The following is a 46648-nucleotide window of genomic DNA, read 5'->3' as shown; positions in this document are numbered from 1 at the left end:
TCAAACCCCCATCCGGGTGGGGTGGGTAACTGTCAGAATTGACAGTGGCGACGAAAGGTCACCGAGGGCGCGTCAACAATGGCAGTCTAACTAACGCCCGGTCCGCCAAGGTGCAGACACTGTTGATCAGGCATCACAGGCCAAATAGAAGGGGGCTATTTGGGATACAACGGCGGCAAACTGGTGGTGTCCGTCGTTGGGTCCGCTTCACGTTCAGCCATGGGGATGGCCTTGATCGCGCGCCACAAGTCTTCGCCCAGCCAGTACTGGCCGCTTTCGCTGTAGAGCGCACCGTTCAAGCCATCCAACGCATCCGACAGCGGTACGAAGCGCGCGGCCATGTCGGCCAGGGTTTCCGGTTGTTGCCGCGCCCAGGCATCCAGCGCCTGGCGGGTCGCCTGCGGGTCGTTGGCCTGGGTGGCGCGCTTGAGGTCATCGAGCAACGTGCGCGGGCTGGGACCGGTTTGCGCCGCGCGTTGCACCGCTGGTTGTCGGCGGGCGCGCCACCACAGGCCGAAGCCCAGCAAGGTGGTGCAGGCCAGCAGCAAAGTGCTCAGTTGCCACAGCCACAGGCGGCTATCGTCCGGAGCAGTGATGATGGTGGGGGTGGCGGGGGTGTCCACCATCAGGCTCGGGTTATTGGCCACCTGCAGGGTGCGCGCCGGCAGGCTGGTGCGCTCCAGGTGGTCCTCATGGGTGTTCCACCACACCACATCGACGGCGGGCAGCTCCAGTGCGCCGGCGCGGCTGGGCACCAGGGCTTCGCGGTCTTCGCGACTGCCGATCAGGCCGCGGTCGCTGGTCTGGTTGCCGAGCACCGGTTGATCCGGATAGCGACGCAGGCCGCTGATTTCTGTGCTGGGCAGGGCCGGCAGTTGTGCGCTGGAGAGGCCCTCGGCCTTGACCGTGAGGCTGCGGGTCAGGGAGTCGCCGACCTGCACCTGTTGCGGCTCGGGGTTCCAACTTTCGCTCAGGGTCAGGCTACGGGCCGGCAGCCACGGGGCATCGGCCGGGTAGAGCGCCGGTTTGGGCTTGACGGTCAATTGCAGAGGCGCGGAGCTGACGTGGATCAGCTTGCCCGGCTTGGTGCCTTGCAGCGTATTTTCCTGGGGCGGGCGTGATTCAACCAGAGTGGCGCTGAAAGTCTGCGCCCCGACCTCCAGGCTGCCGCTGTGCTGCGGGTAGATCGCATAGCGGGTTTCGATCACGCCATGACGAATGCTGTTGATGACTTTTTCATAGGTACGCGATTCTCCCAGTTGCTCCACGCGGGCATCGGCGATCTGCAACGGTGTAAGGCTGCTGTCGTCATACAGCGAAACCGAGTGGTACACGCGCACGGTCAACAGCGCCTGGGCCTGAACGTACACACTGGACTGGTCGAGGTTGGCTTCGACGAATACCGGCGCCAGTTCCGCGCTGGTGTTCTGGCTGGCGGTTTCGATCACTTGCAGGGTAATCGGCTGGGTCTGTAGCGCGCCCACTTGAAGCGGTGGGATCACCACGGTGCCGTTTTCCTTGGGCAGCAAAGTGATGATCCAGCGCGTGGTGGCGTGGTTGTCACCGCCCAGGGTGGTGAGCTGGTTGATCTGCCGCGTGCCGCTGACTTCAAACTGCGCATCCAGGGGTGACAGGTCGGGCTTGCCGAACTGTGTGACATCGCTGGATTCCACCGTCAGTTCCACCGTTTCCCCGGAATTGAGGCGGCTGCGGTCAACGCTGGCGACCAGGTTCGCCGCCTGGGCGGTGCTGGCCGACAACGCGAGCAGAAGCAGAAGGGTGGGGCGGCTCATCGAGTCTTGTCCTGATGTTGTTGCTGTTCATACCAGAATTTACGCCGCAGCAGTTCGCCGGGGTTATCCGGGATCTGCCGCAGCCATTGTTCCAGGGCCTGGCGCTGTTCATCCAAACTGGCATCGGTGCGGCGCAGCGGTGGCGTCGTGGTTTGTTCGTCGCCCAACTCGCTGCCCGGGACTTCATTGTCGCCGCTAGGCGGTTTGGCGCCGGCCTGGGGATCGCCGTTGCCGGCCTCGCCCTGGCCCTGGGGGGATGCTTCGCCGCCGGTGCCGGTCTGCCCGTCGGCGCCCGGTTGCGCAGTCTGGCCCGGTTGATGGGGTTCGTCATCCGGATTTTCCGCCGGTGACTCGGGCTTTTGCTCGGCCTGCGCCTGGGCCTGTTCCTGTATCAAGGCCTCCACCAGGGCTTTGTTTTTCAACGCTGGATGCAGATCGGGTTGGGCTTCCAGCGCCTGATCATAGGCGTCCACCGCCGCCTCCAGCTCGCCGGCCTTGGCCAGGGCATTGCCACGATTGTAGTGAGCGTAGGCGTCATTGCTTCGGGCAAAGCGCTTGGCCGCCTCGGCGTAGTTGCCGGCTTGGTAAAGCGCCACGCCCTGCCACTGCGGGTCTTCGAAACGCTCGGCGGCTTGGGCCGGGCGTTGTTTCTTGAGCAGGTATTGGCCTTGCTGGTCCGGGCGCAGCCACAGATCCGTCAACTCAAACGCGTAACTGGGTTGCGGTGCGCTCAGCAGTAATAAAGGCAGGCAGAACAGCCAGCCGCGGCGACCGGCGCAGGCCGCCAGCAGCAGCAATGGCAGCAGCAGCCAGTAACCCTGGTCGGCCCAGGTATCCAGGCGCAGGCGTTGCCCGTCGTCGCGCAAGGTCTGCGGCGCATCCAGCATGCCGAGTTGGCGCAGGTCTTTATCATCCAGCCGCGCGGCGCGGTAACGGCCGCCCATTTCACTGGCAAACGCCTTGAGGGTCGGGCTGTCCAGGCGCGGCACCAGGATCGCGCCTTGTTCGTCCTTGAGGAACTCGCCATTCTCCTGGGTCACCGGGGTGCCCTCGCGGCTGCCGATGCCGAGGATCGACAGGCTCGGCGCCTGGGCACTTTGCAGCAGCAGACGGATGCCTTGGCGTTCCGGCTTGGACAGCGACGAGCCGATCAGCAACAGCCGTCCTTGGCCCAGGCCGGCCTGGTTCAGCAAGCCCAGGGCTTTTTCCACGGCCAGGTCCGCACGATGGCCGGGCTCGGGCATGATCGAGGGGCGCAAGGCTTCCAGCAGGTTGCCGCTGGTAGCCAGGTCGTCCGACAGCGGCACCAGGGTGTGGGCACTGCCGGCGTAAACCACGATGGCGGTCTGCGCGTCGCTGCGGGCCTGCAACAAGTCATACAACTTGCGGCGCGCCTGTTCCAGGCGGTTCGGCGGGCTGTCGGTGGCGAGCATTTCCGGGGTCAATTCCAGCAGCACCACCAAGGGGTCGGACGGTTTCTGGCTGGACTGCTCCACCCGTTGCCAACTGGGACCGAGCAAGGCCATCAGCGCCAGCAGCCAGGCGATACCGAGCACCATCCACGGCGATTTGCTTTCGCGCCCGTTGCCGCCGCTGAGCAGCACCCCGTGGAAGGCCGGCGGCAGGATCATCTGCCAGCGCCCGGCGCGTTTTTGCCGATGCCACAGTTGCCACAGCAACCAGCCGAGCAGCGGCAGCAGCAATAGCCACCAGGGGCGGAACCAGTGCGGCCATAGGTCGATCATCGACGCCTCCGCAAACGCAGGCGTTTAAGGCGTTGGCGCCACTGCGGCTTGGGTTGCAGGAACATGCCCTTGCTCGCCAACTTGTCGAACCCGCGTTGCAACGCGTTATCCGGCCAGCGCTCCTGGATCACCAGCAACAGGCTCAAAATCAGCGCCAGTGCCAACGGCGCGCTGTACAGCGCCAGTGCCGGGCGGGCCTGGGTCGGTTGCTGCTCGACCGGTTCGAGGGTGTCCAGGGTCTTTTTGATGGCTAGCAACTCTGCGCCATCGCGGGCCCGGAAGTACTGACCGCCAGTGGCCTCGGCAATCGCTTTGAGCGCCGGTTCGTCGAGGTCCAGGCTCGGGTTGACCCCAAGGATGCCCAGTGACCCGGTTTGTTCGGGGTCGGCGCCGATGCCGATGGGGTAGATCTTCACGCCTTCTTCGGCAGCCAGCCGCGCCGCCGTCAGCGGGTCGATCTGCCCGGCGTTGTTGGCGCCGTCGGTGACCAGGATCAACACGCGACTCTGGGCCGGGCGCTGGCGCAGACGTTTCAAGGCCAGGCCGATGGCATCGCCGATGGCGGTGTTCTTGCCGGCAATACCGATGCGCGCTTCATCCAGCCAGGTGCGCACGGTGCGGCGGTCGAAGGTCAGCGGCGCCTGTAAATACGCCTGGCTGCCGAACAGGATCAGGCCCACGCGGTCGCCTTCGCGGCTCTCCAGAAAGTCGCCGAGCAGGTGCTGGACGAGGTTCAGGCGGCTGATGTCTTCGTCCTGCCAGTGCATATCGGGGAAATCCATGGAGCCCGACACATCCACCGCCACCAACAGGTCGCGCCCACTGGCGGCGATCGGCAGCGGTTCGCCGAGCCATTCGGGGCGCGCGGCGGCGGTCAACAGCAACAGCCACAACACTACGAACGGTGCCTGTTGACGCCAGCCCGGCAGGTTGGAGCGCGCGCGCCGCCGGGCCAGGCTTTCGAGGTCGCTGAGGTAGCTGACTTTCAGCGCCGGTTCGCCGCTGTCGGCGGCGGGCAAGACTTGGCGCATCAGCCACGGCAGCGGCAGCAGGAGGAAGATCCACGGCCAGGCGAACTCAAACATGTTTGCGAATCCAGGTGTCGACGGCTTGGGTCAGACCGGCGATGGCCTTGTCGTCGAGTTTGCATTCGGGTTTGTAGGCGCCTTCCACCAAGACCATCCAGCGCGTCAGGCCGGCGGCGGGGCAGCGGTTGTCGAGAAACGCCAGCCATTTGCGGCCGTTGAGGGTGTGGCTCTGGCTGTAGGGGTAGTCGTTGCGGCACAGGCGCTTGAGCAGCCCATTAAGTTGTTGCAGCCAAGCCCCGGCGGGCGCGCCGTCGTAGGGTTTGGGCATCAGCGCTAATTCGGCGAGGGCGGCGATGCGTAAAGGGTCCAGCGGTTGTTCGGCACGCACCACCGGGCGGCGCGTTGGCAGAAAGCGGCGCAGCGACCACGCGCCCCAGCCAAGCAGCGGGATCAGCAACAACAGCAGCCACCAACCCGGTGCGGGCGGCCAAAAACCTATGGCCGGCGGGGCGATCAGCGGTTGCAGTTGCTCAAGGCTGCTCATTGCTTTTTAACCGGGCGTTGTGGGTTGAGGTATTCGCGCAACTGCTCGACCATTTCGCTCTGGGTGCTCAACGGCATCAGCAGTACCCGCAGTTTCTGCGCGAGCAATTCCCAGCGCGCACTGCGGGCTTCGGCCTGGGCCTTGTAGGCTTGGCGCAGGTCGTAATTGAGGGTGTCCAGTTCCAGTTGCGCGCCCCGCTCGGCGAAGCGCAGCAGCCCGGCGGCAGGCAGCGCATGGTCGAGGGGATCGGAGATCGGCAAAAGCAGCAGGTCGCAATGGCGCGACAGCAGGCTCAATTGCTGCTCGGCGCCTTCGCTCAGCGCGCGTTCGTCACAGATCACGATCACCAGGCTGCCCGGGCGCAGGACTTCGCGGCCACGGCGCAGGGCCATGCCCAGGGCGTCGGCCTCGGGCCGGGTGTCGGTGTTCAAGCTCTGGTTGACCCGCACCAGGCGGTTGAGCAATTGCAGCAGGCTTTGCTTGCTGCGGCGCGGCTTGATTTCGTAGTGCTCGTTGTCGCCGAACACCAGCCCGCCGACCCGGTCGTTATGCCCCAGCGCCGCCCAACCGATCAGGCTGGCGGCCTGGGCGGCGAGGACCGACTTGAACATCTGGCCGGAGCCGAAAAACAGCCGGCAGCTTTGCTCCACCATGATGAAAATCGGGCGTTCGCGCTCTTCGTGGAACAGCTTGGTGTGGGGTTCCTGGGTGCGCGCCGTGACGCGCCAGTCGATGGTACGCACGTCGTCGCCGGCCTGGTACACGCGCACCTGGTCGAAGTCCACGCCGCGTCCGCGCAGCTTGGAATGGTGCAGGCCGATCAGCGGGCTGCGTTGGCTGGGCGTGGAAAACAGCTGCACCTCGCGCACGCGGTGGCGCATCTCAATCAGCTCGCTGAGCGTGACGCGGATTCCATCGCTGGCATTCATCGATTTCAAGCGACGGCAACGACGTCGAGAATGCGTTGCACCACGCGGTCCTGATCGATCCCGGCGGCTTCGGCCTCGAACGACAGGATGATGCGGTGGCGCAGCACGTCGAACAGCACCGCCTGGATGTCTTCGGGGCTGACAAAGTCGCGCCCGGCCAGCCAGGCATGGGCGCGTGCGCAGCGATCCAGGGCGATAGAGCCGCGCGGGCTGGCGCCATAGGCGATCCACTCGGCCATTTCCGGGTCGAACTTGGCCGGGGTGCGCGTGGCCATGACCAACTGCACCAGGTATTCCTCCACCGCGTCGGCCATGTACAGGCCGAGGATTTCCTTGCGCGCGGCAAAGATCGCCTGCTGGCTGACGCGCCGCTCGGGCTTGGTTTCGCCGTTGAGCGCTTCGCCACGGGCCTGTTGGAGGATGCGCCGTTCCACGGCGGCGTCGGGAAAGCCGATTTTGACGTGCATCAGGAAGCGGTCGAGTTGGGCTTCGGGCAGTGGATAGGTGCCTTCCTGCTCGATGGGGTTCTGCGTGGCCATCACCAGGAACAACGGCGACAGGTCGTAGGTGCTTCGGCCTACGCTGACCTGGCGCTCGGCCATGGCTTCAAGCAGCGCGGATTGCACCTTGGCCGGCGCGCGGTTGATCTCGTCCGCCAGCACCAAGTTGTGGAAGATCGGCCCTTGCTGGAACACGAAGCTGCCGGTTTCCGGGCGATAGATTTCGGTGCCGGTGATGTCGGCGGGCAACAGGTCGGGGGTGAACTGGATACGATGGAACTGCGCTTCGATGCCCTCGGCCAACTCTTTGATGGCCTTGGTCTTGGCCAGGCCCGGCGCGCCTTCTACCAGCATATGACCGTCGGCGAGCAGGGCGATGAGCAGGCGCTCGATGAGCTTTTCCTGGCCGAGAATCTGCGTAGAAAGAAAGGTTCGCAGCGCGAGCAGCGCTTCACGATGTTCCATCGATGACGGTTCCTGGAAAGATGAGCCCGCGTGCTAAGAAACAAACACCGGGCTGGGGGGCACTACTTTAATGCATCGAGGGGCGTGGCGACTAACGGCGTAACGGGTATTTTTGGCAAAACTTGTAGGAATTTTGTGCGAAGGTGCGCTTGCTGTTGTGAACACTCTTAATGGGGGAGGGGCGGTGCGACGATTCGACTGGCCCCCCGATAGCAGGGGGTCAGTTAGCCCGCTGTCACTGACGCATCGCTCTCGGGGGCAAGCCCCCTCCCACCCTTAAGCCCGGGTGTAGGTGCCGGTGCCTTTGAGGATGTTCTGCAAAGTTTGCTCCACCTCGGCCAGGTCGGAGGCGGCAGTGGCGTGGGTGATCTCCAAATGATCCTTGCCCCCCAGTGCATCGGCATCGCCGGCAGCCAGCTCGATGCGCAACGTCGTATCACTCAGGGTGACCTTCAGTCCATCCAGGGTCGACGGCTCGTAATCCCAGGTGAGCTCCACCTCGTCTTCGTCCGGATAACGGCTGAGCATGAACATCTCGCCGTTTTTGCCGTGGCAGCACAGCATGGCCATGTTGTCTTCTTCTTCGTCGCATGGGGTGGCCATAAGGGCGTCGGTTTTCAGTTGCAGCATGGGAAATCCTGTTTGGGGAGGGCACGGCGTTGGCAATTGTGCCATTGCACGAACGTTTGTGCTGCATGCTGCGTCGGCCTGGGCGGATGACCGTGCGGCGTCTATCAGTCATTTCTGATGCTTTTATTGTTTAAATGCACTGAATTTTTACCGTTCAACCTCGGTTGCACTCGTCGCAACCCTGGCCCTGCTTACCGATGACCGAATATGTCGCAGCGCTGCAAGAGCAGTCCTTCTACACTCGTTAAGCTGCGCAACGGATGCGCACGTTCCAGGCGCCTGACCTGCCCGTCGTACCGTCACCCGGCAGGTGCGCATCTTATGGAAGTTGTATGTGACCTGACTGTCTTGTCCAGCTTCACCCACCTGTCGCCCTGTTTCGTTTATGGTTACCCACGAACAGAGCCGACGGTCTCCCCACCAGGGGATAACACGCGACGCTTCCATCAATAACAAGCCCAAGCGGAGTACCACAGATGGCGTTCTTCACCGCAGCCAGCAAGGCCGACTTCCAGCACCAACTGCAAGCGGCACTGGCGCAGCACATCAGTGAACAGGCACTGCCACAAGTGGCGCTGTTCGCTGAACAATTCTTCGGCATCATTTCCCTGGACGAACTGACCCAGCGTCGCCTTTCCGACCTGGCCGGTTGCACCCTGTCTGCCTGGCGCCTGCTTGAGCGCTTTGACCACACCCAACCGCAAGTGCGGGTCTACAACCCCGATTACGAACGTCACGGCTGGCAGTCGACCCACACTGCGGTCGAAGTGCTGCACCACGATCTGCCGTTCCTGGTGGACTCGGTGCGCACCGAGCTGAACCGTCGTGGCTACAGCATCCACACCCTGCAAACCACTGTGCTCAGCGTGCGTCGCGGCAGCAAGGGCGAGCTGCAGGAAATCCTGGCCAAAGGCACTCAGGGCGAAGGTATCCAGCAAGAATCGCTGATGTACCTGGAGATCGACCGCTGCGCCAATGCCGCCGAACTGAGCGTGCTGAGCAAAGAGCTGGAGCAGGTGCTGGGCGAAGTGCGCGTGGCCGTGGCCGATTTCGAGCCGATGAAAGCCAAGGTCCAGGACCTGTTGGCCGGTATCGACGCCAGTCAGTTCAGCATCGATGGCGAAGAAAAAGCCGAGATCAAGAACTTCCTGGAGTGGCTGGTAGGTAACCACTTCACCTTCCTGGGCTACGAAGAATTTGTGGTACGTGACGAGGCGGACGGCGGTCATATCGAATATGACGCCAGCTCGTTCCTCGGTCTGACCAAGCTGCTGCGCGCCGGCCTTACCGCCGAAGACTTGCGCATCGAAGACTACGCTGTGTCGTACCTGCGCGAGCCGACCGTATTGTCGTTCGCCAAGGCCGCACACCCAAGCCGCGTGCATCGTCCGGCCTACCCGGACTACGTGTCGATCCGCGAGATCGACGCCGACGGCAAGGTCATCAAGGAATGCCGCTTCATGGGCCTGTACACCTCGTCGGTGTATGGCGAAAGCGTACGTGTGATTCCTTATATCCGCCGCAAGGTCGCGGAGATCGAGCGTCGCTCGGGCTTCCAGGCCAAGGCGCACCTGGGCAAGGAGCTGGCGCAAGTCGTTGAAGTGCTGCCCCGTGACGACCTGTTCCAGACCCCGGTGGACGAGCTGTACAGCACCGTGATGTCCATCGTGCAGATCCAGGAACGCAACAAGATCCGCGTGTTCCTGCGCAAAGACCCGTACGGTCGTTTCTGCTACTGCCTGGCCTACGTGCCGCGCGACATCTATTCCACTGAAGTGCGCCAGAAGATCCAGCAAGTGCTGATGGATCGCCTCAAGGCCAGCGACTGCGAATTCTGGACCTTCTTCTCCGAGTCCGTACTGGCGCGCGTGCAGCTGATTCTGCGGGTCGACCCGAAGAACCGCCTGGACATCGACCCGCTGCAACTGGAAAAAGAAGTGATCCAGGCCTGCCGCAGCTGGCAGGACGACTACGCCAGCCTGGTGGTGGAAAGCTTCGGCGAAGCCCACGGCACCAACGTGCTGGCGGACTTCCCGAAAGGCTTCCCGGCCGGCTTCCGCGAGCGCTTCGCCGCGCATTCGGCGGTGGTCGACATGCAGCACCTGCTCAGCCTCACCGAAGCCAACCCGCTGGTGATGAGCTTCTACCAGCCGCTGGGCCAGGTGTCTGGCCAGCGTGAGCTGCATTGCAAGCTGTATCACGCCGATACGCCGCTGGCGCTGTCCGACGTGCTGCCGATCCTGGAAAACCTCGGCCTGCGCGTACTCGGTGAGTTCCCGTACCGCCTGCGCCACGCCAATGGCCGCGAGTTCTGGATCCACGACTTCGCGTTTATCGCCGCCGAAGGCGTGAACCTGGATATCCAGCAGCTCAACGACACCCTGCAGGACGCCTTCGTACACATCGTGCATGGCGATGCCGAGAACGATGCGTTCAACCGCCTGGTGCTCACCGCCGGCCTGCCATGGCGCGATGTGGCGCTGCTGCGTGCCTACGCCCGTTACCTCAAGCAGATCCGCCTGGGCTTCGACCTGGGTTACATCGCCAGCACTTTGAACAACCACACCGACATCGCCCGCGAGTTGACTCGGTTGTTCAAGACCCGCTTCTACCTGGCGCGCAAACTCACCGCCGACGACCTGGAAGACAAGCAGCAGCGTCTGGAACAAGCGATCCTCAGCGCCCTGGACGACGTTCAGGTGCTCAACGAAGACCGCATCCTGCGTCGCTACCTGGACCTGATCAAGGCCACCTTGCGCACCAACTTCTATCAGACCGACGCCAACGGCCAGAACAAGTCGTACTTCAGCTTCAAGTTCGACCCGCGCGCCATTCCCGAGCTGCCCAAGCCGGTGCCGAAGTTCGAGATCTTCGTGTACTCGCCACGGGTCGAAGGCGTGCATCTGCGCTTCGGCAACGTTGCGCGGGGCGGTCTGCGCTGGTCCGACCGTGAAGAAGACTTCCGTACCGAAGTGCTGGGCCTGGTAAAAGCCCAGCAGGTGAAGAACTCGGTGATCGTGCCGGTGGGTGCCAAGGGCGGCTTCCTGCCGCGTCGCTTGCCACTGGGCGGCAGCCGCGACGAAATCGCGGCCGAGGGCATTGCTTGCTACCGCATCTTCATCTCCGGCCTGTTGGACATCACCGACAACCTGAAAGACGGCGCCCTGGTGCCGCCGGCCAATGTCGTGCGTCATGACGACGATGACCCCTACCTCGTCGTAGCGGCGGACAAAGGCACCGCGACCTTCTCCGATATCGCCAACGGCATCGCCATCGACTACGGCTTCTGGCTGGGTGATGCGTTCGCCTCCGGTGGTTCGGCCGGTTATGACCACAAGAAAATGGGCATCACCGCCAAGGGCGCGTGGGTCGGCGTGCAGCGTCACTTCCGTGAACGCGGCATCAACGTGCAGGAAGACAGCATCACTGTCGTCGGCGTCGGCGATATGGCCGGCGACGTATTCGGTAACGGCCTGTTGATGTCCGACAAGCTGCAACTGGTCGCAGCTTTCAACCACCTGCACATCTTTATCGATCCGAACCCGAACCCGGCCACCAGCTTCGTCGAGCGTAAGCGCATGTTCGAGCTGCCGCGTTCGGCCTGGACCGACTACGACACCAGCATCATGTCCGAAGGTGGCGGTATCTTCTCGCGCAGCGCGAAGAGCATCGCGATCTCGCCACAGATGAAAGAACGCTTCGATATCCAGGCCGACAAGCTGACCCCGACCGAACTGTTGAACGCCTTGCTCAAGGCGCCGGTGGACTTGTTGTGGAACGGCGGTATCGGCACCTATGTCAAGGCCAGCACCGAAAGCCACGCCGACGTGGGCGACAAGGCCAACGACGCGCTGCGGGTCAACGGCAACGAACTGCGCTGCAAGGTAGTGGGCGAGGGCGGTAACCTCGGCATGACCCAGCTGGGTCGTGTGGAATTCGGCCTCAATGGCGGCGGTTCCAACACTGACTTTATCGACAACGCCGGTGGCGTGGACTGCTCCGACCACGAAGTGAACATCAAGATCCTGCTCAACGAAGTGGTGCAGGCCGGCGACATGACCGACAAGCAGCGCAACCAGTTGCTGGCGAGCATGACCGACGAAGTCGGCAGCCTGGTGTTGGGCAACAACTACAAGCAGACCCAGGCCCTGTCCCTGGCTGCGCGCAAAGCCTACGAGCGTGCCGCCGAGTACAAGCGCCTGATGAGCGACCTGGAAGGCCGTGGCAAACTGGACCGCGCCATTGAGTACCTGCCGACCGAGGAGCAGCTCACCGAGCGTGCCTCCACTGGCAAGGGCCTGACCCGTCCGGAACTGTCGGTGCTGATCTCCTATAGCAAGATCGACCTCAAGGAAGCTTTGCTCAAGTCGCTGGTGCCGGATGACGACTACCTGACCCGCGACATGGAGACCGCGTTCCCACCGAGCCTGGTGGCCAAGTTCGGCGAGGCCATGCGTCGTCACCGTCTCAAGCGCGAGATCGTCAGCACCCAGATCGCCAACGATCTGGTCAACCACATGGGCATCACCTTTGTGCAGCGGCTCAAAGAGTCGACCGGCATGAGCCCGGCGAACGTGGCCGGTGCGTATGTGATCGTGCGTGACATCTTCCATCTCCCGCACTGGTTCCGTCAGATCGAAGCCCTGGATCATCAGGTCTCCGCCGACGTGCAACTGGAACTGATGGACGAGCTGATGCGCCTGGGCCGCCGCGCCACGCGTTGGTTCCTGCGCAGCCGCCGTAATGAGCAGGATGCTGGTCGCGACACCGCACACTTCGGTCCGCACTTGGCTGCGTTGGGTCTTAAACTCGACGAACTGCTGGAAGGCCCGACTCGCGAAGGCTGGCAGAACCGCTACCAGGCGTACACCGAAGCCGGCGTGCCGGAGTTGTTGGCGCGTATGGTGGCAGGCACCACGCACCTGTACACCTTGTTGCCGATCATCGAAGCCGCCGACGTCACCGGGCACGATGCTGCCGAAGTGGCCAAGGCCTACTTCGCTGTAGGCAGCGCGTTGGACCTGCCGTGGTACCTGCAGCAGATCAGCGATCTGCCCGTGGCCAACAACTGGCAGGCTCAGGCCCGCGAAGCGTTCCGCGACGATGTGGACTGGCAGCAGCGCGCGATCACCATTTCGGTACTGCAAATGGCCGATGCGCCACAAGACATGGAAGCCCGCGTGGCCCTGTGGCTTGAGCAGCACCAGGACATGGCCGATCGCTGGCGCGCGATGATGGTGGAAATTCGTGCCGCGGTCGGCACGGACTACGCCATGTACGCCGTGGCCAACCGTGAACTGCTGGACCTGGCAATGAGCGGTCAGTCGGTGCTGCAATCGGCTTGATGTCCCGGTGAAACACCTGGGGGAGGGGGCTTGCTACCGATAGTGGTTTATCAGTCATCTATAGGTTGACTGACACACTGCCATCGGGGGCAAGCCCCCTCCCACATTTGGTTCTCAGTTGGCTTCAGGTTTGTATGCGGGCTTGGCCAACAAGAGGCATGGAAAGCACCCTGGCACCCAGCCTGGCGCGTACAAAATTGTGGGAGGGGGCTTGCCCCCGATAGTGGTGCATCAGTCATGTACAGGTTGGCTGACACACTGCCATCGGGGGCAAGCCCCCTCCCACATTTGGTTCTCAGTTGGCTTCAGGTTTGTATGCGGGCTTGGCCAGCAAGAGGCATGGAAAGCACCCTGGCACCCAGCCTGGCGCGTACAAAATTGTGGGAGGGGGCTTGCCCCCGATAGTGGTGCATCAGTCATGTATAGGTTGGCTGACACACTGCCATCGGGGGCGAGCCCTCTCCCATATTTGGGTCTCAGTTGGCTTCAGGTTTGTATGCGGGCTTGGCCAGCAAGAGGCATAGAAAGCACCCTGGCACCCAGCCTGGCGCGTACAAAATTGTGGGAGGGGGCTTGCCCCCGATAGTGGTGTATCAGTCATGTATAGGTTGGCTGACACACTGTCATCGGGGGCAAGCCCTCTCCCATATTTGGGCCTCAGTTGGCTTCAGGTTTATATGCGGGCTTGGCCAGCAAGAGGCATAGAAAGCACCCTGGCACCCAGCCTGGCGCGTACAAAATTGTGGGAGGGGGCTTGCCCCCGATAGTGGTGTATCAGTCATGTATAGGTTAGCTGACACACTGCCATCGGGGGCAAGCCCTCTCCCATATTTGGGTCTCAGTTGGCTTCAGGTTTGTATGCGGGCCTGGCCAGCAAGAGGCATGGAAAGCACCCTGGCACCCAGCCTGGCGCGTACAAAATTGTGGGAGGGGGCTTGCCCCCGATAGTGGTGTATCAGTCATGTATAGGTTGGCTGACACACTGCCATCGGGGGCGAGCCCTCTCCCATATTTGGGCCTCAGTTGGCTTCAGGTTTGTATGCGGGCCTGGCCAGCAAGAGGCATGGAGAGCACCCTGGCACCCAGCCTGGCGCGTACAAAATTGTGGGAGGGGGCTTGCCCCCGATGGTGGTGTATCAGTCATGTACAGGTTGGCTGACACACTGCCATCGGGGGCAGGCCCTCTCCCATATTTGGATCTTCATTATCTGAAGGTCAGTGATGTTTCAGTAGTTTGCTTTCCAGGTGATCCAGGTGTTGGGTCATCAGGCTCACCGCAGTGTTTGAGTCGCGCTGCTCAATCGCATCCACAATCGCCACATGTTCCTGCCACGCGCAATACGTGCAGGCTTTTGCTTCAAATTGGGCGATGACCAACGATGTCAATGGCACCAGGCTGTTGAGGAACTGTGCCAACGGCGCATTACCGGCGATCGCGGCCAACTGCAAATGAAACTCCCCTGATAATCGAATCGCCGGCCCACGCTGGTCGCGCTCAATGCACTCGCGTTCGCGGGCGATCAGATCGCGCAAGGGGCGAATCTGCGCGGGTGTGGCCTGGGCGCAGGCCAATTGCACCACGGTGACTTCGGTCATGCGCCGGGCTTCGAGGATTTGTCGGGCTTGCAGGCTGTCCGGCGCGGCGACCTGGGCGCGTTGATTGGGACGCAAGATAATCACCTGCTGATGGGACAGTTTGGCCAGCACCCGGCGAATCACGCTGCGGCTCACGCCGAAGGTTTCGCCCAGGCCTTCTTCGGTAAAGCGGCTGGACGGGGCGATGCGTTGTTCGAGGATGGCGTCGAACAGGCGCGGGTAGATGTCGTCCACCGAGGGTTTTTTACCGGCCACCAGGCGCAGGGCAGGCAGGCTCGGGTTGCGTTGCAAGGCGTGGGCGGTCATGGCCGGTCTCCAAAAAATCAGCTGCCGAGATGGTCATCCGGGATGTTCAGGGCGATGCCCATGCGCAGACCTTCCTGGAGGATATGCCGACGCATTTCGGCGCTGGCCAGGGCGCTGTTCTTGTTACGTATGGCGCGCACCACGGCTTCGTTTTCCTGCAGGCGTTCGGCCAGGTGCTCAGGCGAGTTACGCAGCACCTGGGCGCTTTGCTTGAGGGCGTTGCGGGTCTGCTGCACCACGTTCTGGAAGATCGGGTTGGAAGTCAGCGCGAACAGCTCTTCATGAAAATCGACATAGGCGTTCAGGCCCGCTTCGGCATCGCCGGCGTCCAGGGCTTCGCGCATGTCCATCAGGGTCAGGCGTAACTGGCCGACTTCCTTGCTGCTGATGGACTGGGCCACCAGGCCGACGATAAACGGTTCGAGGGTGTAGCGCAGTTGCAGAATATCTTCGAGGCTGGCGTCGGCTACGGCGTCGCTGGACTGCGGATCGCTGACGCTGGTCTCTAACACGACCACGCCTTTGCCGGGCATGGAACGCACCAGGCCGAGGGTTTCCAGTACGATCACCGCTTCACGCAGACTAGGGCGGCTGATGCCCAGCTGTTCGGCCAGTTCGCGCTGGCCGGGGAGCATTTCACCGCGGCGCCACTGACCCCGCGCCAGGGCGGCGCGTAGTTTTTCTACCACTGAATTGACGACGGTTGAGGTGCTGATCACGTCGATGGCTCCTTGATGATGCAGATACGGTGGGAGCAGTTTTGCCGCTCCCACCTGGGTAGTGTCGCCTTCAGAATTCCTGGTGCGCCGGCAATACCGGTTTCTTGGCCTGGAAGGCATAACCCTGCTGGCCGTCCAATACCTTATTGGCGCGCTGGAGGTCGATGTCTTTTTCCCAGCGGGCAATGGCCACGGTGGCGACGCAGTTGCCGATCAGGTTAGTCAATGCGCGGCCGATGCCCATAAACCAGTCCACCGCTAGCACCAGCACCAGGCCCACCACCGGAATCGCTGGGATCGCGGTGAGGGTGGCCGCCAGAATCACCAGCGCCGAACCGGGGATGCCATGGGCGCCCTTGGAGGTGATCAACGACACCAGCAGGATGGTCAGCAGGTCGGTCATCGACAGCGGTGTGCCGGTGGCGTTGGCGATAAATACGATGGCCAGGGTCAGGTAGATCGAGAACCCGTCGAGGTTGAACGAGTAGCCGGTCGGAATCACCAGGCCCACGGTGGAACTGCCAATGCCCAGGTGCTCCAGTTTGCGCATGATCTGAGGCAGCACGGCGTCGGAAGAGGCGGTGCCCATTACGATCAGCAGCTCTTCGCGCAGGTACTTGAGCAGCGGCAGCATGCGCAGGCCCGAGAGGCGCATCACCACGCCGAGGATCACGCCGACAAAGGCAAAGCAGGTCAGGTAGAAAAGGCCCACCAGACTGCCCAGGTGTTGCAGGGAATCCAGGCCGTAGGTGCTGGTGGTGAAGGCGATGGCGCCGAACACGCCAATGGGCGCCAGGCGCACGATCATGCCCATGATGCGGAAAATCACATGGCTCAATTCGTTGATCAGTCGCGAAATGCCCGACGCCGCTTCGCCCACCAAGTTCAGCGCGCTGCCGAACAGCACTGAAAACAGTAGGACTTGCAGCACGTTGTTGTCGGCAAACGCACCGATCACTGAGTTGGGGATCAGGTCCATCAGGAATTGGCTGGTGCCGCGGATGTGCTGGCCCTTGTCGGCCAGTTCGTTCAGGCCGGCGGACGAGAGCTGTTCCAGATGAATATTGGCGCCGGTGCCGATGCCGGTGCTGAACGCCATAACCAGGCCGATCACTAACGCGATGGTGGTCAGCACTTCGAAATAGATCACCGACTTAAGGCCGATGCGCCCGACTTTTTTCAGGTCGCCGGCGCCGGAAATGCCGCTGACCACTACGCAGAACACGATCAGGCCGATCAGCATCTTGATCAGTTTGATAAAGCCGTCGCCGAGGGGTTTGAGTTGCGAAGAGAATTCGGGAAGGGCCAGGCCGCAAACAACGCCTAACATCAGGCCGATCACGACTTGCAGGAAAATCGAACGCGAGCACCATCTGAGCATGGGAGGGATCTCTATTCGGCGCCCTGGTGGTTCCAGGGCTTAATTGTTGTGGTCATACCGGTAAGTCCAGTGCGGGGCCAGTCTACGCCGGGTTTTTTTGAAATCACAAGTAATAATTCGGCGGTTGGCAGGTCCCGGTCTGACCAGTGGGTCGGTAAGGGCGATGCTTGAGCGGTTGGCGGCGTGCGAAATTTTTCGCTTATCATCCGGCGCTCGGCACAGAAGGGGGGCGAATGGACACACCAGGTTTGAGCACCGATAAGCATGGGCACCGACACTGCGCCTGGCGCGGTGCCGCGCCGGAATACCTGCATTACCACGACCATGAGTGGGGCGTGCCGGTGGCCGATGATAGTCAGCTGTACGAGAAAATCTGCCTGGAAGGGTTTCAGGCGGGGATGGCGTGGATCACCATCCTGCGCAAGCGCGAGCAGTTTCGTGCAGCGTTCGACGGCTTTGATTTTCGCCGCGTGGCGCAGTACGGCGAGGCGGACATCCTGCGTCTGATGCAGAACCCGGGCATCGTGCGTAATCGGGCGAAGATCGTCTCCACCATCAACAATGCGCGGCGTGCCTGTGAACTGGTGGACGAGACCGGCTCTCTGGCGCAGTGGTTATGGGCCTTCGAACCCGGCCCGCAAGAGCGCCCGGCCGTGGTGGACCTGGCTTACTGGACGGGTAACCCGACATCACCGGCCTCGGTGCGATTGTCCAAGGCGCTGAAGAAGCGTGGTTGGACGTTTGTAGGGCCAACCACGATGTATGCGCTGATGCAGGCGATGGGGATGGTCAATGACCATCTCGAAGGATGCGCATGCCGCCCGCAGATTGAAGCGCTGCGGCGCCAGTTCAAGCGCCCCTGAATTGCCGAATCGGGCGATTGAAACTGCGGGAGGGGGCTTGCCCCCGATGACGCTGTGTCAGTCGACCTCTCGTTAACTGACCCAAAATCACGCCCGGCGGCCGGGTTATAGAACGTCACGCAATCTTCAGCAGAATATCGCGCACCCTGTCCAGGGCCGGGTCGATATCCAGCAGTTCAATGGCGCCGAACCCGACAATCAAGCCTGCACGCACCGGCGTGTCATGGAAGAACACCTCCAGTGGGTATAGGCCGACGTCCACCTGGCGCGCCAGCTCCCGTAGCAGCGCAATATTGACCGGCACCTTGCACAGCGCCGCCAGGTGGAACCCCGCCACTGTGGGCACCGTTTCGAACCATGGCGACAGATCGCCCGCCAGGCGCTCCAGGATACGTTCGCGGCGTCCGGCGTATACCGTGTGGCAGCGTCGGATGTGCTTGAGCAGGTAGCCCTCGCTGATGAACTTGGCCAATGCCCACTGCGGCAGCGTGGAACTGTGCTGGTCGGTCAGCTGCTTGGCCTTGAGCACCGCGCCGTGGATCGCCGGTGGCAGCACCACGTAGCCCAGGCGCAACTCGGGCAGCAGGGTCTTGGAAAAGGTGCCGACGTAAGCCACTACGCCGCGACTGTCCAGGCTTTGCAGGGAGTCGGTAGGGCGGCCCTCGTAACGGAATTCGCTGTCGTAGTCGTCTTCGATGATGATCGCACCCAGGTCGAACGCACGCGCCAGCAAGGCTTCGCGGCGCGCCGCGCTCATGGGCATGCCCAGGGGGAATTGATGGGACGGGGTGACGTAGATCAGGCGCGTGCCGTCGGGGATCTGGTCGACCTGAATACCCTGTGCGTCCACGGGCACGCTGGCGACATGGGCGCCCCGTGCCGTGAACAGTTGGCGCGCGGGGGTGTAGCCGGGGTCTTCCATGGCGACAATGCTGCCCGGTTCCAACACCACGCGGGCGAGCAGGTCCAGTGCCTGTTGCGCGCCGTTGGTGACCACGATGTCGCTGTCGCGGCATTTGACCCCTCGGGAAAACGCGATATGCCCGGCGATGGCACTGCGCAACGCCGGCAGCCCTTCGGGTTGACTGTAGAAGCCGCTGTGCTCGGCGATACGCCGTAGGGCATGCTGGGTGCAGCGCCGCCATTCATCCTGGGGGAACTGCTGGCGGCTGGTGGCGCCGCCGATAAATTCGTAGCGCAGGCGCTTGTCGTTGGCGGGGTGATGCATGGGCGAGGGCAGCGCTTGCCACTTCGCCAGGTTGGCGGAGCAGGCCAGGTCTGTCGCGGTTTGTACGCGATCAGGTTGTGGTGCCCAGGCGTTGACGAAGGTCCCGCGGCCGATCCTGCCGACCAGCAGGCCTTCATAGGTCAACGTGGCGTAGGTATCGGACACCGTCTTGCGCGAGACGCCCAATTGCTCGGCCAGCAAGCGGCTGGGCGGCAGTTGCGCACCTGCCGTGAGACGCCCGGCGGCGATGGCTTCGCGCAACTGCTGATAAAGCTGCGCCGCCAGGTCCTTACGCCCGTTGATGACGATGTGGAGTTCCATGTTTCATCCTGAGACAGATCGATCGGCGCCAAGATTACTCGCAAATCGATCTGTACCGCTGCGCCGGCACTCAGGACAGGAAGCCACCGTCCACATTCAGCGACACGCCGGTGGTGTAGCTGGAGGCGTCGCTGGCCAGGAACAGTACTGCACCCGCCATCTCGCTCGGGTCGGCTACGCGCTTGAGGGGGATCTGCGCCAGGGCCATTTTCAGGATCGAGTCGTTCTTGACCAGCGCCGAGGCGAATTTGGTGTCGGTCAGGCCCGGCAGCAGCGCGTTGCAGCGTATACCGAACTCGGCGCATTCCTTGGCGAACACCTTGGTCATGTTGATCACCGCGGCCTTGGTCACCGAGTAAATGCCCTGGAATATGCCGGGCGAGATGCCGTTGATCGAGGCCACGTTGATGATGCTGCCGCCGCCGTTTTCGCGCATCAGCTTGCCGGCTTCCACCGACATGAAGAAGTAGCCACGGATGTTCACGTCCACGGTTTTTTGGAACGCGCCGAGGTCGGTGTCCAGCACATTGCAGAACTGCGGGTTGGTGGCGGCGTTGTTGACCAGGATGTCCAGGCGCCCGAACTGCTCGCGAATACCGGCGAATACTTGGCTGATCTGCTCCATTTCACCGATGTGGCAGGCCACCGCCGTGGCCTTGCCGCCGTCGGCGATGATCGCATTGGCCACATGCTGGCAGCCTTCGAGCTTGCGGCTGGACACGATCACATGGGCGCCTTGCTGGGCCAGCAACTTGGCGATGGCCTCGCCGATGCCACGGCTGGCGCCGGAGACAAATGCGATCTTGCCGTCGAGGTCGAACAGGTGGGTCTTGGACATGGGGATTCCTTAAAGGGCTGATTTGCTGATGACATTCAGGCTCATCTGCTCGAGCAATGCGTTCATCTGGATGAACTGCGCGAAGCGTTTGTCCTGGGTCTGGCCATGGAAGAAACGGTAGTAGATCTGCTGCACGATGCCGGCCAGGCGGAACAGGCCGTAGGTGTAATAGAAATCGAAGTTATCAATCCGGATGCCCGCGCGTTCGGCGTAGTAGTCAACGAATTCTCGGCGAGTGAGCATGCCCGGCGCGTTGCTCGGCTGGCGGCGCATCAATTGCACCGGCGCCGGGTCGGCGGCTTCGATCCAGTAGGCGAGGGTGTTGCCCAGGTCCATCAGCGGATCGCCCAAGGTGGTCAGTTCCCAATCCAGCACGCCAATGATCTGCATCGGGTTATGCGGGTCGAGGATCACGTTGTCGAAGCGGTAGTCGTTATGCACGATGCTTGAGGTGGGGTGATCGGCCGGCATCTTGTCGTTGAGCCAGGCGCGTACCGCCTCCCATTTTGGCGCATCGGGGGTCAGGGCTTTTTCGTAGCGGTCGCTCCAGCCGCGAATCTGCCGCGCCACGTAGCCTTCGGGCTTGCCCAGGTCGGCCAGGCCGCAAGCGGTGTAGTCCACTTGGTGCAGTTCCACGAATTTGTCGATAAAGCTTTTGCACAGTGCCTGAGTCTTCGCTGCGTCCAGGCCCAGCTCGGCGGGCAGGTCGGAGCGCAGGATGATGCCGTTGACGCGCTCCATCACATAAAACTCGGCGCCGATCACCGACTCATCGGTGCAATGCACGTAGGCCTTGGGACAGTAGGGGAAGCCATCCTTCAGTTGGTTGAGAATGCGGAACTCGCGGCCCATGTCGTGGGCGGACTTGGCTTTGTGCCCAAAAGGTGGGCGGCGCAGTACGAATTCCTGATCGGGGTATTCCAGCAGGTAAGTCAGGTTGGAGGCGCCACCGGGAAACTGGCTGATGGTGGGCGTGCCGCTCAACCCCGGGATGTGGGCCTTGAGGTAGGGATCGATCAGGCCGGCATCAAGTTCCTCGCCGGGGCGAATCTGGGTGGATTGGTCGTTCAGCGCCATGCTTATCCCTTCTGCTTATTCTAAAGGCCTCGGACTATTGGCTAATCTAATGCGCGCCACCGCCCAGCCACAAGGTCGGGGCGGTTTAATAGGTTAGCGTGTTGCAGGATGATCAACGTGCCTGATCGGTCATTTTACGGGCGGGGGCAGGGCGACCGGGGTGAGCACCGGGCGCCCGGCGAAATACTCCACCAGATTGTCGGCCACGCGCTGCACGGTGTCATGGGCGGCCTCGGGCGACAGCCCGGCGACATGGGAGGTGAGTACGGTATTGCCCAGGCGCTTGAGGGCGTCGGGCACCTTGGGTTCGTCGTCGAACACATCCAGCGCCGCACCGCCGATGCGCCGCTGTTCGAGGGCGGCAATCAGGTCGGCGGTGACCACCACGCTGCCACGTCCGATGTTCACCAAATAGCCATGGGGGCCGAGGGCGTCCAGTACGCGCCGGTCGATCAGGTGCCGGGTGCCGTCGCCGCCGGGCGTGGCCAGGATCAAGAAGTCTGCGGTGCGCGCCAGATCCAGGGCCGTGGCGCAGTAGGTGTAGTCCACGTCATCCCGAGGTTGGCGATTGTGGTAACTGATCTCCATGCCAAAGCCCAAGGCCGCGCGTTTGGCGATCTCCAGGCCGACGGCGCCGAGCCCGAGAATGCCCAGGTGTTTGCCGCCCAGGGATGGGCGCATCACTTTGGGCCACTCGCCGCGCCGCACGGCGGCGTCGTTCTGCGGGATACCGCGTACCAGTGACAGCAACAGCGCCATGGCGTGGTCGGCCACCGACGGTGCATTCACGCCGGCGCCGTTGGTGACCACGATCCCGCGATTGCTGGCGGCTTGCAGGTCGACGTGTTCATAACCGGCGCCGATCACGCAGATGATCTCCAACTGTGGCAAGGCGGCGATTTCTTCGGCGTACAGACCCAATGGGCCACGGGTCAGGACGGCCTGGATCTGCCCGCCGTGGGCTTTGATGGCGTGAGCGCGTTCGGCGGGCGTCGGCGCCAGGATCACATGAAAGTCGTTGCTTTCGATGATGGGCAGGTAGTCGTTGATGGTTTCAACCAGGACCAGAACAGTGGTGGTCATCGCAAGGCTCTTCCTTGGAGGGTAGACAGGACCAGTATGCTGGATTTGTAAGACAGAGCGTTTTATCGGGAAGGAAAATTTACTGCTCGTGGGATCGGGCAAGTTCGTGACTGTTTGCGGCTGCACCGGTCAACCATTCCTCAGCTAAGTCTTTGCTTCTTCACGAGAATCCCGGACAATCCGGCCCCTTCTACGATCGGGGCGCTGCCTGTCAGGTTTTTCTGACTCGTCCCGGCCGTGTAAATGCGGAGATCCGACTGGATGAATGATCAGGCCAATAGCGTCGACGAACGCTATGCAACGACACCTGCAACCCTCACGCGCTGGAGCCGCCAGGACACCACCTGGATGCTCGGCCTGTTCGGTACCGCCATTGGCGCCGGTACTTTGTTCTTGCCGATCAACGCAGGGCTGGGCGGCTTCTGGCCCCTGGTGATCCTGGCGCTGCTGGCATTCCCGATGACGTTCTTCGCCCACCGTGGCCTGACGCGGTTCGTGCTGTCCGGTCGTGAAGGCTCCGACATTACCGACGTGGTGGAAGAGCATTTTGGTATCAAGGCCGGGGCGTTGATCACGTTGCTGTACTTCTTCGCGATTTTCCCGATCCTGCTGATCTACAGCGTGGCGCTGACCAACACCGTCGGCAGTTTTATGGAGCACCAACTGCACATCCTGCCGCCGCCACGGGCGATCCTGTCGTTCGTGCTGATCCTGGGCCTGCTGGCCGTGGTGCGCTGCGGCGAGCAGTTCATCGTCAAGGCCATGAGCCTGATGGTGTATCCGTTTATCGTCGCCTTGCTGTTTCTGGCGGTGTACCTGGTGCCGCACTGGACCGGCGGCATCCTCAGCACCGCCCGCGAGGTGCCGGCGCCGTCGGCGTTGCTCAATACGCTGTGGCTGGCGATTCCGGTGATGGTGTTCTCGTTCAACCACTCGCCGATCATTTCGGCGTTCGCGGTGGATCAGAAGCGCCAATACGGCGCCAATGCCGATGAGCGCAGCTCGCAGATCCTGTCCCGCGCGCACCTATTGATGGTGGCGATGGTGCTGTTTTTCGTGTTCAGTTGCGTACTGACCCTGTCGCCGGCCCAGTTGGCCGAAGCCAAGGCGCAGAACCTGTCGATCCTGTCGTACCTGGCCAACCACTTCAACAACCCGACCATCGCGTTCGCCGCGCCGCTGATCGCGTTCGTGGCAATCGCCAAGTCGTTCCTGGGGCACTACATCGGTGCCAGTGAAGGCCTCAAGGGCTTGGTGCTTAAAACCGGTCGCCGCCCGGCCGCCAAGACCCTGGACCTTATGACTGCCGCCTTCATGCTGGTGGTGTGCTGGATCGTCGCCACGCTCAACCCCAGCATCCTCGGCATGATCGAGACCCTCGGCGGCCCGGTGATTGCGTCGATCCTGTTCCTGATGCCGATGTACGCTATCCGCAAAGTGCCGGCCATGGCCAAATACCGTGGGCAGGCGTCCAACGTGTTTGTCACGGCGGTTGGTCTGGTGGCGATTACGGCGTTGGTCTATTCGCTGATGGCTTAAGTGGTGTGGGAGGGGCTGGTCCTCTCCCGCCATTGTTTTGTCTTGGCACCAATGGCTTATTCCAGGCACAAAAAAACGCCGCGTACCTTGCGATACGCGGCGTTTTTCACATCAACACACCGTTAGGCTTGCAGCACCGGGATGTTGGCGCTGGCCGCGATCTTGCGGAACTCGGCGATCTGGTCGAAGTTCAGGTAGCGGTAGACGTCGCTGGCCATGGTGTCCAGCTTGGCCGCGTAGCCCATGTACTCCTCGACGGTCGGCAGGCGACCCAGGGTGGAAGCGACAGCCGCCAGCTCAGCCGAAGCCAGGTAGACGTTCGCGCCGTCACCCAGACGGTTCGGGAAGTTACGGGTCGACGTCGACACCACGGTGGAGTTCGGTTCTACCCGTGCCTGGTTACCCATGCACAGCGAGCAGCCCGGCATTTCCATGCGTGCGCCAGCCTTGCCGTAGATGCCGTAGTAGCCTTCTTCGGTCAGTTGGTGAGCGTCCATCTTGGTCGGCGGCGACAGCCACAGACGGGTTGGCAGCTGACCCTTGACCTGTTCCAGCAACTTACCGGCAGCGCGGAAGTGACCGATGTTGGTCATGCACGAACCGATGAACACTTCGTCGATCTTCTCGCCGGCAACGCTGGACAGCAGACGGGCATCGTCCGGGTCGTTCGGTGCGCAGAGGATCGGCTCGTTGATCTCGGCCAGGTCGATCTCGATGATTTCGGCGTATTCGGCGTCGGCATCGGCTTCCATCAGCTCCGGGTTGGCGACCCAGGCTTCCATCGCTTGGGCGCGACGTTCCAGGGTGCGTGCATCGCCGTAGCCTTCGCCGATCATCCAGCGCAGCAGGGTGATGTTGGAGTTCAGGTACTCGGTGATGGACTCTTTGGACAGCTTGATGGTGCAACCGGCAGCCGAACGTTCGGCCGAGGCGTCGGACAGCTCGAACGCTTGCTCCAGGGTCAGGTCGTTCAGACCTTCGATTTCCAGGATGCGGCCGGAGAAGGCGTTTTTCTTGCCTTTCTTCTCTACGGTCAACAGGCCAGCCTGGATCGCGTAGTAAGGAATGGCATGAACCAGGTCACGCAGGGTGATGCCGGGTTTCATTTTGCCTTTGAAGCGCACCAGGATCGATTCCGGCATGTCCAGCGGCATGACGCCGGTGGCGGCGGCGAACGCGACCAGACCGGAACCGGCTGGGAACGAGATGCCCATCGGGAAACGGGTGTGGGAGTCACCGCCGGTGCCTACGGTGTCCGGCAGCAGCATGCGGTTCAGCCAGCTGTGGATGATGCCGTCGCCCGGACGCAGCGATACACCGCCACGGGTCATGATGAAGTCAGGCAGCGTGTGGTGGGTGGTCACGTCGATCGGCTTTGGATAGGCCGCGGTGTGGCAGAACGACTGCATCACCAGATCGGTGGAGAAGCCCAGGCACGCCAGGTCTTTCAGTTCGTCACGGGTCATCGGACCGGTGGTGTCCTGAGAACCTACGGTGGTCATCTTCGGTTCGCAGTAGGTGCCTGGACGCACGCCTTTGCCTTCCGGCAGGCCGCACGCCTTGCCGACCATCTTCTGTGCCAGGGTGAAGCCTTTGCCGGTATCGACCGGGGCTTCTGGCAGCTTGAACAGATCGGTCGGGCCCAGGCCCAGCTCGGCACGGGCCTTGTCGGTCAGGCCACGGCCAATGATCAGCGGGATACGGCCGCCGGCGCGGACTTCGTCCAACAGCACCGGCGTCTTCATTTCGAAGGTGGTCAGGACTTCATCGGTGCCGTGCTTGCAGACTTTGCCAGCATGCGGGTACAGGTCGATCACGTCGCCCATGTGCATGTTGGTGACGTCGAACTCGATTGGCAGTGCGCCGGCATCTTCCATGGTGTTGTAGAAGATCGGAGCGATCTTGCTGCCGAAGCAGAAACCACCGGCACGCTTGTTCGGTACGTAAGGCACGTCGTCGCCGAAGAACCACAGCACGGAGTTGGTAGCGGATTTACGCGACGAACCGGTACCGACCACGTCACCGACGTAGGCGATCGGGAAACCTTGGCCGCGCATCTCTTCGATCTGCTTCATGGGGCCGGTCTTGCCTTGCTCGTCCGGCACGATGCCTTCGCGCGCCATTTTCAGCATGGCCAGGGCGTGCAGCGGGATATCAGGGCGGGACCAGGCGTCCGGGGCAGGGGACAGGTCGTCGGTGTTGGTTTCGCCGGTGACCTTGAACACGCGCAGGCTGATCTTGTCGGCCAGGGTCGGGCGGTTCTTGAACCACTCGCCGTCGGCCCAGGACTGCAGCACCGCTTTGGCGTGTTCGTTACCGTTCTTGGCTTTTTCTGCCACGTCGTGGAACGCATCGAACATCAGCAGGGTGTGCTTGAGTTGAGCGGCGGCAACAGGTGCCAGCTCGGCGTCGTCAAGCAGCTCGACCAGGGTCACGATGTTGTAGCCGCCTTGCATGGTGCCAAGCAGTTCAACGGCGCGCTTCTTGTCGATCAGGGGGGAAGTGGCTTCGCCCTTGGCCAGGGCAGACAGGAAACCGGCCTTGACGTAGGCAGCTTCGTCAACACCTGGTGGAATGCGGTTGGTGATCAGGTCAACGAGGAATTCTTCTTCGCCAGCCGGAGGATTCTTCAGCAGCTCGACCAGGCCTGCGGTTTGTTCGGCGTTAAGCGGCTGGGGAACGATACCCAGGGCTGCACGCTCTTCGATATGTTTGCGGTAGGCTTCAAGCACAGTTATTACCCTCATCAGTGGTCCCACGGGACGCTCATCCAGAAATGAACGGCACGCATGCGCTCGGGGGCTTTTTGGGCCGCAAAGCCAGCGCTGCCGGCATTCCTTACAGAAGCTGCTTTCAAAGTTTTACGCCTGCAGAACGGAGCTGATGAGGGTTGGCGCTGATGCTCGACCTACCGGGTCATTCACCATCGCCAACACCGTTCTGAAGGAACGACTGTGCTCGTGACGCTTTGAAAACAGCTTCCAGCGGATTATTGGCGCCTTACAAGGCCGGATGATTCTACGGCAAAAAAAAACTAAAGGTAAGTTGCCATGTCACGTTTGCCGGGTGATCGAGCTTAGACAAAGGGCTAACATGGCGCACTGTTTCGCTGATTTGCGTGTTGCCGCCCATGTCCAACTCAACCATCAAGACCCCCTGCGTCGGTCTGTGCTCCACGGTCTACGGCGATCTCGTGTGCCGCGGCTGCAAGCGTTTCCATCACGAAGTGATCCAGTGGAACGGTTACGACGAGGAGGCAAAGCGCGCGGTATGGCTGCGCTTGGAGCAGTTGCTGGTGCAGGTGATGGCCGGCAAGCTTGAAGTATTCGACCCGCAGAAACTGCGCTGGCAACTGGAACAGCGCAAGATCCGTTTCGTGCCGCACCAGTCCGAGTACTGCTGGGCGTATCAGTTGATTGCTCGCGGAGCGCGGGTGATTTCCAATCTGGAGGCCTATGGCATGGTGCTGTTGCCGGAGTTTCGTGACTGGGCCCTGCCGGAACTGCGCGATGCTATCGACCGTGAGTTTTTTATCCTGTCCGAGGCCCACTACCAGCGCTATATCGCGCCGGCTTTCCTGAACGATGCGCTGGCTGACTGACAGCGCAATTCCAAATATGAGAGGGGGGCTTGCCCCGAAAGCAATCTGTCAGTTAACACAGGTTGCAACTGACAGGTTGCTTTCGGGGGCAAGCCCCCTCCCACTTTGGATCTCAGTTGTCTTGGAAGTTGGCGTCAGTCCTTGGCAGCCAGCTCTTGCAACTGATCCATCAACGTCTCCGGTTTGAGCACCAGCACATCGCTTTCCACTTTATCCAGCACCACCTCCGCGGTGTTGCCTATCAATGCGCCGGTCAGGCCGGTGCGCGCCACGGTGCCGATAATGGTCACCGCCGCTTGCAGCTTGCTGGCCATATGTGGAATCAGCACATCCGCCGGGCCTTCTTCGATATGCAGGTGGGTATCGTCCACATCGAATTCGGCCTGGAAGGCTTGGCACTGCGCGCGATACCGTGCCTCGATGGTTTCCTTGAGCTGGAACGTGGGGTCTGCCGCCGACAACATCGGTGACGGGTGGGCGCTGATCACATGCAACTGCGCCTTCGCCAAGCTGGCGATGCGGAAGCCATGGTCAATGATCGAATGGTGCAGCGAGCGGTGCTCCACATCGCTGTTGCCCACATCGATGGCGGCCAGGATCACTTTGCCGGCCCACGGTGTGGCGGTTTTGACCAGCAGCACCGGCGCGGGGCAGTAGCGCAGCAATTTCCAGTCTGTCGGTGTCAGCAGGGCCTTTTTCAGCGGGCTATCAGGGTAGTGCTGCTTGATCACCAAACCACAGCCTTCAGCCTGCTGCACCGCGATGACGGTGTCATGCAGGCTATCGTTCCAGGCCTGTTCGGTGGTCACGCTGTAGCCTTCTTCGGTCAGGCTCGCTTTGAGTACGCTGAGCAGCGCGGAGTGCTCGTGTTTGCGGTCGCACACCAACAGATGCAGATGCGCCCCGGTCACCCCGGCGATCAGCTTGGCACGCTTGAGGGCCAGGCTCTCGGAATGTTCGGTTTCAAGGACCACCAGGATGCTGCGGACGTCATGCATGGTCGGTTTCTCCGGAAACAAGGGGGGTGTCACAACTATAGTTGCTCCGCGCCGGGCGTCATGTTGATGCACATCAAGCCCGGTGGCTGGTGGTCTGCGGCACGGTCGGTATAATCGGCGCCCTTTTGTGATCCTTTGCCCGTGAGCCCGATGAACCTGCCCGATATCCACGAATTCCTCGGTTGCCGTACCCCTGACGCCTGGGTCCAGGCCGCATTGGCCGATCAGGACACCCTGTTGATCGACCACAAGAACTGTGAATTCAAGGCTGCCAGTACGGCACTGAGCCTGATGGCCAAGTACCACGCCCATGTTGACCTGATCAATATGATGTCGCGCCTGGCCCGGGAAGAGTTGGTGCATCACGAGCAGGTCATGCGCCTGATGAAAAAGCGCAAGGTCGAACTGCGCCAGCTGCACGCCGGGCGCTATGCCTCGGGACTGCGCAAAGTGGTGCGCAGCCATGAGCCGGTCAAATTGGTGGATACCCTGGTGGTCGGCGCGTTTATCGAGGCGCGTAGTTGCGAGCGTTTCGAAGCGCTGGTGCCCCATCTGGACGACGAGCTCGGCAAGTTCTACTTCGGTCTGCTCAAAAGCGAGGCCCGGCACTTTCAGGGGTACTTGAAGCTGGCCTACCAATATGGCGATGCCAAGGATATCGCCCACGTGATCGAGCGGGTAAGGGCGGCCGAGCAAGAGCTGATCGAGTCACCCGACGTCGAGTTCCGCTTTCACAGTGGCGTGCCAGCCTGAGGCGACCGCCAGGCCGATCAGCGCGGTGATCCCGGTTAGTAACAGGATCACCCTTTGCGTGCCCAGGGGCGTAGCCAACAGCGCAATCGCCAAGCCCGCCACGGGTTGCGCCAGGTTGTTGAGCAGGGTGATCACTCCCACCGTCTTGCCGAAATCCTGAACCGGGATCACCCGCTGGCGGGTGCTGCGCAGGTACACGTTGAACATCTTGTCGAAGCCGGTGATCAGCAGGAAACCCACGGTATAGACCCACACAGCAGGGCTGATCGCGGTGATCAGCGCACCGATTGCAATCATCGAATACCCCAGCCCACCCATCAGCTTCAAGGGTAACGTGGCGCGGGCCTGGTAGAACAGAATCGCAATGGTGACCAGCGCCCCGCCAGCCTGGAGCAGGGCGTAGGTGTCCTTGCCCGCGGCGAACTGGCCGGTAACCAATGCCGCCGAGGTCGCCAGCGTGACACCGACGATCAGGTTGACGCCGACCGCCAGAATAATGATGCGCTTCAGCGCCGCCAGGCGGCCGATGTGGCCCAAGGCGATACGCAGCGGTTGCAGCCAGATGTCGGAATGCTGCGCATGACTGGGCAGGCCCATCGAGGTGTGGCGTTGCCAGATCAGCATGGCCAGATCGGCCAGCACAAACAGCCCGGCCACGCCTGCTACCACCCATGGCCAGCTCCATATTTCCAGCAGCAGCGCCGCCAGCAGCGGACCGAGCACCAGCCCGCTCTGATCGGCGATCTGTGAATAGGACAACGTCTTGGCGTAGCTGTACTGTGCGAAGCCATGGGGCATCACGACTTCCCGCGCCATAATGCCCAGGGTCGTCAGCACCCCGCACAGGGCCGACAGGATCACCAACCAATAAATCCCATCGAACAACCCATACAGCGCCACCGCGACCGCACATGCCAATGCCCGATAGACCTGGCTGATATGCAACATCCGCAGCGGCGAAAACTTGTCGCACAACGCGCCGCACACCGGAAATGCCAGGTAGCGCGGCAGGGACTCGACAAAAAACGCAAGGCCCGCCCACGCCACGCTGCCGGTGGTCTGGAATACGAGCAGCGGTACGATAAACAACAGAATCTGGTCCGCCAGCCGCGACAGGAACAGCGACACAAAGAACGCCAGGTAATCTTTGCGCATACAACTCCCTGTGGATGGCGTTAAAAACTGCGGCCTATTTGTTAAAAACTCTTAAAAACATGAAGCTTGGCTTATCGAAGCTGGCCGGCCGCTCAAGTGGTGCAGCTTGCCACCTATACTGCGCGCTCTTCAATCAATCGCCGTTTGCAACTGAGAACCTATGGAAAACCTGGGGCTGGGCAAGGTCCTGCTTGTCGAGGACGACGAGCGGCTGGCAGGGCTGATCGCACATTTTTTGTCGCAGCATGGCTTTGACGTGCGCGTGGTACACCGGGGCGACGAGGCCCTGACGGCCTTTCTAGACTTCACGCCAAAGATGGTGGTGCTCGATTTGATGCTGCCGGGCCAGAGTGGCTTGCAGGTGTGTCGCGAGATCCGCCGGGTGTCGGACACGCCCATCGTGATCCTCACCGCCAAAGAGGACGATCTGGACCATATCCTGGGCTTGGAGTCCGGTGCCGACGACTACGTGATCAAACCGATCAAACCACCGGTGCTGCTGGCGCGCCTGCGTGCATTGCAACGCCGCCAGGCGCCGGAGCCTACGGTGCGCGGAGCCCTAGCGTTTGGCCGGTTGGCCATCGACCGCAGTTGCCGGGTGGTTAGCCTGGGGGGCGAGCGCATCGACCTGACCACCATGGAGTTCGAGCTGCTCTGGCTGCTGGCCAGCAACGCTGGCAGCATCCTGTCGCGCGATGACATCCTCAACCGTATGCGCGGCATCGCTTTCGATGGCCTCAACCGCAGTGTCGACGTGTACATCAGCAAGCTGCGCGCCAAGCTCAACGACAACCCCCGCGAACCGGTGTGCATCAAGACCATCTGGGGCAAGGGCTACCTGTTCAATCCATTTGCGTGGGAGGTCTAGGTGCTGCGGCTATACCTGCGTTTGTATCTGATCCTGGCGTTGGGGCTGGCAGGCGCAATCTGGCTGGTCAACTACACCTTCGACGAGCTGCTGCCCGACGCCAACGAAACCTACAACCGCGAGGCCATGCGTGGCCCGGCGTATGGCGTGGTCGAACAACTGCGGCCATTACCCAGTGCACAGCGCCAGGCCCGGCTCGCCGAACTGCAAGCGCACTATGGGCTGCGTCTGCAATTGGTGCGCAGAGACACCCAGGCGCTCACCTCCCGAGAGCAAGCGCTGCTGGCTCAGGGGCTGCTGGTGGTGCGTGGCGACTTCAAGGAGTTCCTCGCCGCTATCGACGCTGGCCCGCAGTTGCTGGAGATCAAACTGCCGGAAGAGCCCAAATGGCTGTACCTATGGGCCTATGGCCTTCTCGGGGTGTGCCTGGCCCTTGTGCTGTATTTTTGGGTGCGCCCGCATTGGCGCGACCTGGAACACATCCGCCTGGCTGCCCAGCGTTTCGGCGATAACGACCTGGGCTCACGCATCCTGCTGCCGCGCCGCTCCACCGTGCGTGAGCTGGCCGGCCACTTCAACCAGATGGCCGAACGCATCGAAAGCCTGATCGCCAATCAGCGCGAACTCACTAACGCCGTGTCCCACGAATTGCGTACACCGATTGCGCGGTTGTCGTTCGAGCTCGACCAGCTCAAGCAACAGGCCGACCCGCGCCAACGCAGCGAACTGATTGCCGACATGTACGCAGACCTCGGCGAACTGGAAGAGATGGTCTCGGAGTTGCTCACCTACGCCAGCCTGGAACGCGGCGCCACCCAGGTCACCCGCGAGCGCATCGAAGCCCACAGCTGGCTCGACAGCGTGATCGGCAGCGTGGCGCTGGAGGCCGAAGCGGCCGGTGTGCAGTTATCGTTGCGCGTGTGCGAGGTGGATTTTATCCAGATCGAACCGCGCTTTATGGCCCGCGCGGTGATCAACCTGTTGCGCAACGCCATTCGTTACGCCGAACGCCGGGTGCACGTGTCATTGCTCGCATTCGGTAACGGTTATGAAGTGCGCGTGTGTGACGACGGCCCCGGCGTGCCTGAGGACGGCCGCGCGAAAATCTTCCAACCCTTCATGCGCCTGGACGCCAGCCGCGACCGCCGCACCGGAGGCTTCGGCCTTGGGCTGGCCTTGGTGCAGCGGGTGTCACAGTGGCACGGCGGGCAGGTCGAGGTGCGAGATTCGGAATGGGGCGGGGCATCGTTTCGCATGACCTGGGCGTACGCCGAATAACCCGCAGAACCACGCCCGCCCGAGTGCCTTATGGGGCCAGTGCACTCAAGATCGCATGTGCCACTTTCACCCGTTCGGCGTTCGGGTAGTTCCTGTTCGCCAGGATCACCACGCCGTTGTCCTGGCTCGGTACGTACGCCACGTAGGCGCCAAACCCGCCGGTGGAACCGGTTTTGTTGTACAGCACATTGGCCGGTTGCGCCTGGGGCTGGGTGAACCAGCTGGCTGCATGGGGTTGCAGGGCCATGGGCGTGGAGTTGCCGTCGATCAACGCTTGCAGCGAAATGGGGTGGGGGTAGTACTCCCAGCCCAGGGCCTGGGTCATGCCGTCCACGCGGTAATAACCGCTATGGGTGGTGGCGATGGCCTGTTGCAGCGGCTGTTCCAGGGTTTGCGGGTGCATGTTCGCCAGGACGTAGCGTGCGAGGTCGTGGGCGCTGGTCTTGATGCCATAGGCTTCGCTGTCCAGCGCGCCGGGGCTGACGCGCACGGGTTTGTCCTGTTTGTCATAGCCTTGGGCGTAAAGGGCCATTTGCGCCTTTGGCACGTTCACATAGGTGTGTTTCAGGCCCAGTTTGGGCAGCAGTGTTTGCTCCATGGCGACGTTGTACGGTTGTTGTAGGCTTTGCGCCGCCAGATAACCGAACAGACCGATGCTGGGGTTGGAATACAACCGCTGTGCGCCGGGCGCATAGGTGGGTTTCCAGTGCTGGAAGTAGTTGAGCATGCCGCCTGCAGTGTCAGCGGCTTGGGGGAACTGCAACGGCAAACCGCCGGCGGTGTAGGTGGCCAGTTGCAACAGGCTGATCTGCTCGAACGCGCTACCCTTGAGGGCCGGCAGGTGCTGGCTGGCCTTGTCCGATAGCGTGAGTTTGCCGGTGGCTTGGGCGTAGCCGCCCAGGGTGGCGGCGAAGGTTTTACTGACCGAACCCACTTCAAATAGCGTGTTTTCGCTGACCGGTTGTTGGGTTTCTCGGGAGGCAAGGCCGTAATTAAAGTATTGCACCTGGCCTTGGTGAATTACGGCGACCGAAAGGCCGGTGATGCCTTGCTGGCGCATCAGCGGCTCAATGCTGGCGTTTACCACGGGGCGCAGGTCGGTACTGGCGATGCAGCTGCCCGCGCCGAGCAGCAGTGCAGAAAGAACGAGGGTGTGTGCGTAGTGACGCATGGTGGTTGGCTTCCCTATAAGTGTCGCGATAGCAATAAAGGCCTGCGCAGGCGCCGCAAATCTAGGTGGATTTCATTCGGTCGACAAACGATCATATCTCGCACCTGCCATTAGAAAAATTGGGGCTCAAACCCATGTTGCGTTCCCATCTGCCCCTCAATGCCTTGCGCGCCTTCGAAGCCTCGGCCCGGCACTTGAGCTTCACCCGCGCCGCCATTGAACTGTGCGTGACCCAGGCGGCGGTCAGCCATCAGGTGAAAAGCCTGGAGGCGCAACTCAATGTGACCTTGTTCAAACGCTTGCCGCGCGGGCTGATGCTCACCCGCGAAGGCGAAACCCTGCTGCCGGTGCTGCGTGAATCCTTCGATCGCATTGCCCAGACTTTGGGCCAGTTCGAAGGCGGGCATTACCGCGAAGTGCTGACTGTGGGCGCGGTGGGCACCTTCGCGGTAGGTTGGCTGTTGCCGCGCCTGGCCGACTTCCAGGCCCGCTACCCGCTTATCGACTTGCGCTTGTCCACCCATAACAACCGTGTCGACGTGGCTGCCGAGGGGTTGGACTACGCAGTACGCTTCGGCGCCGGCGCCTGGCATGGCACCGATGCCTGCCATCTGCTGGAAGCGCCGCTGACGGTGCTGTGCATTCCCGCGATCGCCGAGCAACTGCATACGCCATACGACCTGTTGAAACACACGCTGCTGCGCTCCTATCGCGCCGATGAGTGGAGCCTGTGGTTTCACGCTGCGGGTTTGCCCGTCGACACCCTGGTGCCGCGCAGCATCGTGTTCGACTCCTCCCTGGCGATGATGGATGCGGCGCTGCAAGGCATCGGCGTTGCGTTGGCACCGGCGCTGATGTTCACGCGGCAACTGGAGAACGATCTGATCCGCCAGCCGTTCGATGTCGGCATCAACACCGGCAGTTACTGGCTGACACGCCTGCAATCGCGCGCCGAAACCTCGGCAATGCTGGCGTTCAAGGAGTGGTTGCAAGTGCAATCCGGCGACGTCTGAACTGTCCTAATGCCATCATCTTGAAACAAAATGAAACATTCTCTCGGGCGCTGCGATCTACTGTGTCCCCACCTGAGGCTGTTCATGAAAATTCCACGCCCCTCCGCTCGCATGCCGCACCTGACTCAACTGCGCAATCTGAAGATGGCGCGCTCGGCTCACGCCTACGTGCGCGGCAGCACCGTACAGTTTTACGAGTGGCTGCACAGCCTGCCGGGGCGCCGCTTGCCCCATGGACCGGCGATCTGGATCTGCGGCGACTGCCACGCCGGCAACCTGGGCCCGACCGGCGACAACAACGGCCGTATCGACATGCATATCCGCGACCTTGACCAAACGGTGATCGGCAACCCGGCCCATGATCTGGTGCGCCTGGCCCTGTCCCTGGCCACCGCCGCGCGGGGTTCGGACCTGCCAGGTGTGACCACTGCGCGCATGCTCGAAGAAATGATGCTGGGTTACGAGCAAGCCTTCAAAGACAAGCCGGATGAAGCCCCGCCGCGCCCCTCCCAGGTCAAGGCCGGCATGCGCAGCGCGGTGGCGCGCACGTGGAAAAACCTGGCGCGGGAACGGATCGAAAGCGTGCGGCCGACGATCCCCTTGGGCAAACACTTCTGGTCGCTGTCGCGCGCGGAAAAAAGCGCGTTGGAGCACGTCTGCGCCTCGGATGACATTCAACAGTTGGTCACCTCGCTCAAAGGTCGGCCAAAGGATGCCAAGGTTGAACTGCTGGACTCCGCGTATTGGGTAAAAGGCTGCAGTTCCCTTGGCCTGATGCGCTATGCGGTATTGCTCGGCGTGGGTGACAAAGATGATCAGGAATACTGCCTGATCGATATCAAGGAAGCCGTGGGCGCGGCCGCACCCCGAGCGCCGCGGGCGAAGATGCCTCGGGACAATGGTCGTCGCGTGGTCGAAGGCGCACGCCATCTATCGCCAGGATTGGGCGAGCGCATGGTGGCGACGCGTTTTCTGGATCACGGCTTTTTTATCCGGGAACTGCTGCCCCAGGACATGAAGTTGGAGCTGGATGAACTGAGCGAAACCGATGCCATGCACGCTGCCGGTTATCTGGCCCGCGTAGTCGGCATCGCCCACGCCCGCCAGATGGATCGCGCCACCCGCAAAGCATGGATGGCAGTGCTCCAGGAAAACCGCACCCGACAACTGGATGCGCCGTCATGGCTATGGACGAGCGTGGTGCAACTGGTGGGCAGCCATGAACAAGGCTACCTCAACCATTGCCGGCGATATGCCCTGGAGCACTGATCCTCAGCGTGCCGTGATGAGCAGGGCAAGCCTGCTCATCACAAGCGTTGCATGTGCTAGCTTTCGGCAGGCAGCCCCCGCTGACAGTCGATCTCACGCCAGGTATTTGCGAAACCACCCCAAGGTGCGTTCCCACGCCAGGTTCGCCGCCGCGTCGTCATAGCGCGGTGTCGAATCATTGTGAAACCCATGGTTGGCGCCCTGGTAGATATACGCCTCATAGGTCGTCCCGGCCGCTTTCAACGCTTGCTCATAGGCCGGCCAGCCTTCGTTGATTCGCGTGTCCAGCTCGCCGAAATGCAGCATGATCGGCGCCTTGATACGCGCGACGTCCTTGGCGTCCGGTTGGCGCCCGTAGAACGACACCGCCGCGCCCAGGTCGGGGTAGGCCACCGCCGCCGCATTGGTCACGCCGCCGCCGTAGCAGAAACCGGTGATGCCGACTTTGCCGGTGCTGCTGTCGTGTTTCATCAGCCAGTCGATGGCGGCGAAGAAGTCGTTCATCAGGCGGGTCGGGTCGATTTTCTCTTGCAGCGCTTTGCCTTTTTCGTCATTGCCGGGGTAGCCGCCCACCGATGTGAGACCGTCCGGCGCCAGGGCGATGAAACCGGCCTTGGCCAGGCGTCGCGCGACGTCTTCGATATAAGGGTTCAAGCCACGGTTTTCATGCACCACCACCACCGCCGGCAGTTTGCCGCTGGCATTGGCCGGGCGCACCAGATAGCCGCGTACCGTGCCGTGGCCTTGGGGCGAGGGGTAGGTGATGTAGTCGGCGACGATGGCCGGGTCAGTGAATTTCACCTGTTCGGCTAGGGCATAGTTGGGGCTAAGCGCCGCCAGCAGCGCCGATGCGGTCAGCCCGCCCAAGGTGAACAGCGCGGCGCGGTCGAGAAATTCGCGGCGGTTGATCGTGCCGTGGGCATAGCCGTCATAGAGTTCCAGCAGTTCGGGAGCGAAGTCTTTGGCGGTCAGACGTTCCATTAGTGCAGTCCTCAATAAGCGATGGCAGTGAGGGTAGCCCAGGTTCAGTCGCTGCGACCGTGGGCAGCGGCAGCCAATTGGCCGGTATCGACGCGCACGAACACCGAATCACCGATGGCCGTGAGCACATCGCCGGCGTACACCTCGCAGATTACCTGGGTTTTGCGCCCGACTTCGCCCTCGACCCGCGCACGCAGCGTCAGCGGCACGCCCATGGGGGTGGGCTTGATGAATTTGATACCCAGGTTGCCGGTGACGCAGTCGATACGCGGCAGGCTGCCGGGTTCGCGCTGTTCGGCCTGATAGTGATAGGCCATGGCGGTCCAGTTGGAGTGGCAGTCCACCAGCATGGCGATCAGGCCGCCATAGACCAGGTCCGGCCAGCCGCAATAGCGAGCGTCGGGCTGATGCTCGGCGATCACATGGATGCGGTCTTCGTCCCAGCGGCTCTTGATATGCAAACCATGGGGGTTGCTGCTGCCGCAGCCGTAGCAGACGCCTTCCGGCGCGGTAGTGTCCTGCAGTGAAGGGGCGTGCATGTCGCATCCTTTTATTCTGTGGCGATAGCTCTGTTTAGCAGGACAAACGACGAATGGGAATAAAACGCTGAGCTAATGGTGCCGCTGCGCGACGACGGATCACCGCGCAAAGCGCCTGGCGCCCGCCACACATGCGATCACCATGAGCGTCACCAGCAGCATGCCCAGGCTGACCTGTTCATGCAGCAATCCAGCCGCCAGCGCCAGGCCGAAGAACGGTTGCAGCAACTGCAACTGGCCGACAGCCGCAATACCGCCCTGGGCGAGGCCGCGATACCAGAATACGAAGCCGATCAGCATGCTGAACAACGCCACGTAGCCCAGGCTCAGCCACGCCGACAGGCTGATCCCTGAGACGCTCGACGGCGCCAGTAAAAGGCTCAGCGGCGCCACCACTGGCAGTGCCACCACCAGTGCCCAACAGATCACCTGCCAACCGCCGAGGCTGCGCGACAGCGTGGCACCCTCGGCGTATCCCAGGCCGCACACCAGCACCGCCAGCAGCATCAGCAAATCGCCAGCCGGAGCGGCGGTCAGGCCCTGCGACAAGGCGTAACCCACCACCAATGCGCTGCCCAGCAGCGAAAACAACCAGAACACCGGGCGCGGCCGCTCCCCACCGCGCCACACCGCAAACACCGCAGTGGCCAGCGGCAACAGGCCGATAAACACGATGGAGTGGGCGGAGGTCACGTATTGCAACGCCATGGCGGTGAGCAGGGGGAAACCGATCACCACGCCCAGCGAGACGATCGCCAGAGGCAGCCACTGCTGGCGTGTGGGGCGTTTCTCCTTGAATACCCGTAGCAGCAACACCGCCAGCAGCGCGGCTAGGGTGGCGCGGATCACGGTCAGGAACACTGGATCGAATTCCATCACTGCCAGGCGCGTGGCCGGCAGTGAACCACTGAAGATCACCACGCCGATAAAACCGTTGATCCAGCCCTGGGTGCGGGTGTCCGGGGTGTCGAGGGAACGTTCCATGAGGTCTGCCTGAAAAAGAGAAGTTGCGTGGGCGTCATCCTAGGAGCGAGGATTGGGACAATCAAAAAATTGTCATGGATACAGCCGCCATGCCGCGAGCCCGTTACAAACTGCTGGTCGACCGCTTCGCCCACGCCATCCGCTCAGGTGCGTTGGCGCCCGGAACCCGGCTGCCTACGCACCGTCAGTTGGCCGCCGAACATGGCTTGGCGCTGGCAACGGCGAGCCGGGTGTACACCGAGTTGGAGGCCATGGGCCTGGTCAGTGGGGAGACGGGGCGGGGCACTTTTGTCCGTGAGATCGCCTTGCCGCCGGGGCAGGGCAGTGGGCAGATGAACGTGGCGGCGGGCCTGCTCGATCTGAATTTCAACTATCCGTCCTTGCCCGGCCAGGCCGACCTGCTGCGCACGGCTCTGCGCCAGTTGGCGCTGTCCGGCGACCTGGAAGCCTTGCTGCGTTACCAGCCCCACGCCGGCCGTATACACGAGCGCGCCGCCGTCGCTCGGCACTTGCTTAGTCGCGGTTTAACGGTGGCGGCCGAACAGGTGCTGGTGGTCAGCGGTGCGCAACATGGCCTGGCGGTGACCATGATGGCGCTGCTCAAGCCGGGCGATGTGATTGCCGTCGATGCGCTGACGTACTCGGGGTTCAAGGTGCTGGCCGAAACCCTGCATCTGGAAATCCTTGCTCTGCCGGTCACCGCCTACGGTCCGGACCTGGACGCTCTGCAGCAGTTGTGCCGCCGCCGCCCGGTGCGCGCGGTGTACAGCATGCCGACCCTGCATAACCCACTCGGTTGGGTGATGGACCTGACGCAGCGCGAGCGGTTGGTGGACATCGCCCGCCAGCACAATCTGATGATCATCGAGGACGCGGCGTACGCGTTTCTCGCCGAAGACGCACCGCCGCCCGTGGCCAGCCTGGCGCCGGAGCGCACGGTATATGTGGGCGGGTTATCCAAGAGTGTCGCTACCGGTTTGCGCGTGGGGTTTGTCGCGGCACCGCCGGCGTGGGTCAGCGCGCTTGAACGCAGGGTGATGGCCACGACATGGAACGTGCCCGGCATCATGAGCGCCATCGCCGTGGGCTGGCTGGAAGACGGCACTGTGGCTCAGTTGGAAGCGCAAAAGCGCGAGGACGCCAAGGCGCGGCAAGCGCTGGCGGCGCAGGTGCTCAAGGGGTTGGATTACACCTGTCATCCGTCTTCGTATTTTTTGTGGTTACCGCTGGCCGAAGACGCTCGCGCCGATCAAGTGGCAATGGCTTTGCAGCGCCAGGGCGTGTCGGTGTCCACCGCCGAGCCGTTCGCGGTCTCGACCCATGTGCCCCATGCGCTGCGCCTGGCCCTGGGGTCGGTGGACATGCCGGCGCTGCGCGAGGCGTTGCTCAAGGTGCGCAACATCGTGGCGTGGTGAGCCGCGCTGGGCTCACCGGGTGTGTCAGAACTTGAACGCTTGCCGACCGATCAGCAGCCAGTGGCCTTTTTGCTTCTGCCAAACCTGGAAGTTCTCGATATCGGTCGGCACCTCGATGCCACTGTTCACCGCTTGGGCGTGAAAGTGGTTGCGCACCAGTGCCGTATCGCCGTTCAAGGTGATGGTCTGCTTCTGCATTTCCAGGGTCTTGAAGCCGCTGCGGCCGGTTTCGATGTCGGCGATAAATTCCTGTTTGTTCTGGATCTTGCCGCTGGAGTGGCCGTAGGTCAGCTTCTCGGCGGTGAGGGCCTGCAATTGCTTGATGTCTTTATGCAGCATGGCTTGGGTCAGGTGGTCGACGGCTTGGGCTACATCCTGGTCGTCGGCGGCAGGGCCGGCGGCGACGTAGCCGCTGAACAGACATAGAAAGCCGATCAGCACTTTGATGTTTTGCATGGAGAGGTCCTTATTGTTATGGAGGCGAGACGACGATTAAGTCGTCGTACAACAATGCAATAAATCAGCTTGGGATGGAAAGTAAAATTCGGATTATCCAGAGAAATAGAGAGATGTATAAGCGGATTTATTTATGTGACGTCCTAACAGTGCGCGTCGAAAGCTATTCAGGGCTTGGTGCTTTCCTGTGCGGACGGCGCACCGTTATGCTAGCGCCTTAATATCACTCAGCCGAGATTCAAAATGGACATTGACTGGCATCGTGACGTTCTCACCCGCGCCACCCCCATCACCGCGCAATACAAAAGCACCCAGAACGTTCGGCGTTTTATGCGTGATCAGTGTGGGCCGACGTTTAAGTTCGACCGGGCCTTTATGGCGTGGCTTCGTAGCGGCGAACCCAGCACCTTGGGCGACTTAGCCGATCAGTGGGGTCGTTTGCACGGTGTGAACAGGTCGGCGCTGGAGAACCGATGATCGCCGAGGCGATGGTGGTCCTGCTGGACTATGGAGCGTACCTGGCGCCAGGCCTTTTGTTATTCGGCCTGTGGTTCGCGCTCACCCCCAGAACGCTGGTGGCTATGCGCATTCTGATTCTGCTGGCGGCATTTGTGCTGATGCGCGATGCAATGACGCCGCTGCGCATGTGGGCCCTTGGCAGCGAGATGCAGATTGCGTTCAGCGCGAACCCGGTCGTGCTCGCGACGTTAGGCGGGCTGTCGTTGCTGTTGATCGCAGGCCTTGCGCGCGTGGCCCCGCCGTTGTGGGCACTGGTGGTGTGGTACAGAGGAACCCGTTTAACGGGGTTGTTGATGGGGTTGGCGGTGGGGTGTCTGATCGGCGTGCCATTGCGTACCTACCAAGGGATCGACGCCCAACAGATCCCAGGCTATTGGCTGTGGTTGCCGGGCATGATCGTGTTGGCTTACTGCGCCAACGCGTTGGAGGAAGTGCTGTTTCGCGGTTTTTTACAGGGCCACCTGGAGCAGCAGGTCGCGCCGATTCGAGCGGCTTTGATTAGCGGCGTGGCCTTTGCCGCGTGCCATAGTTTCCTGGCCCTTAGCGTGACCCAACTGGGATGGCCGGTGCTGCTGTTTACCCTCGTGGAAGGGTTGGCCTGTGCCCTGGTGCGCATGCGTTATGGGGTAGTGCCTGCAACGGCCTGCCATGGCACGGCAATCCTGCTGATTGCCGTGCCCTACGTGGGCTGAGGTGAAATGCGTTCGAGGCATCGAACCCGTTAGTGTGCGTTCAGTGGCGGGGTGCGCGGCGGTATCAGGCGTTTGCTGCCGGTTGCTTCATAGGCCGAGGCGAGGCGCAGTAACGCCGAGTCATCGTACGCCCGCCCGGCAAATGTCAGCCCCACCGGCATGCCGATATCCGCCATCACGCCCATTGGCACGGTGACGGTGGGCACGCCCAGGTGGCGGATGGCGAGGTTGCCGTTGGCCACCCAGATGCCGTTGCTCCAGGCGATGTCGGCGCTGGTTTCGTTGACATCCGCGTCCGCCGGGCCTACATCGGCCACGGTGGGGAACAGCACCGCGTCGAGGCCGAGGTTGTCCATCCAGTCTTCCAAGTCGATGCGCCGGGTTTGTTCCAGGCCGCGCAGGCCGTCGGGCACGCTGGCGATTTCATTCCATGGCGTGATGCCGCGCTGGGCCATGCGTACGTACTCGTCCATGCCGGCGGCGAGGTCGTCTTCGCGGTTGGGCAAGGTGCCGGGGTCGTGGGGGAAGATCTGCGGGCCATCAACGTCCGCCAGGCGGTTGAGTGCCGGGTCGTTATTGGCGCGCAGGAAATCGTCAAAGGCCCAGGCGGAAAGCTCCCACAGTTCATCGTGCAGGAACTGCTTGGACACCAGGCCACGGGTAAACACTGTGGGTGCGCCCGGACGATCGCCTTCGCAGTTGGAGACCAGCGGGAAATCCACCTCGACCACTTCCGCGCCGGCGGCTTCCAAGGCTTGGCGCGCGGCCTGCCACAGGTCGATCACGCTGGCACGGGTGTGGATCTTCTGCCCGGTCGGGCCACCGATGCCGGGTTTTTCGCTGGTGCCGGCGTCCGGGTCGGCATTGATGTACATGCGCGGCACGCCAAAGCGCTTGCCGGCCAGGTCCGACGGGCTGGCGGCCAATTGTGCGTAGGACGCCGGGCGCACCGAGGCGACGCTGGGGATCGGCACCCAGGATTGCAGGCGCCACAGGTCGCCACGGGTATCGGGGTCTTCGGCGACCACCACATCAAGCACTTCCAGCAGGTCAGCCATGGTGCGCGCAAACGGCACCACCACATCCATAGTTGGGGTCAACGGCCAATTGCCGCGCACCGAAATCACTCCACGGGACGGCGTGTACGCGCACAGGCCATTGTTGGAGGCCGGGCCGCGGCCGCTCGACCAGGTTTCTTCAGCCAGGCCGAACGCGGCGAAGCTGGCTGCTGTCGCGGTGCCGGCGCCATTGGACGAACCGGAGGCGAACGGCGCGGTGAGGTAGTCAGCGTTGTAGGGGCTTTCAGCGCGGCCGTACACACCGCGCTGCATGCCGCCATTGGCCATTGGCGGCATATTGGTCTTGCCCAGGCAGATCGCCCCCCCGGCGCGCAGGCGTTCGATGGTGAAGGCGTCGCGATGGGCCACCAGTTTGGCGAACGCCGGGCTGCCGGAGGCCGCTGTCAGGCCTTTGACCAGGTAACTGTCCTTGGCCGTATAAGGAATGCCATCCAGCGGCCCGAGGGTTTCGCCCTTGGCCCGGCGCGCATCGGACGCCTGAGCCTCTTCCAGAGCCTGGGGATTGCGCACCACCACAGCGTTAAGCGCGGTACTCGTTTGGGGGCCGTCATAGGCATCGATCCGCGCCAGGTAAGCCTTGACCAGTTCAACGGCAGTGGTCTGGCCGGATTCGAGCGCCGCGCGCAGTTGGGCAATGGAAACTTCAGTCACTTGCATCACGTTTTTTCGCCGCCTTCAGAGGGGAGGTATGGCGGCAGTCTACGGACAGATATTTCACAAAACCAGCGCGGAGGCGGCATAGGTGGCGGCAGTTCGGTGCCGGCCGGCACTTTCCAGCGACTGCCCGGACGGCAGCAAATGTCGATATCAGACGTCTGGATGACGCAATGAGGCTATTTTGACCGGCGACATGCCGCGTACTGTGACCCGTCATTGAGAAATGATGATCGCCTGACCCTCCGGTCAGCACGTCTGAACGTCGATCACAGAGAATAAAAAGAACGATGAATAGCCTGAGTTCCAAGGATTCGAACGGCCAACTGGCGCAGGGCTTCAAGCCGCGTCATGTCACCATGCTCTCCATCGCCGGCATTATCGGTGCTGGGTTGTTTGTCGGGTCCGGGCATGCGATTGCGGCGGCGGGCCCCGCAGTCATGCTGGCGTATTTTTTTTCCGGGCTGCTGGTGGTGCTGGTCATGCGCATGCTGGGCGAGATGGCGGTGGCCAACCCGGATACCGGCTCCTTTTCGACCTATGCCGACCAGGCCATCGGACGCTGGGCCGGGTTTACGATTGGCTGGCTGTACTGGTGGTTCTGGGTGCTGGTGATTCCGATCGAAGCCCTGGCCGCCGGGCATATCTTGAACCAGTGGTTTCCCCAGATCGACGCTTGGCTGTTTGCCTTGTTGTCGATCTTTTTGTTGGTGGTCACCAATTTGTTCAGTGTCTCCAAGTACGGAGAATTCGAGTTCTGGTTTGCCATGGCCAAGGTCGTGGCGATCATCGGCTTTATCGGCCTGGGTGGCGCCGTGCTGATGGGCTGGATTCCCGAGCGGGAGGCCAGTGGCTTGAGTCGACTGATGGAGGAGCATGGCGGTTTTGCCCCGAACGGTATGTCCGCCGTCGTGGGCGCGTTCATTACCATCATGTTCAGCTTTATCGGAACGGAGGCGGTCACCATCGCCGCAGCGGAGTCCAGCAACCCCGCGCAGAATATCGCCCGCGCCACACGTTCGGTGATGTGGCGTATCGGCGTGTTCTATGTGCTGTCGATCTTCGTGGTGATTTCCGTGGTGCCTTGGAATGACCCTTTGCTGGCGTCCGTCGGTTCCTATCAACGGGCACTGGAGTTGATGAATATTCCCCATGCCAAGTTGCTGGTCGACGGTGTCGTGCTGATTGCCGTGGCCAGTTGCATGAACTCCTCTATCTACATTGCCTCGCGCATGTTGTATTCCCTGGGCAAACGCGGCGATGCGCCCACGTTGATGAAAAAGACGTCGGCAGCCAGCGTGCCTAGGGCCGCGGTGATCGCCAGTACCGTGCTGGGCGCTGGCGTGACGTTGCTCAGCTACTTCATGCCCGCCGGGCTTTTCCAGTTCCTGCTGGCCAGTTCCGGGGCGATCGCGTTGTTGGTGTACCTGGTGATCGCCATTTCGCAACTGCGTATGCGCAAGCTCATGCAGCGCCGCAATATCACGCTGACGTTCAAGATGTGGTTGTTCCCCTGGCTGACCTGGTTGGTCATCGCCTTTATTTGCGCCGCGCTGGGGGTAATGCTGGTGACGCCAGAGCATCGTCTTGAGGTGTCTTCGACGATTGGGTTGGCGTTGCTGATTTCACTGGTGGGGGTTATCACTGCGCGCCAACCCGTGCGCGCGCAGAGCCCACTTTCGATGGTTTCGCCGCCATGAATGCACGACCTGTGACCAGCATCCTGTTTGTATTGTTGGACCGGTTCACGCTGATCTCATTGGCGTCGGCGGTGGAGCCGCTGCGCATGGCCAACCAATTGTCGGGGCAGGAGCTCTATCGTTGGTACACCGCCAGTTTCGACGGCACGCCCATCTGGGCCAGCGACGGCGTGCCCATCACGCCGGACAGCTCGGTGGATGCCGCCCCGTCGGCCGACATTATTTTCGTGTGCGGCGGGACGGGCATTCAAAACACGGTGACCCCCGAGCTGGTCAAGTGGCTGCGCGCTCAGGCGCGTTACTCCAAACGCTTGGGCGGCATCTGCACCGGCAGTTGGGTATTGGCCAGGGCAGGGCTGTTGGATGGCTTTGAGTGCAGCGTTCACTGGGAGTGGCTGGCCGCGATGCAAGAAGCGTTTGCGCGAGTGACTGTCAGCCCAAGCCTGTTCACCCTCGACCGCGGCCGCCTCACCAGTTCAGGGGGCACGGCGCCGATGGATATGATGCTGCACTTGATCGGCCTGGATCACGGGCATGAACTGTCAGCAGCCATTTCAGACATGTTCGTCTATGAACGCATGCGCAGTGAGCAAGACCACCAGCGCATACCGCTCAAGCACATGCTGGGCACTCAGCAGCCCAAGCTGCAGGAAATCGTGACGCTGATGGAGGCGAACCTTGAGGAGCCCATCGACCTGGACCACCTGGCGGAGTATGTCCAGCTCTCTCGACGGCAGCTTGAACGGATGTTTCAGAAGTACTTGCACTGCTCGCCGTCGCGCTATTACCTGCGGCTGCGGTTGATCCGCGCGCGGCAGTTGCTTAAGCAGACGCCCATCTCTATCGTCGAATTGGCGGTGCTCTGTGGTTTTGTATCGACGCCGCACTTTTCCAAATGTTATCGGGAGTACTTCGGTGTGCCGCCCAGCGATGAGCGGCTGGCGACGCATGAGCGTACAGTGGTGCAAAAGCCGGTGATCAACGTCGTGCGCAAGCCGATGCCCATGAGTGTGCTGGAGCAAGCACGCTCCGAGGCAACGTTTGGCAGTTTCCGACGACTCAAATCCTCCCTGGGCTGACCGACTTTGGTGGTCACCGTTCGTCCAGTACTCGGCACTCGTGGGTCAGCCACTGGCTCTTATGATCAGGCGCGGGTATTCCGTGCTCAGTCACCACGGAGAGCCAACATGGATATCGATGAGAACGCACCGGGCAACCTTTCACAGCAGGCTGTCACGCGGGGCACCGACAACGAGACCGGGCATAATCCGCGCAAAGGCGACGACGCGTTGCCATTGCCACCCGATGACGAAGCGCCGCTGGAAGAGGATATGTCGGATGTAGATGCGGCGGATTCGGTCGCCAGTGAGCATCCGGACAACTGACGTGCTGTTTGCGGGGAGGGCACGCGCTTGCTCCCCGCATTGGCCATCGCTGGCTAGAAGCACCAGTCCTCAGCTTTTATCACCTGGCAGAACGGCCCGTGCAACGTTGCGTTGTGATGGGCCACGATATCCTTGGCCTGCAGCGCTGCGGTGTCCGAGCAGGTGTGCCCATCGCCGATCAGCACTGCATCGAAGCCAAGATCACGGG

General features: G+C 62.0%; 39 protein-coding genes (1 of these 39 running past the window's edge). 15 read left to right on the top strand and 24 right to left on the bottom strand.

All coding sequences use genetic code 11. The features are described 5' to 3' along the window. Nucleotides 1-155: 155 nt before the first annotated feature. From QRN41_RS07030 to QRN41_RS07000, 7 genes are all read right to left on the bottom strand, one after another. Nucleotides 156-1793 (bottom strand): BatD family protein, encoded by a 1638-nt coding sequence (locus QRN41_RS07030; RefSeq protein WP_034138347.1) that lies wholly within the window; start codon nucleotides 1791-1793, stop codon nucleotides 156-158. After that, nucleotides 1790-3538, bottom strand: a complete 1749-nt coding sequence (locus QRN41_RS07025; RefSeq protein WP_285421392.1) for a tetratricopeptide repeat protein — start codon at nucleotides 3536-3538, stop codon at nucleotides 1790-1792. Before QRN41_RS07025 ends, QRN41_RS07030 begins: the two co-directional genes overlap by 4 nt. Continuing rightward, nucleotides 3535-4623 carry a vWA domain-containing protein gene (locus QRN41_RS07020; RefSeq protein WP_285421391.1) on the bottom strand — a complete coding sequence of 363 codons (1089 nt, stop codon included), beginning with the start codon at nucleotides 4621-4623 and terminating at the stop codon, nucleotides 3535-3537. Before QRN41_RS07020 ends, QRN41_RS07025 begins: the two co-directional genes overlap by 4 nt. Next, nucleotides 4616-5110 (bottom strand): DUF4381 domain-containing protein, encoded by a 495-nt coding sequence (locus tag QRN41_RS07015; protein WP_034098227.1) that lies wholly within the window; start codon nucleotides 5108-5110, stop codon nucleotides 4616-4618. Before QRN41_RS07015 ends, QRN41_RS07020 begins: the two co-directional genes overlap by 8 nt. Continuing rightward, nucleotides 5107-6039 carry a DUF58 domain-containing protein gene (locus QRN41_RS07010; protein ID WP_034098225.1) on the bottom strand — a complete coding sequence of 311 codons (933 nt, stop codon included), beginning with the start codon at nucleotides 6037-6039 and terminating at the stop codon, nucleotides 5107-5109. The genes QRN41_RS07015 and QRN41_RS07010 overlap by 4 nt, the downstream gene beginning before the upstream one ends. A gap of 5 nt (nucleotides 6040-6044) precedes the next feature. Next, complete coding sequence (locus QRN41_RS07005; protein WP_017479925.1) at nucleotides 6045-7004, bottom strand: AAA family ATPase; 960 nt, start codon at nucleotides 7002-7004, stop codon at nucleotides 6045-6047. 276 nt (nucleotides 7005-7280) lie between these two features. Then, nucleotides 7281-7634: a hypothetical protein gene (locus QRN41_RS07000; RefSeq protein ID WP_034138344.1), complete on the bottom strand. Its 354-nt coding sequence runs from the start codon at nucleotides 7632-7634 to the stop codon at nucleotides 7281-7283. Nucleotides 7635-8110: 476 nt separating this feature from the next. Here QRN41_RS07000 and QRN41_RS06995 point away from each other — a divergent pair, with 476 nt between their 5' ends. After that, nucleotides 8111-12979 (top strand): NAD-glutamate dehydrogenase, encoded by a 4869-nt coding sequence (locus QRN41_RS06995; protein WP_285421390.1) that lies wholly within the window; start codon nucleotides 8111-8113, stop codon nucleotides 12977-12979. Between the two features lie 1215 nt (nucleotides 12980-14194). Here QRN41_RS06995 and QRN41_RS06990 read toward each other — a convergent pair. The 3 genes from QRN41_RS06990 to QRN41_RS06980 form a co-directional block, all read right to left on the bottom strand. Further along, nucleotides 14195-14881 (bottom strand): GntR family transcriptional regulator, encoded by a 687-nt coding sequence (locus QRN41_RS06990; RefSeq protein WP_167418043.1) that lies wholly within the window; start codon nucleotides 14879-14881, stop codon nucleotides 14195-14197. 17 nt (nucleotides 14882-14898) lie between these two features. After that, nucleotides 14899-15600 carry a FadR/GntR family transcriptional regulator gene (locus QRN41_RS06985; protein ID WP_034098214.1) on the bottom strand — a complete coding sequence of 234 codons (702 nt, stop codon included), beginning with the start codon at nucleotides 15598-15600 and terminating at the stop codon, nucleotides 14899-14901. A 70-nt stretch (nucleotides 15601-15670) separates the two neighbouring features. Continuing rightward, on the bottom strand, nucleotides 15671-16996 hold the full coding sequence (locus QRN41_RS06980; protein WP_169867879.1) for a C4-dicarboxylate transporter DctA: 1326 nt from the start codon (nucleotides 16994-16996) through the stop codon (nucleotides 15671-15673). Nucleotides 16997-17214: 218 nt separating this feature from the next. Between QRN41_RS06980 and QRN41_RS06975 the strand changes: the two genes are divergently transcribed. Then, nucleotides 17215-17844, top strand: coding sequence for a DNA-3-methyladenine glycosylase I (locus QRN41_RS06975; RefSeq protein WP_167418042.1), 630 nt, complete (start codon nucleotides 17215-17217; stop codon nucleotides 17842-17844). A gap of 115 nt (nucleotides 17845-17959) precedes the next feature. Here the strand turns inward: QRN41_RS06975 and pdxR are convergent, their stop codons facing one another. From pdxR to QRN41_RS06955, 4 genes are all read right to left on the bottom strand, one after another. Next, the gene (gene pdxR, locus QRN41_RS06970; protein WP_285421389.1) at nucleotides 17960-19393 is read right to left on the bottom strand and encodes a MocR-like pyridoxine biosynthesis transcription factor PdxR; all 1434 of its coding nucleotides are present in this window, start codon (nucleotides 19391-19393) and stop codon (nucleotides 17960-17962) included. 70 nt (nucleotides 19394-19463) lie between these two features. Next, entirely contained in the window at nucleotides 19464-20231 is a 768-nt protein-coding gene (locus QRN41_RS06965; protein WP_285421388.1) for an SDR family oxidoreductase, read from the bottom strand. A gap of 9 nt (nucleotides 20232-20240) precedes the next feature. After that, complete coding sequence (locus QRN41_RS06960; RefSeq protein ID WP_034098205.1) at nucleotides 20241-21308, bottom strand: phosphotransferase family protein; 1068 nt, start codon at nucleotides 21306-21308, stop codon at nucleotides 20241-20243. A 129-nt stretch (nucleotides 21309-21437) separates the two neighbouring features. Further along, the gene (locus tag QRN41_RS06955) at nucleotides 21438-22391 is read right to left on the bottom strand and encodes a 2-hydroxyacid dehydrogenase (RefSeq protein WP_094066589.1); all 954 of its coding nucleotides are present in this window, start codon (nucleotides 22389-22391) and stop codon (nucleotides 21438-21440) included. 261 nt (nucleotides 22392-22652) lie between these two features. On the opposite strand from QRN41_RS06955, the gene QRN41_RS06950 reads away from it, so the two are divergent. Then, a complete protein-coding gene (locus QRN41_RS06950; RefSeq protein WP_285421387.1) occupies nucleotides 22653-23930 on the top strand; it encodes a serine/threonine transporter in 1278 nt (425 codons plus the stop codon). A gap of 122 nt (nucleotides 23931-24052) precedes the next feature. On the opposite strand, the gene acnB is transcribed toward QRN41_RS06950, so the two are convergent. Beyond that, a complete protein-coding gene (gene acnB, locus QRN41_RS06945; protein ID WP_034098200.1) occupies nucleotides 24053-26662 on the bottom strand; it encodes a bifunctional aconitate hydratase 2/2-methylisocitrate dehydratase in 2610 nt (869 codons plus the stop codon). Nucleotides 26663-27060: 398 nt separating this feature from the next. On the opposite strand from acnB, the gene QRN41_RS06940 reads away from it, so the two are divergent. Next, nucleotides 27061-27531 (top strand): DUF1289 domain-containing protein, encoded by a 471-nt coding sequence (locus QRN41_RS06940; protein ID WP_034098199.1) that lies wholly within the window; start codon nucleotides 27061-27063, stop codon nucleotides 27529-27531. A gap of 134 nt (nucleotides 27532-27665) precedes the next feature. On the opposite strand, the gene uspL is transcribed toward QRN41_RS06940, so the two are convergent. Then, nucleotides 27666-28529, bottom strand: coding sequence for a universal stress protein UspL (uspL, locus tag QRN41_RS06935; protein ID WP_167418038.1), 864 nt, complete (start codon nucleotides 28527-28529; stop codon nucleotides 27666-27668). Between the two features lie 150 nt (nucleotides 28530-28679). Here uspL and QRN41_RS06930 point away from each other — a divergent pair, with 150 nt between their 5' ends. Beyond that, the gene (locus QRN41_RS06930) at nucleotides 28680-29282 is read left to right on the top strand and encodes a MiaE family protein (protein WP_034138336.1); all 603 of its coding nucleotides are present in this window, start codon (nucleotides 28680-28682) and stop codon (nucleotides 29280-29282) included. Here the strand turns inward: QRN41_RS06930 and QRN41_RS06925 are convergent. Continuing rightward, nucleotides 29238-30437, bottom strand: coding sequence for an MFS transporter (locus tag QRN41_RS06925; RefSeq protein ID WP_285421386.1), 1200 nt, complete (start codon nucleotides 30435-30437; stop codon nucleotides 29238-29240). The genes QRN41_RS06930 and QRN41_RS06925 overlap by 45 nt on opposite strands. A gap of 160 nt (nucleotides 30438-30597) precedes the next feature. Here QRN41_RS06925 and QRN41_RS06920 point away from each other — a divergent pair, with 160 nt between their 5' ends. Further along, nucleotides 30598-31305 (top strand): winged helix-turn-helix domain-containing protein, encoded by a 708-nt coding sequence (locus QRN41_RS06920; protein ID WP_285421385.1) that lies wholly within the window; start codon nucleotides 30598-30600, stop codon nucleotides 31303-31305. Further along, nucleotides 31306-32583 (top strand): ATP-binding protein, encoded by a 1278-nt coding sequence (locus QRN41_RS06915; RefSeq protein ID WP_285421384.1) that lies wholly within the window; start codon nucleotides 31306-31308, stop codon nucleotides 32581-32583. A gap of 28 nt (nucleotides 32584-32611) precedes the next feature. Here the strand turns inward: QRN41_RS06915 and ampC are convergent, their stop codons facing one another. Then, nucleotides 32612-33754, bottom strand: coding sequence for a class C beta-lactamase (ampC, locus tag QRN41_RS06910; protein ID WP_285421383.1), 1143 nt, complete (start codon nucleotides 33752-33754; stop codon nucleotides 32612-32614). A gap of 134 nt (nucleotides 33755-33888) precedes the next feature. On the opposite strand from ampC, the gene QRN41_RS06905 reads away from it, so the two are divergent. Together QRN41_RS06905 and QRN41_RS06900 are read left to right on the top strand one after the other, a co-directional pair. After that, nucleotides 33889-34767, top strand: coding sequence for a LysR family transcriptional regulator (locus QRN41_RS06905; RefSeq protein WP_285421382.1), 879 nt, complete (start codon nucleotides 33889-33891; stop codon nucleotides 34765-34767). A gap of 84 nt (nucleotides 34768-34851) precedes the next feature. After that, a complete protein-coding gene (locus QRN41_RS06900; RefSeq protein WP_034098185.1) occupies nucleotides 34852-36036 on the top strand; it encodes a DUF2252 family protein in 1185 nt (394 codons plus the stop codon). A gap of 93 nt (nucleotides 36037-36129) precedes the next feature. Here QRN41_RS06900 and yghX read toward each other — a convergent pair whose 3' ends face one another. From yghX to QRN41_RS06885, 3 genes are all read right to left on the bottom strand, one after another. After that, a complete protein-coding gene (gene yghX, locus QRN41_RS06895; RefSeq protein ID WP_034138331.1) occupies nucleotides 36130-37017 on the bottom strand; it encodes a YghX family hydrolase in 888 nt (295 codons plus the stop codon). Between the two features lie 44 nt (nucleotides 37018-37061). After that, complete coding sequence (locus QRN41_RS06890) at nucleotides 37062-37556, bottom strand: PaaI family thioesterase (protein ID WP_034098181.1); 495 nt, start codon at nucleotides 37554-37556, stop codon at nucleotides 37062-37064. A 99-nt stretch (nucleotides 37557-37655) separates the two neighbouring features. Then, nucleotides 37656-38540 carry a DMT family transporter gene (locus QRN41_RS06885; RefSeq protein WP_123479907.1) on the bottom strand — a complete coding sequence of 295 codons (885 nt, stop codon included), beginning with the start codon at nucleotides 38538-38540 and terminating at the stop codon, nucleotides 37656-37658. An 89-nt stretch (nucleotides 38541-38629) separates the two neighbouring features. Between QRN41_RS06885 and QRN41_RS06880 the strand changes: the two genes are divergently transcribed. Next, nucleotides 38630-39955 (top strand): aminotransferase-like domain-containing protein, encoded by a 1326-nt coding sequence (locus QRN41_RS06880; protein ID WP_285421381.1) that lies wholly within the window; start codon nucleotides 38630-38632, stop codon nucleotides 39953-39955. Nucleotides 39956-39979: 24 nt separating this feature from the next. On the opposite strand, the gene QRN41_RS06875 is transcribed toward QRN41_RS06880, so the two are convergent. Continuing rightward, complete coding sequence (locus tag QRN41_RS06875) at nucleotides 39980-40411, bottom strand: nuclear transport factor 2 family protein (RefSeq protein ID WP_167418031.1); 432 nt, start codon at nucleotides 40409-40411, stop codon at nucleotides 39980-39982. A gap of 243 nt (nucleotides 40412-40654) precedes the next feature. Between QRN41_RS06875 and QRN41_RS06870 the strand changes: the two genes are divergently transcribed. Together QRN41_RS06870 and QRN41_RS06865 are read left to right on the top strand one after the other, a co-directional pair. Continuing rightward, nucleotides 40655-40888, top strand: coding sequence for a DUF6434 domain-containing protein (locus QRN41_RS06870; RefSeq protein WP_285421380.1), 234 nt, complete (start codon nucleotides 40655-40657; stop codon nucleotides 40886-40888). Continuing rightward, nucleotides 40885-41622, top strand: a complete 738-nt coding sequence (locus QRN41_RS06865) for a CPBP family intramembrane glutamic endopeptidase (protein ID WP_285421379.1) — start codon at nucleotides 40885-40887, stop codon at nucleotides 41620-41622. Before QRN41_RS06870 ends, QRN41_RS06865 begins: the two co-directional genes overlap by 4 nt. Nucleotides 41623-41651: 29 nt before the next feature. On the opposite strand, the gene QRN41_RS06860 is transcribed toward QRN41_RS06865, so the two are convergent. Then, nucleotides 41652-43361: an amidase gene (locus QRN41_RS06860; protein ID WP_285421378.1), complete on the bottom strand. Its 1710-nt coding sequence runs from the start codon at nucleotides 43359-43361 to the stop codon at nucleotides 41652-41654. Nucleotides 43362-43645: 284 nt separating this feature from the next. Here QRN41_RS06860 and gabP point away from each other — a divergent pair, with 284 nt between their 5' ends. The 3 genes from gabP to QRN41_RS06845 all read left to right on the top strand — a co-directional run bounded on the left by gabP (nucleotide 43646) and on the right by QRN41_RS06845 (nucleotide 46440). Next, nucleotides 43646-45055 (top strand): GABA permease, encoded by a 1410-nt coding sequence (gene gabP, locus QRN41_RS06855; protein WP_047882417.1) that lies wholly within the window; start codon nucleotides 43646-43648, stop codon nucleotides 45053-45055. Continuing rightward, nucleotides 45052-46134, top strand: coding sequence for a choline metabolism transcriptional regulator GbdR (gene gbdR, locus QRN41_RS06850; protein WP_094066574.1), 1083 nt, complete (start codon nucleotides 45052-45054; stop codon nucleotides 46132-46134). The genes gabP and gbdR overlap by 4 nt, the downstream gene beginning before the upstream one ends. A 108-nt stretch (nucleotides 46135-46242) precedes the next feature. Continuing rightward, entirely contained in the window at nucleotides 46243-46440 is a 198-nt protein-coding gene (locus QRN41_RS06845) for a hypothetical protein (RefSeq protein ID WP_285421377.1), read from the top strand. A gap of 53 nt (nucleotides 46441-46493) precedes the next feature. Here the strand turns inward: QRN41_RS06845 and QRN41_RS06840 are convergent, their stop codons facing one another. Beyond that, nucleotides 46494-46648 carry the final stretch of an isochorismatase family protein gene (locus tag QRN41_RS06840; RefSeq protein ID WP_123479902.1) on the bottom strand. The gene runs 364 nt beyond the window's last position, so only the last 155 of its 519 coding nucleotides appear in the window; the start codon falls outside the window, past its right edge; its stop codon occupies nucleotides 46494-46496.

The organism is Pseudomonas sp. efr-133-TYG-23, assembly GCF_030209215.1.
GTDB classification, from domain to species: domain Bacteria; phylum Pseudomonadota; class Gammaproteobacteria; order Pseudomonadales; family Pseudomonadaceae; genus Aquipseudomonas; species Aquipseudomonas rhodesiae.
The sequence above is the reverse complement of the archived record's forward strand: the minus strand, read 5'-3'. Positions and strand labels throughout refer to the sequence as shown.

Excerpts from the sequence above, each read along its gene's own strand:
- QRN41_RS07030 (WP_034138347.1), bottom strand. The coding sequence starts at position 1,793 with ATGAGCCGCCCCACCCTTCTGCTTCTGCTCGCGTTGTCGGCCAGCACC.
- QRN41_RS07025 (WP_285421392.1), bottom strand. The coding sequence starts at position 3,538 with ATGATCGACCTATGGCCGCACTGGTTCCGCCCCTGGTGGCTATTGCTG.
- QRN41_RS07020 (WP_285421391.1), bottom strand. The coding sequence starts at position 4,623 with ATGTTTGAGTTCGCCTGGCCGTGGATCTTCCTCCTGCTGCCGCTGCCG.
- QRN41_RS07015 (WP_034098227.1), bottom strand. The coding sequence starts at position 5,110 with ATGAGCAGCCTTGAGCAACTGCAACCGCTGATCGCCCCGCCGGCCATA.
- QRN41_RS07010 (WP_034098225.1), bottom strand. The coding sequence starts at position 6,039 with ATGAATGCCAGCGATGGAATCCGCGTCACGCTCAGCGAGCTGATTGAG.
- QRN41_RS07005 (WP_017479925.1), bottom strand. The coding sequence starts at position 7,004 with ATGGAACATCGTGAAGCGCTGCTCGCGCTGCGAACCTTTCTTTCTACG.
- QRN41_RS07000 (WP_034138344.1), bottom strand. The coding sequence starts at position 7,634 with ATGCTGCAACTGAAAACCGACGCCCTTATGGCCACCCCATGCGACGAA.
- QRN41_RS06995 (WP_285421390.1), top strand. The coding sequence starts at position 8,111 with ATGGCGTTCTTCACCGCAGCCAGCAAGGCCGACTTCCAGCACCAACTG.
- QRN41_RS06990 (WP_167418043.1), bottom strand. The coding sequence starts at position 14,881 with ATGACCGCCCACGCCTTGCAACGCAACCCGAGCCTGCCTGCCCTGCGC.
- QRN41_RS06975 (WP_167418042.1), top strand. The coding sequence starts at position 17,215 with ATGGACACACCAGGTTTGAGCACCGATAAGCATGGGCACCGACACTGC.
- pdxR (WP_285421389.1), bottom strand. The coding sequence starts at position 19,393 with ATGGAACTCCACATCGTCATCAACGGGCGTAAGGACCTGGCGGCGCAG.
- QRN41_RS06965 (WP_285421388.1), bottom strand. The coding sequence starts at position 20,231 with ATGTCCAAGACCCACCTGTTCGACCTCGACGGCAAGATCGCATTTGTC.
- QRN41_RS06960 (WP_034098205.1), bottom strand. The coding sequence starts at position 21,308 with ATGGCGCTGAACGACCAATCCACCCAGATTCGCCCCGGCGAGGAACTT.
- QRN41_RS06955 (WP_094066589.1), bottom strand. The coding sequence starts at position 22,391 with ATGACCACCACTGTTCTGGTCCTGGTTGAAACCATCAACGACTACCTG.
- QRN41_RS06950 (WP_285421387.1), top strand. The coding sequence starts at position 22,653 with ATGAATGATCAGGCCAATAGCGTCGACGAACGCTATGCAACGACACCT.
- QRN41_RS06940 (WP_034098199.1), top strand. The coding sequence starts at position 27,061 with ATGTCCAACTCAACCATCAAGACCCCCTGCGTCGGTCTGTGCTCCACG.
- uspL (WP_167418038.1), bottom strand. The coding sequence starts at position 28,529 with ATGCATGACGTCCGCAGCATCCTGGTGGTCCTTGAAACCGAACATTCC.
- QRN41_RS06930 (WP_034138336.1), top strand. The coding sequence starts at position 28,680 with ATGAACCTGCCCGATATCCACGAATTCCTCGGTTGCCGTACCCCTGAC.
- QRN41_RS06925 (WP_285421386.1), bottom strand. The coding sequence starts at position 30,437 with ATGCGCAAAGATTACCTGGCGTTCTTTGTGTCGCTGTTCCTGTCGCGG.
- QRN41_RS06920 (WP_285421385.1), top strand. The coding sequence starts at position 30,598 with ATGGAAAACCTGGGGCTGGGCAAGGTCCTGCTTGTCGAGGACGACGAG.
- ampC (WP_285421383.1), bottom strand. The coding sequence starts at position 33,754 with ATGCGTCACTACGCACACACCCTCGTTCTTTCTGCACTGCTGCTCGGC.
- QRN41_RS06905 (WP_285421382.1), top strand. The coding sequence starts at position 33,889 with ATGTTGCGTTCCCATCTGCCCCTCAATGCCTTGCGCGCCTTCGAAGCC.
- QRN41_RS06900 (WP_034098185.1), top strand. The coding sequence starts at position 34,852 with ATGAAAATTCCACGCCCCTCCGCTCGCATGCCGCACCTGACTCAACTG.
- yghX (WP_034138331.1), bottom strand. The coding sequence starts at position 37,017 with ATGGAACGTCTGACCGCCAAAGACTTCGCTCCCGAACTGCTGGAACTC.
- QRN41_RS06890 (WP_034098181.1), bottom strand. The coding sequence starts at position 37,556 with ATGCACGCCCCTTCACTGCAGGACACTACCGCGCCGGAAGGCGTCTGC.
- QRN41_RS06885 (WP_123479907.1), bottom strand. The coding sequence starts at position 38,540 with ATGGAACGTTCCCTCGACACCCCGGACACCCGCACCCAGGGCTGGATC.
- QRN41_RS06880 (WP_285421381.1), top strand. The coding sequence starts at position 38,630 with ATGCCGCGAGCCCGTTACAAACTGCTGGTCGACCGCTTCGCCCACGCC.
- QRN41_RS06875 (WP_167418031.1), bottom strand. The coding sequence starts at position 40,411 with ATGCAAAACATCAAAGTGCTGATCGGCTTTCTATGTCTGTTCAGCGGC.
- QRN41_RS06870 (WP_285421380.1), top strand. The coding sequence starts at position 40,655 with ATGGACATTGACTGGCATCGTGACGTTCTCACCCGCGCCACCCCCATC.
- QRN41_RS06865 (WP_285421379.1), top strand. The coding sequence starts at position 40,885 with ATGATCGCCGAGGCGATGGTGGTCCTGCTGGACTATGGAGCGTACCTG.
- gabP (WP_047882417.1), top strand. The coding sequence starts at position 43,646 with ATGAATAGCCTGAGTTCCAAGGATTCGAACGGCCAACTGGCGCAGGGC.
- gbdR (WP_094066574.1), top strand. The coding sequence starts at position 45,052 with ATGAATGCACGACCTGTGACCAGCATCCTGTTTGTATTGTTGGACCGG.
- QRN41_RS06845 (WP_285421377.1), top strand. The coding sequence starts at position 46,243 with ATGGATATCGATGAGAACGCACCGGGCAACCTTTCACAGCAGGCTGTC.